We start from the raw sequence: 57,671 nt of genomic DNA on the forward strand, positions 1-57,671 counted from the left end.
ACTTCTTGCGTGAGATAATCTAGGTATTGATCTGCCTTATTCTGATCTTTGGTAATAATTTTATTACAGCCGCAGTAGTAACATATCGTATTACAGAAAGGTAAATGGAAGTACAATGACAGAGGCATCGCCAAAGCACCCGGAGTGCGCTGCAGCAAACAGGCCGCATGAGATTCTTGGCTAAGCCCAAGCGCAAAACGATCTGCTGTGGGATAAGAAGTGTATCGAGGCCCCTTACCGTCATAACGAGTAATTAAGTCACGATCAAAGTCAACGACAGGCCTAAGTAAGTGTATTTTTTGCGTGCTCATTTTTCCCTCAAAAATTGACTCTTTGGCCGCAGCATAAGTTGTACTAGTCTGAATAAAGTTGATCTAGATCAACCAATCCAGCGCATCCCTCTTTATAGATAGCTGCTTTTGCTTTAAAACAGCATATGAAAATATCATTCAAGCGTACATCGAGCCTTATATGATTCAAAACATTCAAATACGCGAACTCACTCCTCGCCACCTGCGCCAATCATGCTCTAACTGTAGCCTTCGTGAGCTCTGTTTACCGATCGGGCTCACCCCTGACGAGATGCAAGAACTGGACACAATTATTACTCAGGCTCGCCCCATCAAGCGCGGCGAAGCACTCTATCGCGCAGGCGAACCTTTCAAATCCCTGTTTGCGATTCGCGTTGGCTTTTTCAAAGCCAGTGTTATTTCAGAAGATGGCCGCGAGCAAGTGACTGGATTTCATATGTCCGGCGAATTGATGGGAATGGATGCAATCAGCTCCGATTTTCATACCTGTGACGCAATTGCACTGGAAGATAGCGAAGTTTGTGAAATGCCATTTGGCGAAATCGAAGAGCTCGCCGGTGATGTACCGATTTTGCAGCGCCATTTGTACAAAGTAATGAGCCGCGAAATCGTCCGCGATCATGGCGTGATGTTACTGCTGGGCAATATGAAGGCAGAAGAACGTTTGGCGGCATTTTTGCTGAATTTATCGCAACGTTTTGCGATTCGCGGCTATTCATCCAGCAGCTTTCACTTGCGGATGACACGCGAAGAAATTGGCAGTTATTTGGGACTCAAGCTCGAAACAGTCAGCCGTACGCTGTCTAAGTTTCAGGATCAGGGATTTATCAAAGTCCAAAACCGACTGATTGAAATTATTGACAGTGACAGCCTGAAAAAACTACTCAATAACTGTCACGGCGAATAAGCCACGGGCCTGCAAGAACGCAAATTTGCAGGCCAATCCAATAATCAGGAGCTTATTATGCACTACCAACTCTCAGCTCCTGCTTACCTACTGCCAGCCATTGCGACTCGCCTGGCGCTCAACGCGCCTACGCTGGCCTATAGCCTGTGCACACCCCACATTGAAACAAGCAGTGCGAACGCCGTACAGCTTATTTTGCAGCCTGATTTTTTTCACACGGCACCTGTTAAAACTCAGCAAGCGTGTATTGAAGTTTTTGTAATTCCCTCACCGCTAGCTCCGATGCAAGGCTATATGATCGCTGCAGCAGGCAGTCACGCCGATTTAGCAATGGCTGCGCCGATTTTGGATGCGCTAGCGCCGATACCGACGGGCTGGTTACATGTCGGCGATTTTGGTGCGGCAGGATTTTTGCATCAACTCTGGACTATCTTAACTGGCAATCAAACCGACAGCCCTTTGCCTTTCTGGCAAAACATGCGGTCACCACAAGAAGGTTTTCGCCTCAATCACCCCGATTTAATCGCCCAATTATCCAGCCTGATGGCGCAACAGCAGCTACTCATTCAATCGCTCAGCAGCGTTGCACAGCTCTTTCTCGCTCAATACCCCTGCAGCGAATTTAGCCCTTACAATCCGCAGCAAGCCAAACTCTTAAACCAAGAAAATATGGACAAGCTTTCGCCTGCCCATCAAATCGCCCAATTGCTCAGTAGTTTTCAAACCAATAATTAAGTGTATTACCCTGTAGCCATTATTTAAAAAAGCATACGGAGCAATACCCAAACTATTATATTACTTAGGCAGAGCAGCCATCACGCGCTGACGGCGGCTTTCTGATAATACAATCCCAGCAGCGACCGACACATTCAAGCTTTCTACCGAGCCGTACATTGGGATCGACACCAAGCTATCGCACAATTCGCGCGTCAAGCGACGCATGCCTTCACCCTCATTACCCAGCACCCAGGCAATCGGGCCAGTTTGTTCGTAATTGAATAAATCAGATTGGCCTTCGGCATCCGTGCCGACGATCCAAATGCCGCGCTCTTTCAAGTCACGAATCGTGCGTGCCAAATTAGTCACCATCACATACGGTACGACTTCAGCTGCACCACACGCGACTTTCGATACCGTCGCGGTAATGCCCACGCATTTGTCTTTCGGTGCAATCACCGCATGCACGCCCATCGCATCGGCCACGCGCAAGCACGCACCCAAATTATGCGGATCGGTAATGCCGTCCAAAATCAGCAAAAACGGTGGCTCATCCAAATCATCGAGCACGTCTTCAATTGATAAATAGCTTTTTTCGGTATCAATCAAGGCCGCAACGCCCTGATGACGCACATGCCCAGCAATACCATCCAAACGCGCACCATCCACTTGTACCAGCTTCACGTCTTGCAGCTTCACTGATTTAAGCAAATCTTTCATCCGTGGATCGCTGCGCTCGCTATTCACATAAACTTCGAGCACCGAATCGGGGAAACGACGTAAACGTGAACCTACGGCATGAAAACCGTGGATAATTTTATTCTGTGCCATGCGCATTACTTCCAAAAATAGCTAAGGGGGTGATTTTACGGTGTTTAGCGAAAAAAAACTTGCCGTAATGCCATTTCTAAATACAAATCTGCTTTACTTGGCCGTCTTTATGCGGCACCGATATGCTGTCTACGAGGCACTGGCGAGGTATTTATCACCGGAGCAAGCCAAAAATATCTCGCAAAAAACACTAAATATTTATTGCTGACAAACAAATTAAGTCGCTTTTATACTATCCTTAAGCAACATCGGCCATTTATCAAGTTGTTATCCAATATGACCATGACGCTCACCGAAGACAAAACCAATACCGAATTGCATGATCAGCGCTTGGCCATGCTTGAAGACATCGCCAAAGAACTCGATAGCGATACGGTTTTCCCCATTTGCTTTGATATCGCCATTGAAATTGGCACGGTCATGAAAAATCACAATGCATCGATTCAGCAAATCGCCGCAGAAGTGCAAAAAGACCCACTGATTGCCACCAAAATACTCAAACTCGCCAATTGCATCACCTACAACCCATCCGGCAGAAATATTGTCGATATTGAAAACGCAGTGATTCGACTGGGGATGGGCACAGCTCGCTCAGTGGCATTGGCCTGTGCGATGGATCAATTGGCGCGCTCAGCGCAGCTTGCACCATTTGAAGCGCAATCGAACTTATGGTGGTTGCATAGCCTCAAATGTGCGGCGATTTCACGCGTACTGTGCAAACAGCTCGCGCCGCGCATTAATCCTGATATGGCATTTTTGGCTGGACTAGTCCACGATTTAGGCGCGTTCTTTATGCTCGATCGCGCGGGCCGCTACCCTGAACTGTTGGAACGCCCAAAAACGGTCGATTACTTGGTTGCCCAATGGCACGACAGTATCGGTACGGTGCTACTGGATACTTTGGGGCTACCGGAAGAAATCATCGATGCGGTCCGTGATAACGACCTGCCTCGCCCGCCTGTAACGCAAATTCGTAAACTCACTGATGTGATTTATGTGGCTAATTTATTTGCGGGTGGTCTGGATGAAATCAATAAGCAAGATCTACCTGAGCCGTTCGAACCTGAAGAGCTAGACAATCCGCAGTACACTCGCTTAATTGATGAAATGAATGAAGCGTGCGCTGAAATTTTGAGCGTTTGGTAGGTATTAGCCTATAAGCTTTAATAAATAAGAGCCAACGAGCAATACCCTATACAAGGCTTAGACTTGAATCACATCCGCTGCATTGGCACATAACGAATCCCATCTGGGCTAGTTTGCTCAGCACCGCAAGGCATAAAGCCATAACGCATATACGCCGACACGCTATTAGCACTGGCGTTCACTGTTTCCACGCGCAATTGGGTATCTGCCGCCTTTAATAAAGCGCGACCAACACCACGACTTTGCATTTCCGGCAACACAAACAGCAGTGCAATATGCTGCACCTTAACTTGCAAAACACCGATGATGGTGTCTTGAATGACTGCCACCCAAGTCTGCGCGCCATCAGCATCTCGCGCCACAATGGCGTCCGTCGTCGCCACTTCTGCGAACGCTTTCACGCCGGCGGCGCTTTGATATTGCGCCGCCAAATGCTGAAACGTACTCAACACCACTTCCGACGCACGCGGATACTCCGCAGCTTGAATTAATCTAATTTCCAGCGCCATCTTAGTTACCCGTGCCGCCAACGGTTAAGCCGCCGTCAATCCGCATCGTCGGCTGCCCTACGCCCACTGGAACGCTTTGACCATCCTTGCCGCACGTCCCAACGCCAGGATCGAGCGCCAAATCATTACCGAGCATTGAAACTTTAGTCAGCACATCGGGACCGTTACCGATTAGCGTTGCGCCTTTTACCGGATACATCAATTTGCCGTCTTCGACCCACCACGCTTCAGCGGCAGAAAACACGAATTTACCGCTGGTAATATCCACCTGACCGCCACCAAAATTCACCGCGTACAGACCACGCTTGATCGACGCGATAATTTCTTGCGGATCTTTATCGCCATTTTCCATCAAAGTATTAGTCATGCGTGGCATCGTGATATGCGCGTAACTTTCGCGGCGACCATTGCCGGTCACGGGCATATTCATCAAGCGAGCATTGAGGCTGTCTTGCAAATAGCCTTGCAAAATACCGTCTTCGATCAATACGGTGCGCTGCGTTGGATTGCCTTCATCGTCGATATTCAGCGAACCACGTCTATCGTTAATCGTGCCGTCATCCACCACCGTCACGCCTTTAGCGGCGACACGTTGGCCGATCTTGCCGGCAAATGCCGAGCTGCCTTTACGATTAAAATCGCCTTCCAAACCGTGACCAATCGCTTCGTGTAGCAAAATTCCCGGCCAGCCATTGCCGAGTACCACCGTCATTTCACCGGCTGGCGCTGGGCGCGCGTCTAAATTGAGCACCGCTTGATCGACCGCTTTTTTGGCGTAATCGAGTAAGACCATGTCGGTGAAGTAAGCGTAATCAAAGCGTCCGCCACCACCCGCGCTGCCTTGCTCGCGCTTGCCATTGGCTTCGATAATCACATTAATCGACAGCCGACACAGCGGGCGCACATCAGCGGCACGGTGACCGTCGTGGCGCGCGATATAAATCACTTCAAACTCACTGGCCAAACTCGCCATCACTTGCACCACGCGTGGATCAAGGCTGCGCGCCAGTTGTTCTAATTTCTCGAGCAAAGCAACTTTCGCTGCTTCATCCAAGCTCGCAATCGGATCTATCGGGGTATAGAGCTGGCGACCTTGCTGCTTGGTAACATTCGCAGAGATACCCTGCCCACCTTGCCGACCAATCGCGCGCGTAGCGTGCGCAGCTTGTTTGAGCGCTGGCAAGCTAATGTCATCTGAATAGGCAAATGCGGTTTTTTCGCCTTGAATCGCCCGCACGCCAACACCTTGGTCGATGCTAAAGCTGCCCGACTTCACAATCCCTTCATCCAAACTCCACGCTTCCGAGCGGCTGTATTGAAAGTAGAGATCGGCATAATCGATGTCATGCGTCATGATGTCGTCAAACACCTGCCCGAGCGCAGCCTCATCCAAGGCAAATGGCGTTAATAATTGCTGTTCAGCGAGGGCAAAAACGGTCATTGAGATTCACTTTTTAAATAGTTAAGTAGATAGACAAAAGTTTTCTTGCATCGTTGTCTCGCCTTGTCGTACTAAAGTACTGCCTGCGGCTTCGACGCCTTGCCATAAAATTTTTGTGCGAGCACTTAAAGGCATTGTCCACGAAAGGCACGAAAAAGCACGAACAAAATTCAAAGGCCACGGACGAAGAAACGAAATCGTAAGAAAATCGTGTTATTTCAGCACCCGATGCGCCAGCGCCGGCAAGGTTTTTCTCACTCGCTCAAGCTGACTGGCCTTCAGTTCCGCCAGCACCAGCCCCTCACCTTCCGGCAAGCAATCGAGTACTTGCCCCCACGGATCAATAATCATACTGTGACCAAAAGTTTGCCGCCCCGTTGGGTGCAGACCGCCCTGATCGGGCGCAATGACAAAGCATTGGTTTTCAATCGCGCGGGCGCGCAACAAGACTTCCCAGTGCGCTCGCCCCGTCGTCGCGGTAAACGCCGCTGGCAGCAGCCAAATATCCACGTCACCCACACTACGAAACAGCTCTGGGAAACGTAAATCGTAGCAAATTGATAAGCCAATCCGGCCAAAGGGCGTGTCAAACGTGACCGGCAGGCTGCCCGGCGCAATCGTATCGCACTCAGAAAATCGCTCAGTACCGTTATCAAAACCAAATAAATGAATTTTGTCATATCGCGCCACGCATTCACCTTGCGGATTAAACGCCAAGCTTGAATTCATCACGCGTTTTGGATCATCTGAGCAGAGCGGAATCGTGCCGCCAACCAGCCAAACACCATGCTCACGCGCGCTAGCAGCTAGAAAATCCTGCAAAGGACCAGCACCATAAGCTTCTTGCACGGCAAGCTTGTCTTGATCGGTGTGCCCCATGATCGCAAAGTATTCCGGCAGCACAATCAGCTCAGCACCAGCGGCGGCCGCTTGAGCGATTAAATCACGCGCACGCGCTACGTTTTGCGCCACTTGCGGCATTGAAATCATTTGCACTGCACAGACTTTAACAGTTCTCATTACCTACCCTATGTATTACCACGCAGAATATATTTTTAAATAGACAGAGGAATATACCCCTCTAATTTAACTTTTTAACCTGTGGGTCACGCATTGCACCATCAATCAGGTACTCAAATGATACAAGTTCACCAATCGGATCTTGATTGAGTATTTTTTGCGCCGCAAACGTCGCCAAACCGAAAATAGGATTAATAACCGCAACACCTAAAGCCACCGTATCCGCGACTGCAGGGACGATTCTGACTACAATATTTTGCGTACCTGCAACAAAATTAGCTTCACCTTGAAAGCGTACTTTTGCCGAAGGCGCATCGATCAGTAAATTTTTAGTTTTCGCAACGCCAAACTCCATCTGCGCATCGCCGGTAATGCGTTCAAATGCAAAGCCTTGCGAAATCACATCGTCAAAGTCCAATTTAAGCCGTCGTGGAATCGCCTGCAAATTGAGTACCGTCAAAAAGCGCCCTACACCAGGATCAACCTGCACAAAACGCCCCGCGCCAACGTCAATTTTAAATTGCCCCTGCAGCGAATTTAGCTTCGGCGACCACGGCACACCTTGCCAGTTGGCATCGCCCGCAAAATGCAATGGCGCTTTCGTCATTGCCTCGGGATAACCAAAACGCGTCAATAAACGGCCCACGCTCGGCGAAGTCAGTTCAACCTTACCTGCCGTCATATTTTTGCCTTCGTGCTGCGTCCAAGCCCCAGCTAAATTAAATACGCCATCGCTATTTTTAAGCTGCAATTGCTCAATCGCCAACGCTTGCGCTTGCGGCGCTGCCACCACATTCAACTGGCCTAATTCAACAGCTTGATAGCGTAAATCATTGACTTCCAGATTCACAAACGGCCAAGCACTCGGCCGATCAAATGCCGAAACACGATCAAGCACTGCGCGACTCGGCTGCAAAACATCGATACTGGCCACTGCTGTTGCGACAGTGGATGGCGCATTCAGGGGCAGCCATAACTTTTCCAGTTTGGCGTTGACTCGGCGCTCATCCGAATTCCAATTCAGTTGCCCTTTAACTTCTTTGCTATCGATATCAAATTGCCACGCAGTTGCAAGCGGCTTAGCACTTAAACTCACCTGATTGAGTACCCGACCCCAAGCATTGACCTGAGCAAACCCCAAATTTTTCACCTGCAAAGGCGGCAATGCCGCATGGTTCTTCCCCGAGAGTTGCTCGGCAAAATTCAGCCAGTCTTCCAAAGCCAGTTGCGGCCAATAACCGCCGATTAAAATACCGTTATTCGGTAATGCAGGGACATCCCGCCCTAAAGCCAAGGCCATTCTTAATTGCGGCGCGGCGCCTGCATGGCTGGTTTGCATTTTCCCCGCCAACACATCACCCAAGGTAAATTCCAACTGGCTCTGCGGCCCCGCACTGCCCTGACTACTTCCTTTTGCTTTCACTTGTAAGTTGCGAGCTTCGCCGGCATTTTTGCCCATAGGCGCAGGCAAAGTTACTTTGCTACCCAGCAAATCACTATTGAGCGTTAAATCAAATTGTTTGGGCTCAATGCGTAAGCGTGCTTGATAGTTGGTTTGCCCCGAAATATGATTATGCAAAGCGGGCAAATATTCAGCCGCAATTTGCGCCATCGCTGCATCGCCATTCAGCGCCAAAACCAACGCGCCACTTGGATCGTTTGATCCCAGCAATTTCACCGTACCACCCAAGGCCTGAGCTTGCGCGACGGGTACTTTCAAGGTTTTTTCAGTAAATTCAACTCGGCCAGTCGCCGCTTGCAATAGCGGAATCGCACCACCAAAATCGAGCCGATTGTGCTGAAACTGATAGCGCCCATTGACCTTGGTTGCCTCAATTTGGTCCATCGGCATGTCTAGCTTCAAATCCAAACTACCCGCGCCCTGCGCGCTTAATGTATCTAGAAATCCTTCGGTACTTGCTTTAACTGGGCTACTGGCCACAAATTGCAAAAAGTCTTGCGTCTGCCCACTGGCTTTACCTTCCACCAAAATATGCTGCTCATACATTAAATCGGGAATCCGCACCGACACATCACTGAGCTGAGTATTGGAAATTTCACCTGAACGGGCCGTGATGTCCATCGCCAAGCCTTCAAATGCCAGCTTGCCCTTGATTTTATGAATTTGCGGCCAGCCCGGTACATAATTGAGCGTCACATCTTTGGCGTTGGCCTCAATCGCAAAACGCCCACGTTTTTCATCAGCGGAACCTTTGCGATACGGAAATCCAGCGACATCGCCCTGCCAGATCAACTTGCCATCACTGGCATCCCCCGCCAATAAAGCCTGTTGCAACCATTCCAGAACATCATCCCCCAGAATACGAGGCAAATAACGATAAGCCTGATTCGCAGCCAAATGCCCAATATCCCCAGCCAGCTTCACTTTACCTTCCCCTGAGGCGGGCCCGATATAACTGCCGCTCAGTTTTAACTGTAATGCGGCATTCATCAATGACAGATTGACTAAATCCAGCTGCCAATGATCGGCTTTCTTTTGCCATTCAAGCCTAGAGTGCGCCTCAGCCAGTATCAATGGATCGATAAATTGCGCGGGATAATTGAATAAGACATTTTGCCCGTTAAGATCGACTCGCCCACCTGCGGCCTGCCATTGACCTTCTACATTGAGCGGCCCAACGCTCAGCGCCGGATGAATCACTTTGAAATTTAGCAAATCAAAATCAGTCCGCAGCTTACTTGCCTTAGGCCATGTACCTTGCCAGCTCAGATTGGCACTTCGCACCAAACCTGAAAACGCCCCCTGAGCAAACTCTGCGCTAAGCGCATCCTGCGCCCCCAGCAGCAGCGGCAAATACGCATTAACGCCGGACAATTGCCACTGCTTCAAAGCCAGCGCCGATTCCTTGGCCGATTGACTGTAATTCAAAGTACAGCCTTCGCAGAGCGGCCCACTGCCCGATATAATCTGCCGCCCTTCAATCTTCAGCGCTGTCCCCTTGGGGGTATTAGTCCAAAAGAAAGAGCCATTAAGCACTGGAAGGCTATACCTAATTGATGTTTTTTTATTCAGCACCAGCCAATCGCTAACACCCAAATCCGCTTCAAGTGCTTGCAGCCGGCCATTCACCAGCTCAAGACGCAAATCAACTCGCCCCTGTCCACTCTCAAATTGGTACTGTGGCCACCAGTCGCTCAACCAAGGCATCAGCCTCACCAAATTAGTCGCCGGAACCTGTACTTTTAACCAGCCCGAACCCTGCTGCAGCTCGGCAATATCTCGACCTTGAAAACGACCTTGCAATTTAATGCGCGGCCCCACTGCCACTGGTGGCGTAAATGCCAGCTCGAAACGATGCGTGGCAAAAAATTGATCGGTGGTGAAGTTGAGATCCGTCAAATCAAGACTAGGATAAAGCCCTTGCTCATCTCTAAAGCGCAACTGACCACGCTCAATGACAATTTCGCCTTGCGCCAAAAACCAGTTCAACACACTGGCATCACTGGTTTTTTGTTGCGATAACGCAATCCCGCCCATTCGCCAGCCGCCATCAGCTAAACGAGTAATGTCCAGCACTGGCGCTTGCAAGCGGATCTGATGAAATTGCAGGCGACCGGTGAGCATCGCCCAGACCGACAAAGTGCCTTCTAGTTTTTGCAGCACCAAAGCGGGCGCGTGTCGATTTTCGCCAATTTGTAATTGAGTCAAGGTGATTTGCGGACGTAAGCGCTGCCACCCACCCATGATCTGCCCCACCGAAACCGACGTGCCGGTAGCGGTTTGCAACTGCTCAACCAGCAAAGGTCGATACTCATTGAGTCGTGGCACCAGCCAGAACTGCCAAGCACACGCCAAAATCGCCAGCAATAAGGCTAGCGCCAGTGCGATGCGTTTCAACCAACGAAATAGCCAAGTTGGCAGATGAAATAAAGCAAGTTTGATGCGGCGCACTAAAAAAAATCCAAATTCAAAAAGGGGAAGCGCCCAAACGGGCTAGGCTATGTAACAATTAACAGCGAAGAAACCCAATATTTTACCCTGTTTCTAAAGCTAAAATGGCGCAGCAATCACTTTCCTTGCACTTAAAACGACAGCGCATTCGCGAAGAGTATAAAAGATGACTGAAATCAGCGATTCACTCCGCATCACCGCCGCCTTAAACCACAGCCGCTATCTAAAAAATCTGTTCTTGCGCCACCCCCATCTGGCAATCAGCACCGAGCAATGCATAGAACAAGTATTCACCCGCGCACAAATGCAGTCGCAATTAGACGCAGCCCAAATTCAAAGCGAAGACGAACTCAGCCAGCAATTGCGAAATTTACGTCAGGCAGTGATGGCGCGATTGATCGTACGCGAAATCAATGGGCTGTCTGACCTTGAGGAAGTCGTCACCACCACCAGCGATTTGGCCGAAGTCGCCATCGCCAATGCACTGGCTTTTTTGTCTATTTCGAACGAGCGAATTGGTGAACCGATCGGTGAAGAAACTGGCTTGCGGCAAGAGCTGATCGTCGTTGGCATGGGAAAACTCGGCGGACGTGAACTCAATGTATCGTCTGATATTGATTTGATCTTTGTCTACCCAGAAGACGGCAACACCAACGGTATTAAATCCATCAGCAATCACGAGTACTTTGCGCAAATCGGCAAAAAGCTGATTCGGATTATTGGCGACACCACCGCTGATGGTTTTGTATTTCGCGTTGATATGCGCCTGCGCCCGTTCGGCGACTCTGGCCCCTTGGTGACGAGCTTTGCCGCGCTAGAAAACTACCTACTGATGCAAGGCCGTGAATGGGAGCGCTACGCGTGGATCAAAGGCCGCGCCTTGTCGGGCGACGCGGAAGGATTGATGAGTTTGGTAACACCGTTTATTTATCGAAAATACCTCGATTACGGCGCCTACCATTCAATGCGTGAGCTACACAGCCAAATTCGCCGCGAAGTGGCGCGTAAAGATCGTTTTGATAATGTCAAACTCGGCCCCGGCGGAATTCGGGAAATTGAATTTATTGGCCAAGTGTTTCAGCTCATCCGTGGCGGACGCAATAAAGTGCTACAACAGCGCCCCACTCAAGTCATCCTCAATGAGCTTGAACAGCAAGGCACACTACCCAGTGACGTGGTCACACAACTACAAGCAGCCTATGTCTTTTTACGCAATATCGAACATCGGATTATGTATTTAGACGATGCGCAAACCCAGATGTTGCCGACCAATACGGACGACCAAATCCGATTGGCCAGCAGTATGGGCTTTGCCGATTGGGACAGCTTCAAACTCAAGCTGGACGAGTATCGCAACTACGTCACCATCCAATTTGATCAAATTTTCGCACTACCTGAGCAAACGGCACTTAATGGTGGAGAAAGCGAAACGCATATCGACCAATACCTCGATAAAGATACAACGCACTTAAGCCAACTGGGATTTCAAAACCCCAGCGATATCCAGCGTCGGCTCAATGCGCTGCATGACGGTAGCAAATACAAACAAATGCCGGATCGCTGCCGCCAGCGTTTGGATGCGATTTTGCCGTCGTTGATTACTATCGCAGCCGAATTTAACAATCCCGACACCACACTCACCCGCCTACTGGATTTACTTGAAGCGATTGGCCGCCGCGAATCCTACTTAGCTTTGCTGGCGGAGCACCCACAAGCGCTCAAACGACTGGCAGGTCTCTATAGCGCCAGTCCTTGGGTTTCTGAATATTTGACTCGGCATCCGATTTTATTAGACGAGTTGCTCGATTTTCGCTTATTGCATCAAGCACCCGATTGGCAAAAACTGGGAGCGCAATTACGCCAAGAGATTCAAGCACTGGGCGATGATACCGAAGCGCGCATGGATTGCTTGCGACATTTCCAACACACGCAGATTTTCCGGCTGGTAGCGCAAGATTTAGCCGATATTTTGCCGCTAGAAACGCTATCAGATCATTTATCCGATTTAGCTGATTTGATTTTATCGGTAACGATTGAAGAAGTTTGGCGCGATTTACCTAATACCCATGTTGCGCAGCCGCAGTTTGCGATTATTGGTTACGGCAAACTGGGCGGCAAAGAATTGGGCTATGCATCCGATTTGGATCTGGTGTTTCTCTATGAGGATGAACACCCCAATGCCGGCGAAATTTATGCTCGTTTTGCCAAGCGCGTGGTCAATTGGCTTAGTAGTCTAACGTCAGCAGGCCAGCTCTACGATATTGACTTGCGACTGCGCCCCAATGGCAGCTCTGGCTTGCTGGTATCTAGCATTGAAGCCTTCGAGCAGTATCAGCGTACAGCCGCCTGGGTATGGGAGCATCAGGCACTTACCCGGGCGAGGTATTGCTCTGGCGATATAAAAATTGGCCAAAAATTCACCACCATACGCAATAATATTTTATGCCTTGAGCGGGACATTCCTGCGCTGCGCGCCGAAGTGCGCAGCATGCGCGAGAAAATGCTCGAAACACACCCCGCACAAGCCAACGACGTGAAGCACGTTCGTGGCGGCATTGTGGATATCGAATTTATTATGCAGTTTTTGATTTTGGCCTATTCGGCTCAGCATGCCGATTTAACCGCCAATCTGGGCAATATTGCTTTACTCGACACCGCAGCTCAGCACGGTTTGATCAGCAACAACGCAGCGCAGCACGCCAGAACAGCGTATCGGGCATTGCGCCGACTGCAACACATTAATCGACTCAATGGCACGCAGCTCGATGCCAGCATGCTAAGCCCCATCGCAGCGGAGCTAGAATCCGTCAAAGCAACGTGGCAAAGCTTATTTGGCTAGAACTTTCCATTTATCTGGATACAAAAAAACCGAGCCACAAGCTCGGTTTTTTCTTGGTATCCATTAATGGGGAGGAACAAAATCGGCGAAGTGAATCCCTCGCTCGCCTTTTGGCAGATAGGTTTCCAACCAGCGCATTTCTTGCTTTAAATGGCGCAACAAAGCCACCACATGCATTGGCTCGGTTTCATCGGCAAACCAATACTCTTTACGCCAAACGGCATTAGGCAAATCAAATGCATCGCCGCCGGGATGCAATTCATCGGTTGAAGCCGCGCGGTGTACATAGCCAGTGAGCTTCAGTACGCCATCCAATGGCTGCGCCACTTCATTCACTTCAATGACAAACGCGGCCATACCGGGTGATAATTGCTGCAAATTCACGTAGACTTCTGGGTTCAAATCCAACGTTGCCAGAAGATGGCGGCAGCAATTAGAGCATGGTAAATCCGTCGCGGCCCAGCTTAAGGTTTGCGAATGATCATCGGCACGAGCATAAGCATCTGCCGAATGTACATGCCCACATGCATATCGCGGTAAATTTCGAACCATTGTCATGGCACTATCCTAGCATTCCAATCATTGCCGATGACAATATCACAAAACCCAAAAACTTACTCAGATCGAAATCTGAGCCGCAAAAATAACGACACCTTTTGAGCCCCATGCTGCCTATTTTGTATCAAGACGACGACCTCGTTGCTATTCATAAACCCAGTGATTTACTCGTACATCGCAGCAGCCTTGATGCTTATGAAACCCGCTTTGCCGTGCAATTACTGCGCGATCAAATCGGCCAGCATGTGTTTCCAGCACATCGACTCGATAAAGCCACCTCAGGCGTTTTGCTCTTTGGCCTAAATACTGCCGCTGCGCGCGCCTTGTCGATGAGCTTTGCTGCACGTGAAGTCCACAAGCAATATATTGCCATCGTGCGCGGCTGGCCGCTCGAACAAGGGTTGATCGATCACCCACTCGAACTCAGAAAAGACGAAGCCGAAGTCTTTGGTGATGAAGTTCCCAAAGGCGCGCAAGAAAGCCAGACTGAATTTCGCCGTTTAGCGACGATTGAATTACCGTGGACGGTGGATAAATACCCCAGCAGCCGCTATGCACTCGTTGCGCTGAACCCGATCACTGGGCGACGCCACCAAATTCGTCGCCACCTCAAGCACTTAAGCCATCCGATTATTGGCGACACGACGTATGGCAAAGGCCGCCACAATCGCGCATTTGCCCAAGCCTTTGGCGTTGATCGGCTGCTACTTGCTTGCCAAAAAATGAGTTTTCCGCACCCCATCAGCGGCCAGCCCCTCACCGTGAACGCACCACTCGCTGCTGACATGGCATGGATTGCCGCACAACTTAATTGGCTTGATGCACTACAAGTAAACGATATCGCTTACGAGACACCAAAAGCCTCTGGCACTGCACGCAATCGACAGATTTTTGTGTAATAAAAAACCGCGTACTGCATTGGCAATACGCGGTTTTATCGACTTTAATTAGTCTTATTTTTTATTCAAAAACGCAGGTGGTGTTTCAACTGAAACTTCTTGCTCAGAATGATGTAAACGAACTTGCTGGCGTGAATTGGGTTCAGCGACCGTTGCGCCTCTAAATACCGAATACACACTACCGTTAAACGCCAATTGAATATGCGTCCAATCGGCATAGTCATTCAAATTGGTATCGGTAATACCATCATCATTGACATCGCGTGACACACTGCCTTCACGAATACCATTGTAATTCCAATCCGCAAACGCACCGGTTTTCACACTGCGACCAATCATCTTGGCCTCGTCCAAACCCCATTCATTCAATGGCATGCTGGTACCATCGGAATAATCGACGACAAAACGATTACTGCACGGCCCATCTAGCAGTTCGCAAACACCATAAGTATTCGCCGCTTTGCCCGGTGTAGCATGGCCTAGACCATTTTGGCGGTAATAAATTCGCTCGCTAATGTCCGTCGGGTCGCTCGGCACGCCATTGAGTTGATATTCGTAATTCATCACGCTCAAATAATTGGGCTTATTATTTTTGCCTTCGTCACCACCATGGAACAAGCCTAAGTTATGCCCCAGCTCATGCATAATCGTGCCGGCTTGGTAATTAATCAGCTTATACAACTCAGAACCACTACTACTGGTTAATCCCCACAAGCCGAGCGTCACAATAAAGTCATTCCCATTGATTTCACCCATACCCGACGAGCCGCCATAACCATTGCTGTTTTGTGTTGAACCCATCAACATATAATGCGAAATCAAACGGCGGCGAACATCCATGCTGTCGCTTTTGTAATCCATCGCATTGGCGCAATCGGCGCTCTTATACAAAGATAAGCAACGCGCGTAAGCCACTTCTTTACCGCTACCCATATTAAAATCAGCCGCATTCAGCACAGGGCTATACAACTGGCCAACGTCCATCAGCAAATCAATCCCTTTGCGATTAAATGCTGCACGTACCATTTGCAGCGCTTCTTTACGCGGCTTAATCCCTTCGTCGTTACTACTTTGCATCCAATCGATTTGAATCATGATGGTCGGACGACCTGCACGCGCGCCCATGGCGTACAAATCCAAACCTGCGTAAGTACCGCCCGGTTTTTTCGCACTTGTTGGAATACCGTCGCGATCGTCATCACGCGCATCACTATCCACATCATTGCGGCCACCCGGCGTACCAAATGGCACGACGCGCCAATCGGCCGCGCCTTGATTATCACTAGTCTGAGTGTAGTAGCGAACTAAGGCATAACTACCCGTACCACTCAATGCGGCAGCGGGGCTGCCTTGCCACGCGGCAGCGCTCATTGGCTGCGTTGCATTACTGCCAAAACGCACGTAGTCGATAGTTTGGTTATTACGCACTAACTCAACTGAACCATCTGCCCCCCAAATCGGCCAATCTTGGTAATTGCCAATATATTGCGTTTGCGCTGTTTTCTTCGAAGCTGTCGCTTCGGTATTGGCGGCCACCACCACATAAGACTGCGCAGCTATCGTGCCGCTCAGTGCATACGTGCTTAAGGCATTCAGTGGCTTGCTTTGAATTCGCACACTGACATCATTCAAACTTATCGCTTGGCTGGTCGGATTATAAATCTCGAACCAACTGCCTTGCCCCGTAGGATCAGCGGCCACTTCGTTAATCATCAAGTGATCCAAAGCACTTGGGCTTGCAGATGGCGATGGCGCGGGTGTCACTGTTGGTACAGGTGTAAGGACAGGACTTGGCGTTGGGGTAACTGATGGTGTAGTCGATGGTTTCGGCGTTACCGAAGCGACAGGTGTCGCACTCGGCGTTGGTGTAGCGCTACTACTGCAAATATCCAATTTTTGCCAAGGCTTGGCGTCTCCCGAATTCAGCGCAGGGTCTTCACCTTGCGTCCACCATTTCGACTGATAATTCACCCCACCCCGCTGCACTTTGGCGCCTGCGGTATACGCAATCGCCGCATCCCATGCTGCCGCGCAACCGCTATTGCTTGGCGTAGTTGGCGTCGGCGATGGGCTTAATGTCGGAATCGGCGTCGGTGTATTGATCGGAGTCGGTGTTGCAGTTGGCGTGACACTTGGTTTCGGTGAGTTCGTAGGGGCCGCTGTCGGCGTTGTAATCGGACTTGGCGTTGGCGAATTCGTCGGGCTTGGCGTCAGCGTGGGCTTTGCGCTGGGGCTCGGCATTGGTGTAGTAGGTATAACCGTAGGCGATACTGTAGGCGTAGCCTGCGGCGTTATACTCGGTGTAGTTGTGAGCGAGCACACACTAAGCAACTCCCAAACCTGCCCCGCAGCCGAATTATTCAAAGGACTATCGCCCAGAGTCCACCATTTAGCGCGGTAAGTATTCCCTTTCAGCACTACCGACTGCCCACCAGTATAAACCTGCGTTGCCTGCCAACTGTCAGCACATGAAACAGCTGCCGCAGCCGACATCGACCCGCCCCCTAAAGCCAGCAAAGCCAAGCTTGTCGCCATTTTCTTGAATATCATTTCTCACCAACCCCTGAAGTTTATCCACGACCTGACTATTACAGTCAAACATTGGGCGGATAATCTCATGCGGGTTAATACGTACTCAAACACTTACTTACTACAAATCAATAATTAAATTTACGCTTTGCAATAATTTTTTCACATTGACTGTCAATAAATCCGTAATGTAGTGATATAAATTAGCCGCATGCACGAATAGTAGATCTGAAACAGTGACTTACTGCGTACTCTGAAAATACAAGGCTCGAAATCACGCCCTCAGCCCCAGGAAGTCATCAAGCGCTGCGCCAAACCCGATTGCCGTGCTACGCCCTTGCGGCTGGCGCTGGCAATCACCGATTCTTCACCCCACAAACTGACTTTACTTCTTGCGCGAGTAATCGCCGTATAAACCAATTCGCGACTTAAATACCCTGCACTGCCGTCAGCGGGACTAGGCAAGAGCAGCAGCACATGGCCAAACTCTGAACCTTGCGATTTATGCACCGTCATCGCAAACGCCGTTTCTACCGCCGGTAAGCGCGCTGGCGCGACTTTTCGTGTGCCGCCATCTGCATTCGGAAAATGCACCCACAATTTGCCGCTCTCATCGGGCAAAGTCAGACCAATATCGCCGTTGTATAGATCCAGCTCGTACAGATTTTGCGGCACCAGCACGGGGCGACCTGCGTACCAAACTTGATCGCTCATACGCAGGCCGCGTTTGACCAATTGCGTTTCAATCAAGGCATTCACGCGCGACACACTGGCTGCGCCATGCCGAATTGGGCTGAGTACGCGAAACGCATCAAAGGCTTTGAAAACATCCAGCGGCGTAGTGTCACTCGCAATCGCGGCAAAAAAATCAGCATAGCCTTCCATCAGCGGTGCGATTAAATCACCACCTTGCTGCGCCGGATTGCTGTTGTACCAAGTGAGCGGCGCGCTGACCTCTAGCTTAGCTTTAGCAAGTAAGGTGCTGAGTTTGCGCAAGTCACCGCTATTAATCGCCCGTGCCAAGTCACCAATGACGCCAGAAAAACGATAACTTTTTTGCAAAGTCATCACATGATCGCCCAGCTTGGAATCTGAAAAACCCGCTTCGATATGCTGCCCTGTCAGTTGCGAGAGCTGCGCGGCAAATTGTGGCGACAAACCCGCGCCCGCGCACAAATCGCCCATCACTGCGCCCGCTTCAACGGAAGACAATTGATCTTTGTCACCGAGCAAAATCAGTCGCCCGTGCGGCGGCAGCGCATCAACGAGTTTACTCATCAGCGCCAAATCAATCATCGACGCCTCGTCCAGCACCAGCACATCGAGCAACAAAGGCTGCTGCGCCGTATGGTGAAACTGCACTGAATTGAGTTTGTTTTTCAGTAAGCGATGCAAAGTGCTCGCTGTATCAGGAATTTGCGCAGCGATTTCTGCCGTTAACAACCCTTGCTGCTGCAACTCAGCCTTACCTTTACGAATCGCCTCCTGCATCCGCATTGCGGCTTTGCCCGTTGGCGCTGCTAATAAAATGCGCAATGGCTGCGCAGACGTTCCTTGAGGCGGCTGCGCAGCCGTGATTTGGAGCAAGGCCAGCAATTTAATCAAGGTCGTGGTTTTACCGGTCCCCGGCCCGCCGCTAATCACCGTCAAACGCTGATGCAAAGCCGCTGCTACAGCGACCTTCTGCCAATCTGGATTTTCTGCGCTGCTGGCAAAAAAGGTGTGCAACAAGGCAGTGAGCTGCGCCGCATCGGGTGCAGGCGGTGCGCTGGCGGCCAGCGCCAGCAATTGCTCAGCCAAACGCGCTTCATATTGGTGATAGCGCGCCAAATAGAGCCGCTGCTGCGACACAATCAGCGGCGTAAAGCTGCCCGCCTCGCCGACCAAACCGCTTTGCAACCACGCAGCAATATCGGTGCGCTGCGGCACCGCGACGCAAACATCACCGCGCTCGCTGGCTTTAGCGAGTTCCGCCGCTAAACCCAATAAATCTGCGGGTGCTGCGGGATTTTTCCGCCGTAATAAATCAACCAAAGCCGTTGAAAAATCGAGTTGCTCGATGCTCATTACGTATTCTCAATATTCAATATGAAAGTCAAAACCGTAGGGTGGGTTAGGTCGCCATTCAATACGGCAAAAGCGATACTATCTTTCGACCGTAACCCACCACTTTTGTACACATCAGCATGGTAATGGTGGGTTACGGCCGAACAGCAGCACTATGAAAACGCATAGGCCTAGTGGCGGCCTAACCCACCCTACGACCGACTTATTTATTTTAAAGTTTTATCTAATGCTTCAATTAGCGATAAGCTAGGTATATCCATATAGACTCCACTGCCAGATTGCTGTGTCGATATGCCCCTAATAAATAAATAAAGTACCCCGCCAAAATCTCGCGTGTAGTCGTAGCTCTCGCCCATACGCGCTTGCATGTGGAGGTGCCAGGCGCAGGTGTAGAGTAAATACTGTAAGTAATAGTGCGAATCACTCATTACATCGAGCAAAGCATCTGGCGCGTAATCACTCAGGCGCTCGCCCAAGAAGTTCGATTTGTAATCGGCAATGTAATACTGGCCTTGCCAGAAAAACACCAAATCGACAAAACCATTCAAATAACCGACGAATTTTTCGGGTTTAAGACGCTGCGCTGCGGCAATAAAACGCGGTTCAATCTTAAACTCGGGCCTTGCCAATACCCGACAAAACGCTGCGATATCCACGTTCGGGCAGCCCAATAAAAACTGCCACTCATTCAAACGCTGGCGTGGGCTGAGTTGATTCAGCGTTAGCGTGCCCTTTGCCAAATGAATCGGCGCAGCCAGCGCATCGAGCAACCAGTCAGCAGTTTGATTGGCAATCTCCACATCCACCATCAAACCCGACTTCAACATCTGCCGCTCAACGTTCACCGCCAAAGCGCCTGCATCGCCGCGCGTAAAATCTTCATTTTCTAGCACGCTGTGTAACGTGGTACCCGCCTTACTACCGCGCGCGAATAGAAAACGCATTTCACGACTAGCCTCTGCGGCATCAACATTGATCGCTACAGTCGTATGCGCGTCATGATCTGCGCCCACTTCGCCGCTCATTCCAGAGAGGGCATCGCTGTGCGAGCGCGTCAACGACGTAAAGCTTGCCAATCGCCACGGCGCAGCCAAACTCCACGGCGCTTGCCCAAATCGCCTAGACAATGCGCCTACCTGCAAATCAGGCACCTCACCTTGCTCACCGATAAAGCGCTGCGCTTGCGGCAAATCGCTCACCGTCAACGCAGTTGACATGTTCTGCCCTAGGCGAACAAACGCAGCGCTCACTTTAGCGATGCTCAAATCTTTTAAATTATTTCGCAACGGCACGCCCGCTTCATCGCGCAATAAATGCGAAAGCGGCGCGTTTTTTACGCCAGCCACAGATTGCCAAGCCAGATTTTCAAATGCCGGAAAGGCCAAATACAGCCGATGCTTCGCGCGCGTCACGGCGACATACAGCAGGCGCACCGCTTCGGCGTAGGCCTCAAACTCGGCCAATTTCAAATGCTCGGTGATTTCTGGCGTGCCCACGTCAATTTTCAGTACATGCGCCGCAGCAGGATCATGAAACGCGACCATATCTTTATTTCGCACCAGCTCTTTCTTGCCCTTCCACGAAAATGGGCAAAACACCACCGGATATTCCAAACCTTTGGACGCATGAATCGTCACCAAACGCACACGATCTGCATCGCTTTCTAAGCGCATTTGCTGACTTTCTGCGCCTTGATCGGGTTCGGTCACTTGCTTTTCCAACCACGCCAACAGCAATGCCGGACTAGGCCGAGAGCGCGATTCATGCTGCACCAATTCCGCAACATGCAGCAAATTAGTCAGGCGGCGCTCGCCATCAGCAAATTGCAAAACACGGCTGGCAATATCGGCCTCGACCAACCAGCGGCGAAACATCGGCATAAAACCAAACTTGCGCCACTCATCGCGCCAGCCTTGCAGGTTTTCGACTTCCACCTGCCAAGCCGCATCGTCCAATTGCAGCGCCATCAATTGCGCCACGCTCAAGCCCATCACTGAGCTGACCAAAGCTTTGCGCAGCAAAGCCGTCTGCGCGGGCGCTTCAATCGCCGCCAGCATCGCGCACAAGCCTTGTGCCTCAGCGGAAGCAAACACGCTTTCCCGCGTCTGCATCACCGCCGCCACGCCGCGTTTAAGCAGCGCTTTGCGCATTTCATTGGCTTGCCGATGGCTAGGCACCAGCACGGCAATATCACGCGGACTTAAAGCACGCTCTCCCAGCATGGCCTTGCCCGCGCTGGCGGCATTCAGTAGCGCGGCAATTTCATCTGCCGTCGCGGCAAGCAGCATTTTCTCGGCGACTTCGGGCTTCTCGCCATCAAACACAAAGGCATGCACAGCGCCTCTGTCATCGGCGCAGCGCAATTTGGAATCGCCACTGTGTTTAGCGAGAATGTTCGGATGCGTGATTTTGCTTTCAACGAACGCGTCAGCAGGCGCAAACAGCGCATTCACAAACTCAACAATCGGCGCATCGGAGCGAAAATTGGTATCAATCGAATAACAAGCATCAGCCTGAGCGCGTGCACCCAAATAGGCATACACATCAGCACCGCGAAACGCGTAAATCGCTTGTTTAGGGTCGCCGACCATGAAAAACGGAGGTGATTTCCCGTCGCTGCTATCACCCAAAGCTTGTCCAAAAAGCCGATCAATAATCGCAAATTGCAAAGGATCGGTATCTTGAAACTCATCGACCAAAGCCGCTTGGTATTTTTTGCTGACTTTATCCGCCAAATTTTGCGCGCGAACGGGGTTTTGTAGCGCCGCGGCCAGCGTCGTGATGCTGTCGTCAAACGACATTTTGCCAGCCTGCGCTTTGCGAAGTTGCAATTGGCTGCGCACATAGTCGCCAAAATGCAGCAACCAATGCTTGAGGCGCAAATCCAAATCTGCCGCGACGCTTTGCGCGCTTAAAAAAACCTGCTCCGCAGCAGCAAAAAATTCATGCGTTGGCGCGACGGCTTTAAAATCTTTTTTCACCATTTTGAGGATGTGAGTTTGCGTGAGTTTTTCCCATTCTTTAAATAAACTCACGCTCGGCGTGCCCGCCTGCATCAAGCGATTGGCCTGTGCCAACCAGTTTTGCCATTTCTCGCTACTCAATTTATACGTGCCAGAAAAAATCTCTCCGGCCAAAGCATTCATCAGCAAGGCGCTGACTTCTGTGTAATCCCAGTGTTTTTGGCATTCCGCCCATAGCGCCGTGTAACGTTCAACCTGTTCTTGCTGATATTGTGCGGACGGCAAAGGCGCGAGTGGCAGAAAATCAGCGGGTTTGAGCGTCTTGGCGCGCGCGGCGCGTTGTTGCAATTCATCGATCGTGATTTTCTGGCTGCGCAAATAGGCCACCCACGCCGCATCGGCGCTATACAGCTCGGTGCGCCAAAAATCGTGCGTAATTTCGGTGAGTAGCTCGCCCTCGTCTTCAAGCAAAGTACGATCAAAATCAAAACCAGCTTCAAAGGCTTGCTCGGTCAGTAGGCGCTGGCAAAAACTATGAATTGTCGAAATCGCCGCGCAATCAAGCGTCGCCAAGGCTAAACGCAATTGTGCCAGTAGCGGCGCAGGGTCGAGCGATTCGGCAACCACCCGCGACCAAACTTCAGCGCAAAACGGCTCGTCAGCACCGTTCACTTGTACGGGAGCTTGCTCAACAAAGGTTTGCGTGAGCTGCGCCAAGCGTAAACGAATCCGATCTTTTAGCTCGGCAGTCGCGGCTTTGGTAAACGTAACGACCAAGATACTCTCAGGGAGTAATCCCTTCTGCGCGTTATAAGCTGGTTCTCCCGGAGCAATACTCGCCCCCAACACCAAACGTGCATACAGGCCGGTGATATTAAAAGTTTTGCCCGTGCCGGCCGATGCCTCAATCAATACGCGCCCTGCCAGCGCTACTTCATGCACTTTGAGTTGTTCGAATTGCGGCGTTTGTGGTGTGTTTAACAGAACCTCACTCATAACGCTCTCCTTCTAGCATCGCGATATCGCTGGCCAGATCATGATCGATCACCGCGTCCAAGATCGGCAGCACAATACGTTCGCTCCATGCAGCAAAGATCTCACGCTCAGCGCGACCTTCCTCCAGCGGATCTTCTGGCCACAGCAATTGATTTTGCACTTCCAGCCATTCGCCCTCCGCTTGAAAACTTGGTAACCAGCGCGCCAATCCTTTTTCCCATCGCAGATCGATATCATCCTCTTTGGCCCAAGCCAAAGCGGTGTGCGGGAAAAACGGCAGCGGCGCGCTCATCGCCGCGCAATACAGCGCCACGACATCGGCCAAATGCGCTAGCGCGATATGTTCTGCCAGCGGAGTAAACACAAACACGCGCTCGGGCGACAAGCAGCGCGTAATCAAAACCATTTCTGGTGGCGGATTCGCGCACAAAACCAAATGCTCAACCCAAACGCGAAACACTTCGCGCGAGAAAATCTGGCTGCGCACAACAATCCGTCCTGTTGAGTAGCAATCGTCCAGCCAACCCGTGATCTGCACCGACGGCAATGTAATATTTACCGCCTGCGGTTCCAAGGGTTCGCCGCTGCGATACATCGGCAAGGCATCGCGCAAGGCGCTGGCGGCAATCAATTGCTCGTCGACCATCATTTCACCCGGTGTGCCTAGCGGGGTATCGCCACGTGCGAAAGCCAGATCATGCGCTGCAAGGCCATACTTCAGGCCTAACTCGCGAATTCGGCTATCGCGAAAATCTTTTAAATCAAATGCTTCGTCATCCAGCAAGCTGCCGTCTTTCTCTTGCAAATACAAATGCGCACGGTGACGCAAAAAATAGGCGACTGGCTTGGCAAGGCATTGCGCTAAGTCATTCCAGCTGATTTCCGCTGGCATGACGAATTCGGGATAGCTCAGCGCCTCGAAAATGGGCTGCTCTAGTGGCTTGGTAGCAGACCGCGTCGCAATTTGTTGTGCCGCGTTGCGCCACAAGGGATTAAACGATTGCAATCGATTATCAGCAGTATTGCTATCAAAGCCCTGCAGGCTAAAGGGTTGCAATGGATACTCTGTACACAGATGTTTAAATAGATTCTCTCGACGCACTTCCAGCGATGCATCCAAATCGCCTTCAAGTAAAAACCCTTGCGCGACACAATCGAGTACATCGCTGACCAGTACTGAGGGCGGGAAATTCGCGTCGTCTTTTAGACTGCGGCCCACCCAAGATAGGTACAGCTTTTCGCGTGCAGCCAAAATAATATCGAGGAATAAATATCGATCATCGAGTCGCCGCGAGCGGTCACCCAAGAGTGGATTTTGCGCGATCAAATCAAATCCGGCGGTGGGCGGATTGCGCGGGAATTCATTTTCATTCAAACCGAGAGCCGCAATGACGCGGAACGGCAGACCGCGCATCGGCACCATCGTGCAAAACGTCACGCCGCGCGACATAAATCCCGAGCCGCGACTGCTATTTTCAAAGCGATGTTGCAGCCAATCGACCATTACTTCACGCGGCACAACATCAGAGCTGCTAGCGAAACCCGCCAATTCGGCTTCGTCAGCCAAAGCCGCCAAAGTCGTGCGGATCGCTTCGGCGAGTTTTAATTCAGCCTCGTCTTGCTCGTCAAACAAAATAAACGCATCCAGCAGCGCCAACGCCGCATCGCGCCACTCTGGCAGACTGCGCTCGCACGCCAACTCAGTACGCCAGAATTTCAGCGCAGCAATCACTGACATCAATTTGGCGAGTAAACCCGCTTGCGAGCCTTCCAAATCATCCCACGGCGCAATCGCGCCAGCGCCCTCGCCCCATAGTGGGATATTCTCCCCCGCCAATGCATTGGGCAAAGCCACGCCAAGCAGCAAGCGATCCAAACCCGCTTGCCACGTATTGGCTGCGCCCATATCGGCCAATGCAAATTCACCGCGATGTGCGGCATCCAAACCCCAGCGAATTCCCGCCGCCGCAATCCAATGCCGCAGCGTGTTGAGGTCGCTCGTTTGAATGCCAAAGCGCGCCGCCACTTGCGGCGTTTCCAACAGGCCATACACCTCATCGGCCTTGCAGCGGCTTTCGGGCAATTTCAACAACAGCAGCAACACATCCACCGCAGGGCATTCTTGCTGCGTGGTTAAATCGGCAATATTAAACGGGATATTGGGCGCGCCAGAGGCTTTCGCGCCGCCAAATACCGCCTCGATCAGCGGCGCATACGGCCCCATATCGGGCAGCAGTACAGCGATTTCGGAAGCCAGCAAACTATCGTCCGCCACCAGCATCGCCGTTAAACGGTCATGCAAGATTTCCACTTCACGCATCGCGCTATGTGCGTTATGAAACGTCAAAGATTGATCGTTTTTTGCGATCACTTGGGCGCTGGCCGCATCGCGATTAAATAGATTGAGCACATCCGATTGCAGCGTTTGCAATAAGGTGGGGTTTGGATTGCCTTCGAGTGGATCGCTAAACAGCCATTGTTCACCGCCGCCCGTCCACGGAAAAGCTTCGGTCACCGCGCGATAAAAATCTCGCCCCGCCTTACCCATAGATGCCAACAGCGGATGGCCAATATCCAGATACAGCGCCTCTTGCGGGCGCTTGCTTTCGCGCAGCGCAATCACTTTGGCGCTGACAATCGCTCCCCATTCCTCGCGGCAAGGGTTCAGCAAAAACAGATTCACATCGATATGCTGCGCCAGCGCGCCGAGCACATCGATATACGCGGGCGGCATACCGGCAATACCAAACACGGTAATCCGCTCGGGTAGGCGATTCGGACCGCCTTCCTGCCATTGCTGAAACAGACGCACAAACATATCAGCGCGATGCGGGACGTTATTTAAGTGGGCATCAGCCGCAAAATCCGCATCGATGCTGGCACGCACTTCGCGCCACAGTGCGGCCTGCCAAGCTTCATCAGCGCCTAAATCTAATAACTGCCCCGCTTCCCACGCGGCAATCCAATCGCTACGAAACACCAAATACTGATCGAACACATCGGCCAAACGCCCCGCCAGCGCCATTCGCCGCTGCGCATTGCCCTCTTCCAAATACGCCGCAACAATCGGGCTGGCGTCACGCGCTGTTGAGTTTGGCAACAAGCCAAATAAACGCCACGCCAAAGGGCTAGAACCATACGGCGATTCAGCCTGCAAATGCGGCATGGCGTCTTTGAGCAAAGACCAAACAAAGCTCGCTGGCAGCTGAAAATCAATCCCAGCGCAAATCCCAACTTTATCCGCCAATTTAAACCGCAACCAACGCTCCATCCCCTTGCTGGACACAATGATTTTTTCACTGGCAAACGGATCACTCAGCGCCACGCCATACAGCGCTTGCAGCAGCTCAAATAGATTTTCAAGGCGATTGGATTGGTAGATATTCAGGCGGGAGGTCATGGGAAAACCGGAGTAAAAACGTGCGCCCATTCTACCCGTTTAAACTGACAAGAACCGTCACACAAGCCGCGACGGCGCACAGCTAAGCGAAAAATTTTAATTTAAACAACAAATCTTCATATAGATGAGCTGTCGATTATTTTATATGCCTGCGGCGCAATATGTGGGAGCGACAGCCTAAGTATTGTGATGCGAAATCAGTAGGGAATTTAAACACCACCCAAGGTATATCAACGTAGCCATTTACATACGAAGTCTACACAGAAATACCCTATTATTTTAAACTTCCTGCTGCGCCAAATCATCTGCTGAGCGCAGCAAATCAACCATGGCCCGATCGAACAATTGCGACTCTTCCAAAAAGCGTACTCGGTCGCGAGCAAACAAACGACGAAATGCGCGCAAGCTCAATACAGCAGGCTCGGCGTGATCGACAATGGTCAGCACAATCGCATTTTGATTTTCCTTCGTCCAACTCAATTGCGCCTGCTGCTGCGTGCCGCTGATATTGATTTCAACCGCTACGCCATTACCCAACTGCTCGAAAAAGGCAGGATTTTCGCTGGCTTCATAAGCCATTGCTTGCGTTGGCGAATCCAAACCCAACTCGGCCTCAATAATTTGATCAATTAAATTGAGTTTAATTTCCAGCGCGCCAATCGCCTCATCAATAAAGACCGGATTTAACGGTGCTTTGGCCTCGGCCTCACTCGCTTCCTCACTATAAGCAGCCGCCATAAATCCGCTAAATGCCTCATGAATCAAAGACAGCGGCGGCGGCGGCACATCCAATACGCCTGAGCCAGAGCGCATTGCCAAACGATGCGCATCGACCAAATGCGTACTAAGTTCAGCAACCTGCTCAGCGCGCCAACCCAAGGTGAGCACGCCCTCGCGCAAGGTCACGACCATACTCGGAATCAAACCCAGCAACAGTCGGCATTCTTCGCGATCTACTTTAGGGGCCAAACTCCAAATCAAATCAGGAACGACCAAACGATAGCGCTGCTCTTTAGCTGGGTTTTCACGCCCCGCCAATTCAATAGCTCGCGCCCAAGTGCCAATCAAAAAGTCCGATAGATAAGGCTCTATCGTATACGGCGACAGTGCGTCCGAAATCATCGCCGTGATTCGCGCAAAATGCAGCGTGCGTTGTTTAGCGTGATCGAGTACTTGTGCGGCGGTGCTGGCCATTTTCTCGCAGTGCGCCAATTCATTGGCGACCCAAGAATCTAGCTCGTCGAGCATTTGCGTGAACAAATCAAGGTTTTCAGTTTCGTCGGCCAAAATCACCGAAACAATGCGGCAAATCTCGGCATTGACGCGCTCAGCGCTTTCGCTATTCTGCTGCATACCCAGCGAAATCGAACCAATCCGATTCACTAACATCCGCGCAGGATGGTTCTTGCGAGCGAATAAATTGGGGTCTTGCAGCGCGATTTTCAGCACCAAAAATTGCAAACGCCCCAATTGTGCGCGTACTTCAGCCGGTACTTTGCCGTCGCGCAAAATAAACTCAAACAGCATAGCGACAACATCAATCGTCATCGATTCATCGGCATCAGCGGCGATGTCATTGAGCTGCTGGCGCTGCTCTAAAATCAAATTGCGAATTTTGCCATCACTACTCCACATCGCCTCAGTGGAGGGTGTGGCGACCTGAAGTAGGTTTTGCACCGAATGTGCTAACGGTACGCTAACGGCACGCAATGCGTGCGGCGCGGCCTCATCGGCAAACGGCGCATCGACAGCGCCCATTTGAGATAGGCCGTGCCCAGTGAAAAAGTGCTTCAGTGTTTGCCCGACATGCTGAACGTCTTTCAGCCAAGACGGCTTTGCTGCAGGAGCAGACGGACTAGATACCGATGCACTAGAAGCTTCATCAAGCGGAGTTAAAGCCTCTGCGCCCATCGATTGCACATAATTGAGTAACTGATCTTCAGAACGGCGAGGCAGCTCGGCCTTACTTACTGCTGCCGTATTCATCGCATAGCTTGATACTGGGTTGGGGCCAAAATGACGATCAGCACCGCTTGATAATGACTCATCCGCAACGGGTAAAGAGTCGGTTTCTGGCAAGGCACTCAGCCGAGATAAATCAGGTTGCTTGCGTACTTTTAATTGCAACTGCGCCGCAATGCCATTTTGCGCCAGCAAGATATTGAGCTCTTCATAAATCGGCGCGATATGCGGGCACATAGATTCGGTCATTTGCTCTAGCAAAGCCGGAATAAGCATCGTATCTCTTACAGTTTCTTCCAGCGCAGTCGCCAAAGCGCGTGAAATCACATAGGTGCGAAACGGATTCTCACGCTCTTTAATCACATCCTGCTCAAACAACAAAGCAATCCGGATATTTAAATCCCGCAGAGGCTCTTCTGCCTCTTGGCGAAACCGCACGGTAATTTGATCGATATGTAGCTCTTCTTCAAACGAAGCCGACTCAACCAAAGTCAGCCCGGCTGAGCCGATGCCATCAAAAAAGGACGGCCGAAAATTACTATACGCCGTTTGAAAACTACGATGAACGAGCTGCTCGAGAGTACGCACCAACTGCTGCTCCAGCACCGCAGTGTGCGACATAATAAATTGGCGTGATTCCAACAAAATCCGTTGCTCAACCATCGAAGCGGCGCGATCAGCTTTGACAAATAATTGCGCGATCGCCTGCTCTAGCACCAAAGCAATTCTTTGATTAAATGCGGCCAAAAATGCACTGCGCGTCGCAATTAATAAATCATTCCGATCCATCGTTCTTACTGCCATATAAAGCCCCATCCGATCTTGTTTTCGATGCCGCCAATCAGCAAGCATTAATTTTTCGCGCGAATACTAACACTGAATTCTTACAAATAAACGGCTATCAATCAGTATAGCGGTATGAACGGTCGGTATTACAAGTCATTCAATCGATTCAGATATTCTGCTGTCACAGTATGCAAGGCATTCGGTACAATCGAACCCTTGCATTGGCTTTTAGGAATCCCCCACGTGCTGCGTTTTTTTGAAAATCTAGTCCACCCTTACCCCAGCCAAAACGGGGAAAATCTACCCCGCCACTTCACGCAATTCATTTGGCGCTGCACCCAAGGCTTACGCCCGCTGATTTTTGGCATGATGCTGTGCACCGCAATTATTGGTTCATTCGAAGCCATTTTATACAGCCTATTAGGGCATCTGATTGACTGGCTCAGCCACATCGAACCCAGCCAACTTTGGCAACAAGAGAAACCTAGGCTGTATTTAATTGCTGGCGTACTTTTGTTTAGCCCGATTATCGTTGGCCTGCAAACGCTACTCAAACATCAGGCACTAGCGGGCAACTTCCCGATGCTTTTGCGCTGGAATTTTCACCGCCAAATGCTGGCTCAAAGCATGAGTTTTTATCAGGATGAATTTGCCGGTCGGGTTTCGGCCAAAGTCATGCAAACAGCGCTGGCGGTACGCGAAACGGTATTTATCGTCACCGACATTATGGTGTTCGTCGCGATTTATTTTTTCACGATGCTGGCGGTTGCCGGTAGCTTTGATCTGTGGCTGCTCGCACCATTGCTCGGCTGGATGCTGCTCTACATCTTGGCAATGTGTTATTTCGTGCCCCGTTTGGGCACTGCGGCAAAAAACCAAGCCGATGCGCGCTCGCTAATGACGGGTCGGATTACTGACGCTTATACCAATATCGCCACGGTCAAATTATTTTCGCACGGCCGCCGTGAGGCTGCTTTTGCACGTTCAGCGATGCAAGAATTCATGCACACGGTGAACGGGCAAATGCGCCTCGTTAGCCAATTTGAAGTCGTTAATCACTCACTCAGCGTTCTATTGATCTTGGCCAGCGCCGCCACGGCGCTGCATTTATGGAGTTTAGGTCAAATCACGGCAGGTGCAGTGGCGGCATCACTCGCGATGGCGCTGCGCTTAAACGGCATGTCGCAATGGATTATGTGGGAAGTTGCTGCGTTGTTTGAGCATATAGGTACGGTGCAAGACGGTATCAATACGCTGACCACACCACATCAAGTGCTCGATACGCCCAATGCGCCAGCCATCGAAGTTCCGCGCGGTGAAGTGCGCTTTGAACAGGTCGACTTTGGCTACGACAGCGAGCGTTTACTACTCGAAAACCTCTCACTACATATTCAAGCCGGTGAAAAAATCGGCCTTGTCGGACGCTCAGGTGCCGGCAAATCAACGATAGTGAATTTATTGCTGCGTTTTTACGATATTCAGCAGGGCCAAATTTTGATCGACGGGCAAAACATCGCCCACGTGCAGCAAGACAGCCTGCGCGCGCACATCGGCATGGTGACGCAAGACACGTCCTTGCTGCATCGCTCGGTGCGCGAAAATATTATGTACGGTCGCCCCGATGCCAGCGACGCAGACATGATCGCCGCAGCCAAACGCGCCGAAGCGCACGAATTCATTTTGAATTTAAGCGATCCTGCAGGCCGCACTGGCTACGACGCGCACGTTGGTGAGCGTGGCGTAAAACTCTCTGGCGGCCAGCGCCAACGGATTGCCATTGCGCGCGTGATGCTCAAAGACGCGCCGATTTTATTACTCGACGAAGCCACCAGCGCTCTCGATTCCGAAGTTGAAGCCGCCATCCAAACGAGCCTGTATCGCTTAATGGAAGGCAAAACCGTCGTCGCCATCGCTCACAGGCTTTCAACGATTGCGGCGATGGATAGGCTCATCGTGCTCGATCAAGGCCGAGTTGTTGAACAAGGCAATCACCAAGAGCTACTCGAACATGGCGGCCTCTATGCAAGGCTATGGTCACATCAAAGTGGCGGTTTCTTAGGAGAAGAAGACTAACAGCCGGATCACGAAAGGCACGAAGAAAAATCCAAGCGAACAATATCACCTCAATAAATTTGAGCTTAGCTTTCCTTCGTGCCCCAAGGGCATTGCCTGCTAGTCGCGTCTTTCGTTAACAAACACCTTTTCAATGAAAACTTTTTGGGATCTCTATGCTAGCCAACACCCCCAAACCACCCTATTACGCCGTGATTTTTACGTCGATTCGCACTGATGTCGACGAAGGCTATGGTGCGATGGCAGAAAGAATGATCGAACTCGCACAAACTCAGCCAGGATTTTTAGGGGCAGAATCCGCGCGCCAAGCGCTTGGCATTACCGTTTCTTACTGGCAAGATTTGGACGCAATCAAAAATTGGAAAGCGCATAGCGAACATTTAATGGCACAAAAAATGGGGCGAGATATTTGGTACCAAGCGTTTAAAGTTCGCATCAGCAAAGTAGAGCGCGACTACGGGTTTTGACGGGTATCTAACGCTAAGCTTTACTGATAAAAAGCGATATCAACATACCCACCGAGGAACCATGTCGCCTTTATTTCGTAAAATGGTATTTGCCATTCTCGCCCGCCCCAAATTGGCAACGGCTTTACTCAAAGTTGGTTTTAACTTATACCCTGCAATCCGTCGCACCGGTTGCCGCGTGAGCCAAATTTCTGCCGATTTACGCCAAATCACCGTCAAACTGCCACTCAATTGGAAAACTCGCAATCTGAATGGCAGTCTATTTGGCGGCAGCATGTTTGCGGCGACTGATCCGTTTTATATGTGCATGCTGTATTTTAATTTGGGCGACGATTATGTCGTTTGGGATAAAGGCGGCACGATCCATTTCAAACGCCCAGCGCTGGGCACGCTCACCGCGCAGTTCAATCTCGACGATGCCGAACTCACTGAAATCCACGAACTTTTGGCGATCACGCCAGAAATCACGCGCACTTATCCAGTACAACTGATTAACGCCAAAGGCGATGTGTGTGCCGAAGTCGAGCGGTTGGTCTATATCGCGCATCAATCAGTCTACGCCGAAAAACAAGCAAAACGTAAAGCGCAATTGAACACGCATTGACGCAAAACTGAAATCACGTGCAATAATTAATATCCACTTCAATGAATACCCACTTCTACAGCGAGGTCAGCACATGTTTGGTAAATTAGCAGCGGATGCATTAGGGCTCAGCGATATTGGTTCGGTCGTTAAACCCGCCGATTATGACAAAGTCGATAGCGATGATTATGTGTTTCACGAAGACAATGAAAAAATCTTTTTCCTGATTAAATCCAAAACGGACGAATACTGCTTTACCAATAAAGCGCTGATTCATTTGGATGGCACTAGCGCAATGAGCAAAAAACGCATGCTCTATCGCTACAGCTATCACGCCTACCCGATTACCGATGTGCATCTCGAAACCGCGGGCACTGTGGATATGGACGTGGAAATTAAATTTGTCTTTGGCAACAAAGCTTTTTCAATCGACGTGCATAAAAAGCATCTTGAAGAACTAAAAGACCTATACAAATCGCTGATGAAAATCGCCGAAACCATGCATGAAAATGAAGTCGCGCATGACAATGCTAAAGCGAGCCTACAACTCGCAGCGACAACGCTAGGCCGTGGTCAAGTCGGCGGCACGCCTGTCGTCGAAGCATTTAAAGAAATCAACCAAAGCGCGTTTAGCTGGCTCTCTGCCGCGCAGCAAAAATACGTGGTCAAAGATTTTGGCTTTGTATTTGAGCGCTATATCAATACCGGCACTGCCGAATAAGGCCAGCAAGCCGCCGAGTCTGGCGGCTTTTTTCTCTACAGGGTAAACATGCAAATTCGTCCAAGCCAAACTACTGATTGGCGTACTTTAAAAACAGTTCGACTTGCTGCATTGCAAGATAGCCCTCGCGCCTACGGCCAAAGCTACGTTGAAGCCGCAACACTCAACGACGAAGATTGGCAAGACCTTGCAACGCCAGGTCAAAACCCAGAGTTTACATTTGCATTTGATGGTGAAAATGTCGTCGGTTTAATCGGCTATGTCATTCCGAGCGCTGAATTTAATGTCATCGCAATGTGGGTCGCGCCGACGCATCGTCAACGCACAATTGGCACAAAATTACTTGCGGCACTAAAAAAACGCGCCCAAACACTCGGCCACAGCACAATGGCGCTCATGGTTTCGCCCGAGAATCATGCGGCGGTTCAACTTTACCGACAAAGTGGCTTTGAATTTATCAATCACCATGAAGCATTAACTAGCTTTCCCGAAGTACAAATACAGAAAATGACGCTCACACTCAACTAAATCACCAGCGCGTCATTAAAGCTCAGCATACTCATTCGCATTTCCAGCAGGTTTAGTTTATGCAATTGATTCGCTTACAAATCACCAACTTTCGCGGCATTAGCCAGATTGATTTATCGCTCGACCCGAGCGCGACAGCGCTGTTTGGCGAAAATAACTGGGGGAAAACCAGTTTAATTGGCGCGCTGTGTCGCTGCTTGTCTAGCCCTGCGCCGATTGAAACGCTGTTCAGCCATGATGATTTTCATCGCATCGCCAACTCACGCGCCAGCATTGCACGTCGCCTGAATATCACGCTATTTTTCAAAGCCGACGATGCCGAGGCACTCTCGTTTAGCGAACTGTGCTGGCCCGACAACAATGGCACGCCAATGCTCGCGCTGCGCTTTGCGGCCGAGCGCTTTGGGCATAGCGAAATCCGCGCGCGGCGTGTGTTTGTTGGCAGCGATGGTGCCGAGCTGGATCACGAACAAAGTGATGCGCTGGCAGTGCAATTGATTGAATTGCATCCCGTCTTGCGATTTCGCGATATGCAGCTGACCGATTGGCTGGAACATCCGCGGCTAGCCAGTCAGCCGCGCGCCGAAGAGCCCGATTTAACCGCTAGCGATGCAGTACGCGCCGTGTTTGAGCGAATTCTGACGCTACCGCATCAACTACACCCGCAAGAACTCAGCGCTGGTTTGGCGGCAATGCAATCGCTATTACAAGAACAAGCTCAATTTCTGCAAGGCAAAGAACCCACACAGCGTTTAGCCGAGCAAATCGCTGCAGCGCCGCTGAATTTTCGTAATGAAGACAGTCTGATCGACATTGCCAATCGCTCTGGCTCCAGTTTGCGACGAGTCACACTATTGATGCTGCTCGGTGCACTGTTGACCGCGCGTGGTGAAAATCCGATGCATGCCGATGCCGAGCCGATTTTGGTGATGGAAGACCCAGAAACGCATCTACACCCGATTCAACTCGCGATGATTTGGGGCTTAATCGAGCAACTCACGTTGCAAAAAATCATTACGACCAATAGCGGTGACCTGCTAGGCAGCTTTGCGCAAAGCGGGCTGCGCCGTCTGGTGCGTCGCCCAACTTATGTTCACGTGTATCAATTGGCCGAAAATGCACTGTCTTTATCCGATGCACGCAAAGTGGCGTTTCATGTGCGCAGTAATCGCGCCAGCAGTATGTTTGCTCGCGTTTGGTTGCTGGTCGAAGGCGAAACTGAATTTTGGCTCTTTCCTGAATTGGCGCGAATCGGCGGCGTTAATTTCCCACTCGAAGGCATACGCTGCGTTGAATTTGCGCAAGCTGGCCTCGCGCCTCTGATTAAATTTGCCGATCATCTCGGCATCCGCTGGCATGTGATTTGCGATGGCGATGACGCTGGTTTGAAATACCAAAAACGCGCGCAAAGCTTGCTACGTGATCGCGAGGAAGCGCGGCATATCACGATGCTCAACAAACGCGATATCGAGCATTACCTATGGGATAACGGCTTTGCCGACGCGTACCGCGATGCCGCCGCACCACGTGGCGTGATGAACGCGTATTATGTGGCGGCGCTGGCGCAGCAGCCTGAGCTGGATGATGAAGAAATCATCAATCGCGCACTGCGTTACCACAGCAAACCGGGCATGGCGCTCGAAATTGCCGAAGCCGCAGAAATCAAAGGCCGCAATGCAATCCCAGCCGAATTACAGGCGATGTTTCAAATATTGCAATCTTTAAGCGATGAATTAAATTAAGAGTATTGCTCTGTAGGATTTATTAGATAAGCGCTACATGGCAATACCCATCAATATTGGACACAGTATGGCGCAATTCACCCTTCTCATTATTGGCGACGAAATCCTCAGCGGCCGCCGCCAAGACCAACATTTCCCAGCGATTTTGCAACGCCTACAAGCGCGCGGCCACACTTTGCATTCTGTGCTGTATCTACCTGACGATAGCGCGGTGCTCGTTGAAACTTTCCAGCGCACACTCGCGCAAGGTGCGAATGTGATTAGCTGCGGCGGCATTGGCGCTACGCCTGATGATTACACTCGTGCCGCACTAGCGACTGCGCTGAACCTACCTTTGGTTCAACAAGCTGAAGCAGCAGCGATTATCGAGGCGCGCTTTGGCGAAAATGCATATCCACATCGAATCAAAATGGCAGAGTTTCCGCAAGGTGCAGCAATGATTCCCAATCCAGTCAATCAAGTTGCTGGCGGTTCAATCCAAAATCATTATTTGCTACCGGGATTTCCAAGCATGGCGTGGCCGATGGTGGAATGGCTGCTCGATCAATATTATGAACTGGGCACGCTGCCGACCAGCCGTAGCGTCACGGTGCTGAATGCCAAAGAAGGTGATTTGATTGATCTGATGCAAGAACTAGTGACCGCATGGCCAGCGCTGGTTTTTTCTAGCCTGCCTAGCTTTGGTAACGCGCATTGCGCTGAGCCGCATATTGAATTTAATGTCAAAGGCGACGCTGGCGACACGCAAACTGCAATTGATACGCTGAGCCAAAAATTAAGCGCAATGAATTACGCTTTATTTAACAAGCCAGACTAATTCATCCGCGCGCCTCTAGGCATTGAAAAACCTAGGGTTCGGTGCTTAATGCTTCGTCAGTAGCAGCGCCAATTCATCGATCATCTCGGCCCATTCTGAATCACCAGCCAACTCTTCGCCTAAAAATGCTGCTTGGCTGGGACTCCAGAATGACGCATCGGCAATCGCCACATCACTAGGCAACGCGTGCGCCGAGATAAACTTCTTAATGCTGCCCGTATCGCTCGCCAAACCTAGCTGAGAAAACAACACGCAAAGAGTATGTGGATTGGTATCCATGACGCGCTCCAAATCGCTAATATCTTTCGTCGTAAGTGAGTGGCGCGTTTAAAACAAGGCCTATCCTGCAAGATGCCGTCCCAATGGTCGAGTAGCTTAAATTTCGACCGTAAGCACAGTCAATCGCACGACTATAGGCATAGCGATTATGCTGCGCTTCCAATCGTCATGTAGTCGGATTTTATATGTTACAAAAAGAACACTCCCCGACAAAAATTCGTTATTTTTGGGCAGATCTATTACCCTCAAGCCTTGCTATTTATTCAAGCGCCAAGGGGAAATAACAATGAAAAGACTACTATTGCCATTACTCATCGCATCGGCTTTTGCCCAAGCCGAAACCGTCGTTATGGAAGACAATTTTGAGAAAGATCTAAGTCAGTGGATTGGTAAAGGCGGCGAAGAAACTTCGCCTATTTTTACGTCCATCGTGGCAGATCCACTCAATCCCGACAATAAAGTAGCGCGTTTTGATAAGCCGGTAAATATTGGCGATATTTTCAGCCGCACTAAATTCCCCGCAGGCAAATACAAAATCTCATTTGATTACCTTGGCATGTGCGGCAGCAATTGCGGCGCCACACTCGGGCTGGATGAAGACAGACCCGGCCGCAAAGAACAATGGCTGGCCAGCACCGCGACTGGTTTTCCTGAGCGCTTGAAAGACACCAAAAAATGGGAACATTACGAATTTGAATTTAAAGGCAAATTCGATTTCCATCTGAAATGGGAGCAATGGGATTCGGCCAAGGGCGAAGGTAAAGATGCGTATATCGACAATCTCAAACTGGTTAGCCTAGAAACGGCCAAGCCCGAAGATAAAAAAACCGCGATTGTCGTGCCGATTACGGCGGGCGTACCAGGACCTACCACACCGCAATCGGTGATGTATTTCACCGCTTGGGGCAAGCACAATGGCTTTAATGTCAAAAATCTAGATACCAGTGGTGCGGCAGGCAAATTCACCGTACTTGAATATGCATTTGGCAATGTAAAAGACAATCGCTGCGTGATTGGCGTCGATAAACAAGGCGAAGGCTCAGCGGGGGATGATTATTGGGATCCTGTTGCCGCTGAGGCAACACTAGATGGTTTAGAAGACAAAGGTGACAATGGCCTTTACGGGCATTGGAATCAACTTAAACAACTGAAAAAGAAAAACCCGAACCTCAAAGTGGTCATTAGTTTGGGCGGTTGGACTTGGTCTAAGTATTTCTCTGATGCCGCACTGCCAGCCAATCGTGTCGCTTTCGTTAAGTCGTGTGTCGATGCCTATATCAAAGGCAATGTGCCCAATAAAGAAGGCAAAGTCGTTCCTGGCCTTGCTGCCAGCGTTTTTGATGGTTTTGATATCGACTGGGAATACCCAGGCTCACCGGGCAATGACGGCAATATCGTTAGGGCTGAAGACACCCAAAACTACACCGCCTTGCTGGCCGAGTTCCGTAAGCAGTTGGATGCGATCAAACCAGGCATGTTATTAACGATTGCCGCACCCGCTTCGGTTTCAAAATCAGAAAAAATTGAGTTAGAAAAAGCAATTCCCTACCTCAATTGGATCAACCTGATGACCTACGACTTCACAGGCCCATGGTCTGCAACCACAGGCCACCATGCGATTTTATTCGGCGGCGCTAAAGATCGCGTTTCTGTCGACAGCACCGTAGAAGATTATCTCGCGCGTGGCGTACCTTCGAATAAATTGGTTCTTGGTGTACCGTTCTACGGCTATGGCTGGAAAGTCAATAGCTTAGAAAACAACGGCATGTACCAGCCTGTAATTGGAAAAGCCAAAGGGCCACTTGAGGAAGGCGTTGCGCCCTACTCTTACCTTAAAAACCTGCCAGGCACAGAGCATCGCGATGAAAAAACACGCGCATTCTGGAAAGTAAACGGCAAAGATGTTTGGGTTTACGACGACGTTCAATTATTGAAAGAGAAAATTGAATTCGCCAAAAAGAAAAAACTCGGCGGCATTATGGCTTGGGAGCTATCGCAAGATACACCTGACGCTGAGCTAGTGAACACCATTTACAAAAATTGGATTAAAAAGTAATCAGAAAAAATCCCAGCCATTTTCATGACTGGGATTTAAATCTAAATCATAAAAAAGGCTGAGCGAATCAGCCTTTTTTATTACCAAAATTAGAATCGACCCGATAAAGTCATCCCCAAAAACGGCATTGTTGAATAATTTTCTTTAGCCACTTCATGGCCTTGTTGGTTATTCATCACGAATTCACCATTCAATGCCGCACCTGCATACAGCTTTAAGCTGGCATCAGGTGTTAACGCATAATTGGCACTCATAAACACCGGCACAGTGTTAATTTCGAGCGAGCCATTTGCAGCAATCGCATTGTCTTTGGCTAAACGGGTATCGTAGCTACGGACGGCACCACCCACTGACAACTCCCATTTCGGAGTCGCTTGCCAGGCCAACTCTAAACCTGCGGGGCCAACGGGACCTGCCACGTACGGATTTTTCAATGTTAATGAATCGCTCACTTTCCAATTCACAATCAAGAATGCGAAAACTTTGTCTTCCTTTGCGCCCTGCCAAGCGCCCAAGCCCAAACCGAGCATCAAACTCGGTGAAACTTGATTAGCCACAAACGTCGTCACGCCGTAGTTGATACTTTCGCCGCGATCCGCACCATCTTCACCCGAATACTCAACACCAGGGCTCAAAGAATAAACCCAACCACTTGTCGTCGCGTAGCTGTATGGCAAACTCAATTGCATGCGGTATAAATCTTGCCAAGGCGTTTTACCGCCCCACGCTTTGGGCGCATCAAAACGCCATTGCTGCTGGCTACCACTCAAGCTCAAACCAAGTCGCTGATTTTTATCAATGGCTGTCGTCGCACTCAACGAGCCCATGAGCCACGTCGTTTTCACCTGCCCACCAGAATCCAAGTCCGTATTCGGCGCATACACCGGAGTAATACTGTAATTCCATGCCACATCACCGGCATGGGCAAATGTCGTTACGGCCAGCGCTGCGGCGCATAGCATTACTTTTTTCATCTCAACACTCCAAAAGGTGAACTCGCTGCGATTCTAAGGTGCAATACGATTGCCAAAGATTACATCACGCACATTACTGCACCACGATCAGATCAATATTTCTATGCAATTAAATTGCTGAGTTAAAAATACATGCCCAATGTATTAGCCTGCAGCAATTAGCAAGCAATGGCTACAAAGCAATACCCATTAAAGCCCTGATTGCAGGTCTTTAATCAAATCTCCGACGTATTCCAAACCCACTGAAATCCGCACCATGCCATCGGTAATCCCCGCCGCTGCGCGCGCTTCATTCGTTAAACGGCCGTGTGACGTGGTTGCTGGATGCGTAATTGTGGTGCGCGTGTCGCCCAAATTGGCAGTGCGGCTCATGAGTTGCACTTTATCAATCAGCGCCCATGCCGCCGTTTTGCCGCCTTCCAATTCAAACGACAACACGCCGCCCGCGCCCGTTTGCTGGCGCTGCGCGAGTTCATATTGCGGATGCGATTTGAGGCCGGGGTAATACACGCGAGTCACTTGCGGTTGTTGCTCTAGCCATTCGGCCAGTTTCAAGGCATTTTCACAATGCGCTTTCATGCGCAAACCCAAAGTTTCCAAACCCTTGAGCAAAACCCAAGCATTAAACGCCGATAAAGTCGGCCCAGCCGTGCGCAAGAACAAATAAATTGGCTCAATCAGCGCGTTATTCCCGACGACCGCCCCGCCCAAAACGCGGCCTTGGCCATCAATAAATTTGGTCGCCGAATGCACGACTAAATCCGCACCGAGTTTTAACGGTTGCTGTAAAGCCGGCGAGCAAAAGCAATTATCCACCGCCAAAATTGCACCATGACGATGGGCAATCTCAGCAATCGCCGCGATGTCGGCAATTTCGGTCAGTGGATTGTTGGGCGTTTCAAGGAAAAACAGCTTGGTTGACGGCTGCACCGCAGTTTCCCACGCCGACAAGTCAGTCTGCGCAGCATACGACACCGTAATGCCGAACTTACCTAGGTAGACGTTAAATAATTGAATCGTCGCGCCAAATAGGCCGCTAGACGCCACAATATGATCGCCTGATTTCAGATGCGCCATGCAGAGCGCCAAAATCGCGCTCATGCCCGAAGCGGTGGCGACAGCGCGCTCGCCACATTCTAGCGCGGCAAGGCGCTGCTCAAATGAGGCCACCGTTGGATTGGTAAAGCGCGAATAAATATAACCTGGAATTTGCCCGGTAAATTTAAGCTGCGCTTCTTCAGCCGAGCCGACCACAAAGCTAGAAGTCAAATGCAAAGCATCCGAATGCTCACCAAATTCAGAGCGCATCGTGCCGGCGCGAACCGCCAATGTTTCAGGATGAAGATCTTCTAAATTCAACATACTATTTCCTTTATTCAATAAAAACGGGAGCACGCGGCTCCCGTTTTGTTTGCGTTTCAGCTATTAAATCAAATTCTGCTCAGCTACGCCAATATTCAAATCCAAGATGCGGCTATCGCCCTCACCTTCGCTGGCTTTATTCGACAGCGGTGAAATCCGTTTGGCTTCCAACTCGTCTAAATACGCATCGGTAATGTCACCGGTGATGTATTTACCATCAAAGCAAGACGTTTCAAACGCAGTGATTTTGCCACCACTCGCATCGGTACAGGCTTGAATCAGCGCATCGAGTTCTTGGTAAATCACACCATCAGCACCAATCTCAATGGCGATTTGCTCGGCAGTACGGCCAGTGGCGATCAACTCGGCACGCGTCGGCATATCGATACCGTACACATGCGGAAACTTAACAGGTGGCGCAGCCGAGGCGAGATATACTTTTTTCGCACCCACGTCGCGTACCATTTGTACGATTTCTTTCGACGTTGTACCGCGCACAATCGAATCATCCACCAGCAATACGTTTTTGCCACGGAATTCAACGGCGATTGGATTGAGTTTTTGGCGAACTGATTTTTTGCGACTCGCTTGACCCGGCATAATGAAAGTGCGGCCGATATAGCGATTTTTCATAAAGCCTTCGCGATACGGCAGACCAAGTGCATCGGCCAATTGCAAAGCAGAATCACGGCTGGTATCTGGAATAGGGATTACAACGTCAATATCCAGCGCTGGCACCAGTTTGCGAACCTTATCCGCCAACTGTTCACCCATTTTCAAACGGGCTTCATGCACCGAAATACCATCAATCACGGTATCAGGACGCGCGAAATACACGTGCTCAAAAATACAGGGAACCAATTCAGGGCTGGCATGGCATTGACGACTAGAAAATTCGCCATCAAACGTCACATAAATTGCCTCACCCGGCGCAACGTCACGCATAAATTTAAAGCCGAGCACATCCAGCGCCACCGATTCGCTGGCAACGATGTATTCCATGCCTTCTGGCGTTTCGTGGCTACCGAGTGATAGCGGACGAATGCCGTGTGGATCACGGAAAGCCACCATACCAAAGCCAGCAATAATCGCCACAACCGCGTACGCGCCTTTCACTCGGCCATGCACGGCCGTGATTGCATCAAACACGGTATCGGCATCCAATTGCGGGCCAGTTACGCGGCGTGACAATTCATGCGCAAACACATTGCACAGCGCTTCGGAATCCGAATTGGTATTAATGTGCCGCAGATCAGTGCGGTACATATCTTCTTTGAGTTGCTTGTCGTTAGTCAGGTTGCCGTTATGCGCCAGAACAATCCCGAAAGGGCTATTTACATAAAACGGCTGCGCTTCAGCCAAGCTAGAAGCCGAGCCAGCAGTGGGGTAACGAACGTGACCGATACCCACATTGCCCATTAAAGAACGCATATTTCGTGTGCGAAACACATCACGAACGAGGCCTTGGCCTTTATGCATATGAAGCACTTGCTGTTCAGCAGTGACAATACCGGCGGCATCTTGCCCGCGGTGCTGCAAGACGAGCAAGCCGTCATACAACATCTGATTTACCGGAGTTTTAGCGACCACACCTACAATGCCACACATTGGTCAAGATTCCTTGCGTCTACAACATTTGAAAAAATTAATCGTAATTGATACGGCTAGGTCAGTCGTAATTAATGCGACTAGCAAAGGCTTCTGGCAGCCATGGTTTGGCTAAGAACGCACTTTGCTCAAATAAAGGGCTAAACATCGCATTTCGCCATTCTGGCTCTTTAGGTAGGCTAGTAAATCCGGCCAGCAATACCAAAGTGAGTATCAGCAAATATCCGCGAATCACCCCAAAGCCAGCGCCTAAAATTCGGTCTATCGGCTTAAAACCGGTCGCTTTAATAAATTGGTTCAGCGTAATTCTAAAGATGGCTGACAATAACCACACCATAAAAAACAGTGTAATAAAAGCGCCAAGATATCTTAATGCTTCAGTGGGAATACTCTCTGGCATCCACAAAGAAACTCTGGCGGCGTAATGCATCGCACACCAAAAAGCGAGGATCCAAGCGCAAAGCGCCAATACTTCCTGAGTTAAACCACGCATGACCGACAACATAATTGATAAGCCGACGATACCCAACGCGGCGTAATCAAAAGTGGTCATTGCGCCGCCTTAGCAATCAAAGTGCCCGAAACGCCAACATCTTGCATGACCTTAATCCATGCTTTGGCTTTTGCCTCATCATCGGTCGGACCAACGCGAACGCGAGTTAATTCACCCTTGCTGCTATTGATTTTCTCACTGGTCACCCGTACACCGGCATTTTTTAGCTTAGTGACCAGTTGAGTGGCTTTTTCAGCATCGGCGTAAGCGCCAACTTGAATGAAATAGGTTTTTTTGTCGGGACTCTCAGTAGCGGGAATGTGCTTGCCTTCCAAAATCGCAGCGGGGTTATTGGTGGGCTTCTTTTTCGGCTCAGTCGTTTTAACTGGGATTTTCTCAATCGGTTTCTTGCTCGGAATCGGTTTAATCAGTTCTGATTTTGGCGTCGCTACTGGCGCTTCGGTTTTTACCGGCGGCGCTGGCTGCTCAGTACTAATGACAACAGGTTCTGGCTGCACTTTTTCAGCTTGATGATTGACTAATTTACCCGGCAGAGCGACTGGTGCGACTTTTGAAGCCTCCACGGGAGGTAATGGGACAGCGGCAAGCTCTTGAGTCGCCGGTACTGAAGCTACGGCAGTACCATCTACAATCGAAGATAAAGCCGGAGCGCTGGAAATAATCTCAACTGAGTGATTGTCAACGAGATTTTTAGGCGGCTCGCCGTCTAAAACCGTCCACAAAAAAGTCAGCGCAAACACCACTAAAGTAATCGCACCAACAAGGCGGCGACGCGCGCGTTTTCTTAATTGCTGCAGTTCATCACTCACATTTGCCATACTTTTATTGCCCACGCGCTACCATGACTTCAGCCACAGTAAAGAAAGATCCAAAGACTAGGATTCTATCAGCTTCAAGCGCAGTGTTGCAGGCTGATTGATAGGCTTTTGCGACTGTTTCGTACTGTTCAATTCGCGCCTGCGGCGATATTTGCAAAATCATCTGCGCCAAACTCGCAGTCGTCGCAGCGCGAGGCAGTTGCGGTGCTGCCAAATGCCAAACATCAATGCGATCAGCCAGCAGGTTTACTACACCGACAATGTCTTTATCTTGCATCATACCGAACACCGCGTGCGTTTTCGGATGAAAGCCCATTCCATCTAAACTAGACTTTAGGACTAGCGCCGCATGGGGGTTATGCGCCACATCCATTACCACTGTTGGCCTACCCGGCAATACCTGGAAGCGCGCTGGCCATTCTACCTCTAGCAAACCACGCTTAATATCGCCCAAAGCGACGGGTAAAGACGCCTGGCATGCATCGAGAATCGCCAAGACCAAGCACGCGTTATTAAGCTGATACTTGCCGCGCAAAGCGGGCAATGGCAGCGCATGGCGACGAACGCCCGCTTTGTTCCACCATGACCACTGCAAGCCTTCGACTTGCATTTCAAAACCAAAATCGCGGCCAATTAATCGGAGGTCTGCGCCGATTGCTGCTGCGACATCCAGCAATGTCTGCGGCGGCTGAGGATCTGCGCATAGCGCAGGCTTGCCTGAGCGATAGACGCCCGCCTTTTCCAACGCAATTTTCTCACGGGTATCTCCTAGGTAGCTTTGATGGTCAATACCCACGCTCACAACGGCAGAGACAGTCGGCTCAAAAATATTTACGGCATCCAATCGGCCGCCTAGGCCAACTTCCATCACCGCGACATCAACACCTTGCACCACAAATTGATGCATTGCTGCCAGCGTACCAAACTCAAAGTAAGACAAGCTAATATCACCGCGCGCAGCTTCAATCGCCCGAAAACTCGCCACGATGCTCGCATCCGAAACCGGCGTGCCATGAATCGCAATCCGTTCGTTGTAATGCAATAAATGCGGTGATGTATACGTTCCGACTTTATAGCCTGCAGAGCGCAGGATCTGCGACAACATCGCGCAAACAGATCCCTTGCCATTCGTTCCGGCAATCGTTAACACAGGGCATACTGGCTGCAATTGCATCGCATCACGCACCGCGGTGACACGAGCCAAGCCCATATCAATCGCAATCGGGTGCAAAGACTCCAAATAGCTCAACCATTCAGGCAAGCTATCGGCATTAAATACTGACATTTAGTTAGCCGCAGGTTGGCGATTGAGCAAAGTAATCACATCAGCGAGGCGCTGACGCAATTCGCGGCGATCAACGATCATATCAATCGCACCTTTTTCTAGCAGAAATTCCGAACGCTGGAAGCCTTCAGGCAAGGTTTCACGTACAGTTTGCTCAATTACGCGAGGACCAGCAAAACCGATCAAAGCACCGGGTTCAGCCATCACTACGTCACCCAAGAAAGCGAATGATGCAGAAACGCCCCCCATTGTTGGATCAGTCAACAAGGAAATAAACGGCAGCTGCTTATCTGCGAGTTTGGTCAAAATGGCGCTAGTTTTAGCCATTTGCATTAACGAATTCAAACCTTCCTGCATCCGTGCGCCACCCGACGCCGACACGCAAATGAACGGCAGATCGTTTTCCAACGCAGTTTTTACGCCGCGAACAAAACGCTCACCCACGACCGAGCCCATTGAGCCGCCGATAAATTTAAACTCAAATGCAGCAACAACCACTGGCACGGTCAAAATCGAGCCTTGCATCACAACCAGTGCATCATCTTCGCCTGTTGCCGCTTGTGCAGCCGTCAAACGATCAGGGTAACGCTTGCCGTCTTTAAATTTCAAAATATCAACGGGTTTTACTTCAGCACCAATTTCAAAGCGCCCTTCCGTATCCAGTAATTGATTCAAACGCTCACGCGCTGGCACCGCATTGTGAAAGCTGCATTTTGGACAAACTTCGAGATTATTTTCCAAATCAGTACGGTACAAGACCGCGTTGCAGGCATTGCACTTACTCCACAAGCCTTCGGGCACCGCAGATTTACTCGCCGTTGTACGGCTTTGAATTTTAGGGGGTAATAGTTTTTGTAACCAACTCATTGCAAACTCCTTAAGCCTTTAAATACGGGCACTATCCATTGCTGCACGTACTTCAGCCAAAAACACACGCAAACGTTCTGCCAAGCCCGCTTCGCCCAATTCAACTTCTTGCACTAAACGTGAACCAATCACCACTGCATCGGCAATTTGCGCCACGGCTTTCGCTGTTGCGGCATCACGAATCCCGAAACCAACACCAATCGGAATCGATAAATATTGTTTTAATACATCCAGCTTCGCCTTCACATCGGCCACATCCAGATTTGCCGAACCGGTTACGCCTTTGAGCGAAACATAATACACATAGCCACTGGCCAGTTCTGCAACGGCTTTCACGCGAGATTCTGGCGTTGTGGGTGCCAATAAGAAAATCGGATCCAAGCCATGCGCTTTGAATACTTTGGCTGACTCTTCCGCTTCTTCAGGCGGCATATCGACGGTCAACACGCCATCAACGCCAGCCGCAATCGCAGATTTTGCAAATTCCTCGTAACCCATCGCTTCAACAGGATTGGCATAACCCATCAATACCACGGGCGTCGTTGGATTAGTCGTGCGAAATTCGGCCACCATCGCAAAGACACCACGCATCGTGACTTTATGCGCCAAAGCACGCTCTGAAGCACGCTGGATCACTGGGCCATCGGCCATCGGATCAGAAAACGGCACGCCCAGCTCAATCACATCTGCACCGCCTTGCACCAAGGCATGCATTAATTTGACTGTAATGCCTGGATGAGGATCGCCAGCGGTAATAAACGGAATCAAGGCTTGGCGATTTTGTGCTGCCAATTGCTGCATAACACTTTGAATACGAGACATAGGTATCTTTACCAGTACATTATTTAATCATGCTTAGCGGGATATACCCCGCCAAGTGCAAATTACAATTGAATACCGCTCATTTTGGCAATCGTCGGAATATCTTTATCGCCACGACCTGATAAGTTCACCAACAAAACTTCATCTTTACGCATGGTTTTGGCTATTTTCATTGCGTGTGCCAAAGCGTGACTGGATTCCAGCGCAGGAATAATCCCTTCATAACGGCATAAATCATGGAAAGCCGCCAAAGCTTCATCATCATTAATCGCGACGTATTCAGCGCGGCCGATGTCTTTGAGGAAGCTATGTTCAGGGCCAACACCTGGATAATCCAAGCCTGCTGAAATCGAATGGGTTTCGCTAATTTGACCATCACCATCTTGCATCAAATATGAGCGCTGGCCATGCAAGACGCCATTTTTAGCGTTTGAAGTCAACGGCGCGGCATGACGGCCGGTCTCAACGCCATCACCACCGGCTTCAACACCAATCAAGCGCACGCCAGCGACATCGATATACGGATGGAAAATACCAATCGCATTGCTGCCACCACCGACACAGGCAATCACCGCATCAGGCTGACGACCAATCATTTCTTGCATTTGCACTTTGCATTCTTCGCCAATAACGACTTGGAAATCACGCACCAGTTGTGGATAAGGATGCGGGCCTGCCGCAGTGCCGATAATGTAATACGTTGAATCGACATTGGTGACCCAATCACGCATCGCCTCATTCATCGCATCTTTCAGCGTTTTCGTGCCTGACTCAACCGCCACGACGGTCGCGCCCAATAATTTCATGCGGTACACATTTGGCGCTTGGCGTGCAACGTCTTCCGCACCCATATACACCACGCATTCCATGCCATAACGGGCAGCAACGGTGGCAGATGCAACACCGTGCTGACCTGCGCCGGTTTCAGCAATCACACGCTTTTTACCCATCCGGCGCGCCAACAAGGCTTGGCCGATGGTGTTGTTCACTTTATGTGCACCGGTGTGATTCAAATCTTCACGTTTTAAATAAATCTGCGCGCCACCCAAAGCGTCGGACAGGCGCTCAGCATGATAAATCGGGCTTGGACGACCAACATAATGCTTCAAGACATAGCGATATTCATCCATAAATGCAGGATCTTTTAGCGCTTTTTCAAACTCAATCCGTAGCTCTTCCAGCGCGGGCATCAAGGTTTCGGCAACATAAATGCCACCATGAACACCATAATGACCACGTACATCCGGCTGCTGATAAATTTCGCTCATGACTCTCTCACCTACGCACGTAAAGCAGATTAATTAAATAAGGGCACGAATAAACAATTCGACCTGATGCAAATCTTTAACGCCCTTGCTACTTTCTACCCCGCTAGATACATCAACAGCCCAAGGCTGGACGCGCTCTACTGCGGAAGCAACATTTTCTGGATGTAAACCGCCAGATAAAATCAAAGGCAGCGGCCACTCACTAGGGAGCACACTCCAATCAAACGACTCACCCGTTCCACCCGGCACGCCATCGACCCAAGCATCCAATAACAAACCGCGACATAAGGGTGAAACAAATCGCTGGGCGTATTCTAACAAATTTAAGTCAGGTTTTACCCTAAGCGCTTTGATAAAAGGTCGACCAAATTGACTGCAATAGGCTAAATCTTCGTCGCCGTGAAATTGCAGCAAGTCTAAAGGCACTTTAGCCAACACGGAGCTGACAACCTCCGCAGACTCATTCACAAAAAGACCAACCGACATCACAAAGGCAGGTAGCGCAGCGACAATTTCAGCCGCCACGTCAGCCGAAACATGACGCGGACTGGGCGGATAAAACACCAAACCAATCGCATCTGCACCTAATTTAGCCACTTGCAACGCCGTCGCCGCATCACGCAAACCGCAAATTTTTATACGTGTACGCATTTTCACCCTCTTAAATCAAGCCGTAGCGATACTCAGGCTCAGTCGGCAAGCCAAATTCTGCAGGGTAGGTAACGCCGGTCAAATAAAGGCCATCAGGCATAAATGTAGGCGGTGCCGTTTTACGATTTTTTTGCGCCAGAAGCCAAGCCATCCATTCCGGCGAATCTTTGCCTTTACCAATATGCAGCATCGCCCCCATCATATTGCGTACCATATGATGTAAGAACGCTGTTGCGGAGAAATCAAAGCAGAGCATATTGGCCTGTTCCGTAATCTGAATTCGCTGCAAATGCTTTACTGGTGACAATGCCTGACATTCAGCGGCACGAAAACTACTAAAATCATGCTCGCCGAGCAAAAACTGGGCTGAATCACGCATTGCATCGACGTTCACATCGTAGTGAACCCAGCCAACTCGCCCGGCTTGAAGGCTAGGTCGAACCGGATGACGCAGCAGCAAATAACGATAATGCCTTGCTGTTGCTACAAAGCGGGCATGAAAATGATTAGGTACTTCTTGCGCCCAAAGTACAGCAACGCCCGAGGGTAAAAAACTATTCACGCCTCTCACCCAAGCGGTAATAGGCCGATTTACATCGGTGTCAAAATGAATAATTTGTCGAATTGCATGCACACCCGCATCGGTTCGCCCTGCGGCGTGGACTCTTACTTGATGGCCAGCCATTCGCGCAATCGCACGTTCCAACTCACCTTGAACAGTTTGCATTTGTGGCTGAACTTGCCAGCCACTAAAATCGCGTCCGTCGTACTCAATCGCCAATGCGTATCGCTTTAATTCCAAAACCCAGCCACTCCCATAAAAATAGTCAGCAAGATAAGAGCGCATTGCCCTGCAAAAAACAACCTTTGATATTGATTTAAGGGGGTGTATTGCAATATATATTCAGTTTGAATTTGCGGCTGAGGCTGTAAAATCTTCCCCATTAAATCGCTAAAACTATGTTTTTCTTCAAGCAGCCCCTCCGCTTTTTCCAATGTTAAAGCAAAACGCAGCGCAAAGCGTGCTTGAGCATCATTAAAATACTGCAGAGGAGCGAGAAAAATATAAATCGATGTAAATATTTCAGGCCTTGTCATTTTCGTCAGCAAAATCTGCAAACTTGAAGTCACGATGACTAGCCGCATCACTTGCGCCAGACCCAGCCATAAACCGCTATCGGTCGGCGAAAACCAGCCCAACCACAAATACTGCCCAGGCACCGTCCAGCCATAAACAAGTAACACTGACAAAAGTAGCCATTTTAAGCGTGGTAAACCGCGTAGTAGTCGCTGCCGCGCCAAGCAAAACGCCAAACCCAAGAACAAAAACCCGAGCACAAAAAGAGAATGGCGCTCTAGCCATGGCAACAAAATAAGTAGCCACAACCAGAACGCCAAAAAATTAACTGCATGCAACTTAATACCGTACCGTCAACTTAAATCCAACATTACAAGTCGGCCAACAGCGTTTTAGCTAAATCCTGCTGAGCTGAATTACCTTCTTGAACCGCTTCTTGTAGAATCTCTCGTGCACCTTCAACGTCACCCATATCAATATAAGCACGCGCAAGATCAATTTTAGTTTGCACAGGATCATCGGCAGCAAAATCGAGCTCACTACCTGTTGCGGCGGCATCCAAGTCCAAACTAATATCATCGAGTGCCGCATGCATTGAACCTACAGCTGCGCCAGCCGCAGGCGCATCAATGACAGCCTCTTCATTCAAATCAAAATCAAAATCTAGGCCAATATCATCCAAATCAGAGGCGGTCTCACTCAGTTGAGTATCTAGACTTGCACCCAAGTCAGGCATATCTAACTCTGGCACACTCAACTCAGGCAGCTCCAAATCAGTGAGCGTAGAAGCCAATGAATCGGTAACTGCCTCAGCTGGCATAGAAATATCCAGATCTAAAGAATCGGCTAACGAATCGAATTCATCCATTTCGGCCGAAGCCAACTCAGGAGAAATACTTTGTACGGGGTTTAACGCCGCATCCAAATCAAAATCGGCCAAGGCATCCAAATCAGCAAGCTCAGCCAATTCATTTGCTGCAAAATCAGGTGCCGCACCTAGATCGATAGGTAGATCCAAAGCCATCATCTCATCAGTCGATGGATTGGCAACCAACGGCAAAGTTTGCTCTTCGATACCAAACTCAAGCTCAGTTGCAACCGAATCAAACGACAAATCAGCAAAATCACTCTCTGACAATGCCACCTCATCAAAACCCAAGCCATCATTCAGCTCAGCCACGACAGGTGCTTCAGCAGCAAGCAAGGGCTCGCTTTGCACGTGCGGTGAAGAATCTAAATCCAATTCAAAATCAAGATCATTGTCCATAGATTGCGACAAATCAGGCTCAGTCACATCTGAGATCATTGACTCAACAGCTAAAGCACCTGCACCAACAACGGCAGCACCGGCAAGGACTGTCGTATCAACCATACTGGCTTCTTGCGCTTGATACAGCGGATTTTCAGGATCGATAGCTCGGCCATTTTCAGCCGTATTATCCCAGTGGACCCCCTTTCCGCCTGTAATTGCAAACAAGGCTGAAGCATGTTCTTCAAACGAAATCTTATCTTTTCTGGCGCCGTAAATATCAAGCAATTTCAATCGAATTTCATGACGCGAAGGATCTTTGTGTAACGCATCCTTCAAGATTTCTTCCGCCTGCGCATCTCGACCGTAGGCCATATACACTTCAGCTTCAGCGATCGGATCTACCTCATCCGTATCAATCGTACCCAAACCTTGGCGGCTAAAATCAGTGAGGAATGAGTTTTCAGTCGATTGAGTACTGATTACCCCGCCGCCCGTACTGCCAAGCACGGTATTGGCCTTCAAATCACCGCCCGTAATAATACTGTCTTCAAATACACCGGGGCGCTGACGACGACGGGCATACCATAAGGCTCCAGCCCCGAGCAAAATTGCCAATGCGCCGCCACCCAGTGCCAATGGATTTGCAAACAAGCCTTCAATAAAACCAGCTTCTTCAGGAACTTCAGCAGCAACTTCAATCCGTTTTTTAGTTTTTACAGCCGGCGCCGCCGTTACGACCGCACTAGCAGCAACCTCACTCGCCTCTGCCTCAACAGGCAATGAGGCCGCAACAGGTGACGCAAACACTTCTGCAGACGAGGCCTTCACTGGCGCAGTCGCAGCAACGGCAGATGCTGGCGCGACTGACTTGGCTTTCATTGCCGCCAACTTTTCCATATCAGCAACATTTTTTTGCAACTCTGCAACACGCTGATTGGCCTCATTCAACGCTTTTTGGCGAGCTGCAACCTCTTCTTCTAAAGCCTGCAGCTTAGAGGAGTCGCCCGATTTTTTCGCTGCATCCGCCGCTTTAGATAATTTCAATACATCTTTATTTTTATCAACGGCAGATACGCCCTGATCTTCAACTTTTGCCGCAATTTTACCAGCAGCGGCTTGCTCGGTTAAATCACGAGCGGGTGCCTTGGCAGCAGCTTCGCCTAATTTATTACGATACTCACTCCAATTAGCCGATTGAACTTTTACTTCTTTCGCCGCTTCACTGCTACTAAGCTGCTGCATTTCCAAAGCAGTGTGTACGCGCAGAATCTTACCGCGCTTTAGGCGGTTCATATTGCCATCAAAGGCGTCTGGATTACTGCGATAAAGACTCACCAGCACCTGATCCAAGCTCACCCCATCAGGCTTGATTTTTTTTGCAACAGCAGACAGCGTGTCACCACCTTTCGTTACATACGAATCAGCATCCGGCGCCTCTTTGCTCGTGGCTTTAGCCTCTTTAGGTTGCGCCTCTTGTATCACCGCTGGTTTTGCAGGTTTAGTTGCGACGGGTTTAATCGTTCCACCAGTTCGAGTCCCTGGCAAAATACTAGGAGACAATTTCGTTGCCGTTGATGTCGATGCCGAAGGGGTGTAGCCCGCAGGATCAATCAGCGCGGTATATTCACGCTGAATACGTCCAGACGCCCAGTTAAGCTCAACCAGCAAATCTAAGTAGGGCTCCGCAATCGCCTGCGTGGAGCTCACCGCTACGTAATATTGCCCATTCCCGCGTTTTTCAATATTAAAGCGAAGACCTAAAGAGCTCGAAGGGTAAGTAATTTGCGCGGTTGAGAATGCTTCTGGCGGTGCCAAGCTCACAACGAGTGAATCAGACTCACCTGGCTGAACAGAGACGAGATCAATTTCTCCACGAAACGGCTGGCCCAAGCCTGACAAAACATTGAGGCGGCCTAAACCTGCTGCATTTGCAAACCAAGGTAACGCAGCCATCGTCACGGCCAATACGCATGTTTTAAATCGTGGCGTTTTAAGCACAAGCAATCTCCCAATCGCGGTCATACAATTTCGCTAAATTCATCACTAAGAATTTAAATTCGACTTTATTTCACCGAACCAATTCGCAAACTTTCGCACAAAGACAGCAAAACAAACAGCATGTTTATTTATGTCGATAAGCATTCAATAATTACCCGATAATACTAACAATTCAAACTAAAGCAGAATTTTATATTCGTTTTTATGCTTGAACGTAACAGAGATGCTACGTTTTTTCGAAATTCTAGCCAAATCACACGCTTTTAAAACTCTGAGCCTGAGTAAATTCAAACCCATCTTAGAAGCTCTACCCACAAACGCCCTAGAACCTCAACAGCGATACCGACATTTGCAACGTCAAATACCCTCGGCACTTCAGCCGACTTGCTAAACTTTTTACACTGCAGATTAGGCAAGACCGGGACATGTACATACCTCAACGACGGCGAATCTTAATAACTCGCCATTACGGCAATCAGCAAGCCAAAATGCAATACCAACCAGTACGCTGCGCACTCTGCTAAAATATTGGTATTTTTACAGCCACCAAAAATAAGGACAAGCAATGACTTATGTTGTCACTGATGCCTGTGTGAAATGCAAATACACCGATTGTGTTGACGTTTGCCCAGTAGATTGCTTTCGCGAAGGGCCTAACTTTCTCGTAATCGATCCCGATGAATGCATTGACTGCACGCTTTGCGTAGCAGAATGCCCAGTAGAAGCGATTTACGCAGAAGACGACGTTCCTGCAGATATGTTGCCTTTTATTGCGCTGAATGCCGAACTGGCAAAAACCTGGCCAACAATAGTCGAGAAAAAAGAACCGCTCGAAGACCACGAAACATGGGCCACAGTGAGCGGAAAATTCGATGAAATTGAGCGTTAAGGTAAAGCGCTTAGCTTAAAACTTGCCCAAACACTAAAAACCAATTAAACTCTTTGGTTCTACAACCTTGCCTAACCGTGGTCGCTAGCGGTAGGCTGTAACCCGTAAGGAGACTTCATGCGACATTATGAAATCGTATTTATCGTACACCCTGATCAAAGCGAACAAGTTCCAGCAATGATCGAGCGTTACAAAGCACTGATCACTTCAGGTGCAGGCTCAATTCACCGTCTTGAAGACTGGGGCCGTCGTCAATTGGCTTACCCAATCCAAAAGATCCACAAAGCTCATTATGTAATGATGAACATCGAGTGCAGCCAAGCAACTTTGGATGAAATCGAGCACGCATTTAAATTCAATGATGCAGTTTTACGTCACTTGACACTTAAAACTGATGTTGCTGCAACCGAAGCTTCGCCAATGATGAAAGAAGAAAAATCTAAATCATTGTCACAAGCTGCTGGTGAAGGCCTAGCCGCTTAATTCGGCTAAATTGAACTTACGAAACCGAGTATTAATCGAAGGCTACTTGATTAGAGACTCAAGTTTACGCAGCACGCCAGCAGGAATTCCTGTGATTGAAGGACGAATTATTCATCAATCATCACAAGAACAACTGGGCAGCATGCGCAAAGTTGAATGTGAAATTCCTTTTTTAGCTCTAGGTGATGTAGCGCAAGCGATTGCGAAACTCCCCCAAGAACAAAAGCTAAAATGCAAAGGATTTCTCGCCGCTAAGAATCAACGCTTTCGTCATGCACTGGTTTTGCATATTGATGCATTTGAACTTTTGAATTGAGGAACACTCATGTCTCGCAATCTTTTCAAGCGGAAGAAATTTTGCCGCTTCTCTGCCGAAGGCATTTTGCACGTTGATTACAAAGACGTAGCTTTGCTTAAAGACTTTATCTCTGAAAACGGCAAGATCATTCCTGCACGTATCACTGGTACTAAAGCTAAATACCAACGTCAATTGTCGACTGCCATCAAATTGGCTCGCTTCTTGGCTTTGTTGCCGTACACTGACCAACACTAATCGAGCAAGGAGAACTTAACATGCAAATTATCCTACTCGAAAAAGTAGCAAACCTAGGTACATTGGGCGACGTGGTTAAAGTGAAAGATGGTTACGCACGTAACTTCTTGATCCCACAAGGCAAAGCAAAGCGCGCAAACGAAGCCAACTTGGCTGAATTTGAAGCACGCCGTGCTGAATTGGAAGCAAAACAAGCTGAAATCTTGGCACAAGCGCAAGCACGTGCAGCTCAGTTGGAAGGCGCCTCATTCACTATCGGCCAAAAAGCCGGTGTAGATGGTCGTTTGTTCGGCTCTGTTACAACACAAGACATCGCTGATGCAATCACTGCAGCTGGTATCGAAATCAAGAAATTTGAAGTGCGTTTGCCAGAAGGCCCGTTCAAGGCAATCGGCGAATACGAAGTGGCATTAGCATTGCACCACGACGTTGTTAGCACTGTTAAATTGCAAGTTGTTGGTACTGCTGCTTAATTAAGCACAGATCTCATCTTGATGATGCAATACAAAAAGCCACGATGCATATCGTGGCTTTTTTCATGCTTGAATCACATTATTTTGCCAACACTTTTAATACGCGTGATACCGCAACCAAACCAAATGTCGCCGTCACTGTCATTGCCGCACCAAAACCGCCCTCACAATCCAAACGCACGCCCTCACCCACCAAAGGCTTGCTGGCGCACACCGAACCATCCGCTTGTGGATACACCAATTGCTCGGTCGAATAGACGCACTCAATACCAAACTTCTTACCCGCTTTTGGAAACTGATAGTCGCGCCGCAATAAGCTACGCACTTTCGATGCTAACGGATCTTGAATCGTTCGACTTAAATCGTCGACTAGAATTTGTGTTGGATCGACCTGTCCGCCAGCGCCACCCACAGTAATTAATTTCACTTTATTGCGACGACACCAAGCGATCAATGCCGCTTTAGTTTTAACGCTATCAATACAATCGATTACGAAATCAAATTGACCCGCCAAATATTCAACGAAATTTTCTGGCGCAATAAAATCTTCAATTTGCTTAATTTGAATTTCAGGATTGATCGCCAGCATGCGCTCGGCCAATACCACTACTTTCATCCGCCCAAATTGACCTTCCATTGCAGGCAATTGCCGATTGGTATTTGAGATACACACATCATCCAAATCAATTAATGTGACCTGACCCACGCCTGATCGCGCCAACGCTTCGCCAGCCCAAGAGCCAACGCCGCCAACACCAATTACACAAACTCGTGCTGTGTAAAATTTTTCTAGCGCCGCCAAGCCATATAAACGCGCAATACCGGCAAAACGGCTGCGGTAGGCATCAGACATTTCCATAATTCATTCCAAAATAATACAGCCCCAAGCGGGGCTGCAATAAAAAAACTAGGTATATGACTGCATACATTACAAATAAAAGCCTACAGAGCAATACCCTTACTCAGGCTTTGGCGCCGCTTTACGGCGAGTTGCCGGCTTCTTAGCCACAACAGCAGGGGACTCAGCGTCAGGCTGAGGCTCTGGGCTCGCAGTTGCAACAGGGGTTTCAGTCGGGCGCACCTCATCCGCTTCAGCGCGTTGCGGGCCACCTGGCATACCAAATCCAGTAAATAAATTCTTTGCGCGATCTTGCAATTGCTGCTGCATATCGACAAACATGCTGGTACTACTTTCCAAATAATTACCCATCATATTTTGAATTGCCGGCCCCTGGAACTTCATAAATTCACCCCAGAGATTATTATTAGCAAAAATTGGATTATCACTGACGATGGTGGATTTGGCTTGATCTTGCAAACGTCCCTGCATGTCAGCAAACAACTGCATGTTCTTTTCTAAATAATTCCCCATTAAGCCCTGCATTGCATGACCATAAAAACGAATAATTTGTGTGAGCACATCATAAGAAAACATCGGCATACCGCCCGCTTCTTCTTCTAAAATAATTTGCAGCAAAACACTGCGCGTCAAATCTTCGTTGGTTTTAGCATCCAAGATTGAAATATCAATACCATCGAGCACCAATTGCTTTACATCACTTAAGGTAATGTAGCTACTCGTATGCGTATCGTATAAACGACGGTTAGGATATTTCTTAATGACTCGTTTTTCGACACTCATTGATTCAAACCCCCGAAATAATTGACCTATCAGCATTATCTAATGAGGATAGTCTGGTGTTACGCTCGATGCAA

46 protein-coding genes (1 of these 46 running past the window's edge) are annotated in these 57,671 nt (G+C 49.7%); 18 read left to right on the plus strand and 28 right to left on the minus strand.

Annotated features, from left to right (window positions below):
• On the minus strand, positions 1-311 hold the start of the coding sequence (hemN, locus tag Q320_RS0101565; RefSeq protein ID WP_051534371.1) for an oxygen-independent coproporphyrinogen III oxidase. Its footprint begins 1,099 nt before the window's first position; only the first 311 of its 1,410 coding nucleotides appear in the window; the start codon lies at positions 309-311; its stop codon lies off the left edge, out of view.
• Between the two features lie 160 nt (positions 312-471).
• Between hemN and fnr the strand changes: the two genes are divergently transcribed.
• Together fnr and Q320_RS0101575 are read left to right on the plus strand one after the other, a co-directional pair.
• Positions 472-1,218 (plus strand): fumarate/nitrate reduction transcriptional regulator Fnr, encoded by a 747-nt coding sequence (fnr, locus tag Q320_RS0101570; protein WP_051534372.1) that lies wholly within the window; start codon positions 472-474, stop codon positions 1,216-1,218.
• A gap of 57 nt (positions 1,219-1,275) precedes the next feature.
• Positions 1,276-1,953, plus strand: a complete 678-nt coding sequence (locus tag Q320_RS0101575) for a hypothetical protein (protein WP_027467545.1) — start codon at positions 1,276-1,278, stop codon at positions 1,951-1,953.
• A 60-nt stretch (positions 1,954-2,013) separates the two neighbouring features.
• Here Q320_RS0101575 and rlmB read toward each other — a convergent pair whose 3' ends face one another.
• Complete coding sequence (rlmB, locus tag Q320_RS0101580; RefSeq protein WP_027467546.1) at positions 2,014-2,766, minus strand: 23S rRNA (guanosine(2251)-2'-O)-methyltransferase RlmB; 753 nt, start codon at positions 2,764-2,766, stop codon at positions 2,014-2,016.
• 276 nt (positions 2,767-3,042) lie between these two features.
• Here rlmB and Q320_RS0101585 point away from each other — a divergent pair, with 276 nt between their 5' ends.
• Positions 3,043-3,912: an HDOD domain-containing protein gene (locus Q320_RS0101585; RefSeq protein ID WP_027467547.1), complete on the plus strand. Its 870-nt coding sequence runs from the start codon at positions 3,043-3,045 to the stop codon at positions 3,910-3,912.
• A gap of 68 nt (positions 3,913-3,980) precedes the next feature.
• Here the strand turns inward: Q320_RS0101585 and Q320_RS18020 are convergent, their stop codons facing one another.
• The 4 genes from Q320_RS18020 to Q320_RS0101605 form a co-directional block, all read right to left on the minus strand.
• Positions 3,981-4,421, minus strand: a complete 441-nt coding sequence (locus Q320_RS18020; RefSeq protein WP_051534373.1) for a GNAT family N-acetyltransferase — start codon at positions 4,419-4,421, stop codon at positions 3,981-3,983.
• A gap of 1 nt (position 4,422) precedes the next feature.
• Positions 4,423-5,862, minus strand: a complete 1,440-nt coding sequence (tldD, locus tag Q320_RS0101595; protein ID WP_027467548.1) for a metalloprotease TldD — start codon at positions 5,860-5,862, stop codon at positions 4,423-4,425.
• A gap of 213 nt (positions 5,863-6,075) precedes the next feature.
• Positions 6,076-6,882 carry a carbon-nitrogen hydrolase family protein gene (locus Q320_RS0101600; protein ID WP_027467549.1) on the minus strand — a complete coding sequence of 269 codons (807 nt, stop codon included), beginning with the start codon at positions 6,880-6,882 and terminating at the stop codon, positions 6,076-6,078.
• A gap of 61 nt (positions 6,883-6,943) precedes the next feature.
• A complete protein-coding gene (locus Q320_RS0101605; RefSeq protein WP_027467550.1) occupies positions 6,944-10,795 on the minus strand; it encodes a YhdP family protein in 3,852 nt (1,283 codons plus the stop codon).
• Positions 10,796-10,961: 166 nt separating this feature from the next.
• Between Q320_RS0101605 and glnE the strand changes: the two genes are divergently transcribed.
• Entirely contained in the window at positions 10,962-13,634 is a 2,673-nt protein-coding gene (gene glnE, locus Q320_RS18025; RefSeq protein ID WP_035851661.1) for a bifunctional [glutamate--ammonia ligase]-adenylyl-L-tyrosine phosphorylase/[glutamate--ammonia-ligase] adenylyltransferase, read from the plus strand.
• A gap of 63 nt (positions 13,635-13,697) precedes the next feature.
• On the opposite strand, the gene Q320_RS0101615 is transcribed toward glnE, so the two are convergent.
• On the minus strand, positions 13,698-14,192 hold the full coding sequence (locus Q320_RS0101615) for a hypothetical protein (RefSeq protein ID WP_027467551.1): 495 nt from the start codon (positions 14,190-14,192) through the stop codon (positions 13,698-13,700).
• A 107-nt stretch (positions 14,193-14,299) separates the two neighbouring features.
• Here Q320_RS0101615 and Q320_RS18030 point away from each other — a divergent pair, with 107 nt between their 5' ends.
• The gene (locus Q320_RS18030; RefSeq protein WP_051534374.1) at positions 14,300-15,091 is read left to right on the plus strand and encodes a pseudouridine synthase; all 792 of its coding nucleotides are present in this window, start codon (positions 14,300-14,302) and stop codon (positions 15,089-15,091) included.
• A 54-nt stretch (positions 15,092-15,145) separates the two neighbouring features.
• Here the strand turns inward: Q320_RS18030 and Q320_RS0101625 are convergent, their stop codons facing one another.
• The 5 genes from Q320_RS0101625 to Q320_RS0101655 form a co-directional block, all read right to left on the minus strand.
• Entirely contained in the window at positions 15,146-17,641 is a 2,496-nt protein-coding gene (locus Q320_RS0101625; RefSeq protein WP_084282259.1) for a carbohydrate-binding protein, read from the minus strand.
• Between the two features lie 261 nt (positions 17,642-17,902).
• Positions 17,903-19,687: an exodeoxyribonuclease V subunit alpha gene (gene recD / locus Q320_RS0101640; protein WP_027467554.1), complete on the minus strand. Its 1,785-nt coding sequence runs from the start codon at positions 19,685-19,687 to the stop codon at positions 17,903-17,905.
• A gap of 206 nt (positions 19,688-19,893) precedes the next feature.
• Positions 19,894-23,646, minus strand: a complete 3,753-nt coding sequence (gene recB, locus Q320_RS0101645; protein ID WP_027467555.1) for an exodeoxyribonuclease V subunit beta — start codon at positions 23,644-23,646, stop codon at positions 19,894-19,896.
• Positions 23,639-27,046 carry an exodeoxyribonuclease V subunit gamma gene (recC, locus tag Q320_RS18035; protein WP_169734418.1) on the minus strand — a complete coding sequence of 1,136 codons (3,408 nt, stop codon included), beginning with the start codon at positions 27,044-27,046 and terminating at the stop codon, positions 23,639-23,641. Before recC ends, recB begins: the two co-directional genes overlap by 8 nt.
• A gap of 279 nt (positions 27,047-27,325) precedes the next feature.
• Positions 27,326-29,812, minus strand: a complete 2,487-nt coding sequence (locus tag Q320_RS0101655) for a DUF1631 family protein (RefSeq protein WP_169734419.1) — start codon at positions 29,810-29,812, stop codon at positions 27,326-27,328.
• A gap of 225 nt (positions 29,813-30,037) precedes the next feature.
• Here Q320_RS0101655 and Q320_RS0101660 point away from each other — a divergent pair, with 225 nt between their 5' ends.
• From Q320_RS0101660 to Q320_RS0101690, 7 genes are all read left to right on the plus strand, one after another.
• A complete protein-coding gene (locus tag Q320_RS0101660) occupies positions 30,038-31,867 on the plus strand; it encodes an ABC transporter ATP-binding protein (protein WP_027467557.1) in 1,830 nt (609 codons plus the stop codon).
• 155 nt (positions 31,868-32,022) lie between these two features.
• The gene (locus tag Q320_RS0101665) at positions 32,023-32,334 is read left to right on the plus strand and encodes an antibiotic biosynthesis monooxygenase family protein (RefSeq protein WP_211251148.1); all 312 of its coding nucleotides are present in this window, start codon (positions 32,023-32,025) and stop codon (positions 32,332-32,334) included.
• A gap of 61 nt (positions 32,335-32,395) precedes the next feature.
• On the plus strand, positions 32,396-32,938 hold the full coding sequence (locus tag Q320_RS18040; protein WP_211251149.1) for a DUF4442 domain-containing protein: 543 nt from the start codon (positions 32,396-32,398) through the stop codon (positions 32,936-32,938).
• Positions 32,939-33,011: 73 nt separating this feature from the next.
• A complete protein-coding gene (locus tag Q320_RS0101675) occupies positions 33,012-33,638 on the plus strand; it encodes a PH domain-containing protein (RefSeq protein ID WP_027467559.1) in 627 nt (208 codons plus the stop codon).
• 48 nt (positions 33,639-33,686) lie between these two features.
• Positions 33,687-34,166, plus strand: a complete 480-nt coding sequence (locus Q320_RS0101680; RefSeq protein ID WP_027467560.1) for a GNAT family N-acetyltransferase — start codon at positions 33,687-33,689, stop codon at positions 34,164-34,166.
• A gap of 59 nt (positions 34,167-34,225) precedes the next feature.
• Entirely contained in the window at positions 34,226-35,908 is a 1,683-nt protein-coding gene (locus Q320_RS0101685) for a DUF2813 domain-containing protein (protein WP_027467561.1), read from the plus strand.
• Positions 35,909-35,975: 67 nt separating this feature from the next.
• Entirely contained in the window at positions 35,976-36,725 is a 750-nt protein-coding gene (locus tag Q320_RS0101690; RefSeq protein ID WP_027467562.1) for a competence/damage-inducible protein A, read from the plus strand.
• A gap of 45 nt (positions 36,726-36,770) precedes the next feature.
• On the opposite strand, the gene Q320_RS0101695 is transcribed toward Q320_RS0101690, so the two are convergent.
• Positions 36,771-37,004 carry a DUF2789 domain-containing protein gene (locus tag Q320_RS0101695; RefSeq protein WP_027467563.1) on the minus strand — a complete coding sequence of 78 codons (234 nt, stop codon included), beginning with the start codon at positions 37,002-37,004 and terminating at the stop codon, positions 36,771-36,773.
• Between the two features lie 286 nt (positions 37,005-37,290).
• On the opposite strand from Q320_RS0101695, the gene Q320_RS18045 reads away from it, so the two are divergent.
• The gene (locus tag Q320_RS18045) at positions 37,291-39,060 is read left to right on the plus strand and encodes a glycoside hydrolase family 18 protein (RefSeq protein ID WP_051534376.1); all 1,770 of its coding nucleotides are present in this window, start codon (positions 37,291-37,293) and stop codon (positions 39,058-39,060) included.
• 89 nt (positions 39,061-39,149) lie between these two features.
• Here the strand turns inward: Q320_RS18045 and Q320_RS0101705 are convergent, their stop codons facing one another.
• The 13 genes from Q320_RS0101705 to Q320_RS20525 form a co-directional block, all read right to left on the minus strand.
• Positions 39,150-40,034: a porin family protein gene (locus tag Q320_RS0101705; protein ID WP_027467564.1), complete on the minus strand. Its 885-nt coding sequence runs from the start codon at positions 40,032-40,034 to the stop codon at positions 39,150-39,152.
• Between the two features lie 189 nt (positions 40,035-40,223).
• Positions 40,224-41,396, minus strand: coding sequence for an O-succinylhomoserine sulfhydrylase (locus Q320_RS0101710; protein WP_027467565.1), 1,173 nt, complete (start codon positions 41,394-41,396; stop codon positions 40,224-40,226).
• Between the two features lie 63 nt (positions 41,397-41,459).
• Positions 41,460-43,004: an amidophosphoribosyltransferase gene (gene purF, locus Q320_RS0101715; RefSeq protein ID WP_027467566.1), complete on the minus strand. Its 1,545-nt coding sequence runs from the start codon at positions 43,002-43,004 to the stop codon at positions 41,460-41,462.
• A 61-nt stretch (positions 43,005-43,065) separates the two neighbouring features.
• Positions 43,066-43,557, minus strand: a complete 492-nt coding sequence (locus Q320_RS0101720) for a CvpA family protein (protein ID WP_027467567.1) — start codon at positions 43,555-43,557, stop codon at positions 43,066-43,068.
• Entirely contained in the window at positions 43,554-44,336 is a 783-nt protein-coding gene (locus tag Q320_RS0101725) for an SPOR domain-containing protein (RefSeq protein ID WP_156938947.1), read from the minus strand. Before Q320_RS0101725 ends, Q320_RS0101720 begins: the two co-directional genes overlap by 4 nt.
• Before the next feature lie 4 nt (positions 44,337-44,340).
• On the minus strand, positions 44,341-45,621 hold the full coding sequence (gene folC, locus Q320_RS0101730) for a bifunctional tetrahydrofolate synthase/dihydrofolate synthase (RefSeq protein ID WP_027467569.1): 1,281 nt from the start codon (positions 45,619-45,621) through the stop codon (positions 44,341-44,343).
• Complete coding sequence (gene accD / locus Q320_RS0101735; protein WP_027467570.1) at positions 45,622-46,488, minus strand: acetyl-CoA carboxylase, carboxyltransferase subunit beta; 867 nt, start codon at positions 46,486-46,488, stop codon at positions 45,622-45,624.
• An 18-nt stretch (positions 46,489-46,506) separates the two neighbouring features.
• The gene (trpA, locus tag Q320_RS0101740; protein WP_027467571.1) at positions 46,507-47,310 is read right to left on the minus strand and encodes a tryptophan synthase subunit alpha; all 804 of its coding nucleotides are present in this window, start codon (positions 47,308-47,310) and stop codon (positions 46,507-46,509) included.
• Between the two features lie 62 nt (positions 47,311-47,372).
• Positions 47,373-48,578 (minus strand): tryptophan synthase subunit beta, encoded by a 1,206-nt coding sequence (gene trpB, locus Q320_RS0101745; protein WP_027467572.1) that lies wholly within the window; start codon positions 48,576-48,578, stop codon positions 47,373-47,375.
• A 33-nt stretch (positions 48,579-48,611) separates the two neighbouring features.
• Positions 48,612-49,229 carry a phosphoribosylanthranilate isomerase gene (locus Q320_RS0101750; protein WP_035851667.1) on the minus strand — a complete coding sequence of 206 codons (618 nt, stop codon included), beginning with the start codon at positions 49,227-49,229 and terminating at the stop codon, positions 48,612-48,614.
• Positions 49,230-49,239: 10 nt separating this feature from the next.
• Positions 49,240-50,076 carry a tRNA pseudouridine(38-40) synthase TruA gene (truA, locus tag Q320_RS0101755; RefSeq protein WP_051534377.1) on the minus strand — a complete coding sequence of 279 codons (837 nt, stop codon included), beginning with the start codon at positions 50,074-50,076 and terminating at the stop codon, positions 49,240-49,242.
• Positions 50,022-50,474, minus strand: a complete 453-nt coding sequence (locus Q320_RS20520; protein ID WP_169734420.1) for a hypothetical protein — start codon at positions 50,472-50,474, stop codon at positions 50,022-50,024. The genes truA and Q320_RS20520 overlap by 55 nt, the downstream gene beginning before the upstream one ends.
• Before the next feature lie 203 nt (positions 50,475-50,677).
• The gene (locus tag Q320_RS20525) at positions 50,678-53,557 is read right to left on the minus strand and encodes a motility hub landmark protein FimV (protein WP_169734421.1); all 2,880 of its coding nucleotides are present in this window, start codon (positions 53,555-53,557) and stop codon (positions 50,678-50,680) included.
• A gap of 565 nt (positions 53,558-54,122) precedes the next feature.
• On the opposite strand from Q320_RS20525, the gene fdxA reads away from it, so the two are divergent.
• From fdxA to rplI, 5 genes are all read left to right on the plus strand, one after another.
• Positions 54,123-54,446 (plus strand): ferredoxin FdxA, encoded by a 324-nt coding sequence (gene fdxA, locus Q320_RS0101770; RefSeq protein WP_027467575.1) that lies wholly within the window; start codon positions 54,123-54,125, stop codon positions 54,444-54,446.
• A gap of 117 nt (positions 54,447-54,563) precedes the next feature.
• The gene (gene rpsF, locus Q320_RS0101775) at positions 54,564-54,929 is read left to right on the plus strand and encodes a 30S ribosomal protein S6 (protein ID WP_027467576.1); all 366 of its coding nucleotides are present in this window, start codon (positions 54,564-54,566) and stop codon (positions 54,927-54,929) included.
• Positions 54,930-54,939: 10 nt separating this feature from the next.
• The gene (gene priB / locus Q320_RS0101780; protein WP_084282269.1) at positions 54,940-55,245 is read left to right on the plus strand and encodes a primosomal replication protein N; all 306 of its coding nucleotides are present in this window, start codon (positions 54,940-54,942) and stop codon (positions 55,243-55,245) included.
• A gap of 9 nt (positions 55,246-55,254) precedes the next feature.
• The gene (gene rpsR, locus Q320_RS0101785; RefSeq protein ID WP_027467578.1) at positions 55,255-55,482 is read left to right on the plus strand and encodes a 30S ribosomal protein S18; all 228 of its coding nucleotides are present in this window, start codon (positions 55,255-55,257) and stop codon (positions 55,480-55,482) included.
• Between the two features lie 20 nt (positions 55,483-55,502).
• Positions 55,503-55,955, plus strand: coding sequence for a 50S ribosomal protein L9 (gene rplI / locus Q320_RS0101790; protein ID WP_027467579.1), 453 nt, complete (start codon positions 55,503-55,505; stop codon positions 55,953-55,955).
• A gap of 79 nt (positions 55,956-56,034) precedes the next feature.
• On the opposite strand, the gene tcdA is transcribed toward rplI, so the two are convergent.
• Complete coding sequence (gene tcdA / locus Q320_RS0101795; protein WP_245590948.1) at positions 56,035-56,814, minus strand: tRNA cyclic N6-threonylcarbamoyladenosine(37) synthase TcdA; 780 nt, start codon at positions 56,812-56,814, stop codon at positions 56,035-56,037.
• A 99-nt stretch (positions 56,815-56,913) separates the two neighbouring features.
• Entirely contained in the window at positions 56,914-57,597 is a 684-nt protein-coding gene (gene phaR / locus Q320_RS18060; protein ID WP_084282271.1) for a polyhydroxyalkanoate synthesis repressor PhaR, read from the minus strand.
• Between the last annotated feature and the right edge of the window lie 74 nt (positions 57,598-57,671).

It is taken from the genome of Deefgea rivuli DSM 18356 (assembly GCF_000620145.1).
Lineage (GTDB): Bacteria > Pseudomonadota > Gammaproteobacteria > Burkholderiales > Chitinibacteraceae > Deefgea > Deefgea rivuli.

Excerpts from the sequence above, each read along its gene's own strand:
- fnr (WP_051534372.1), top strand. The coding sequence starts at position 472 with ATGATTCAAAACATTCAAATACGCGAACTCACTCCTCGCCACCTGCGC.
- Q320_RS0101575 (WP_027467545.1), top strand. The coding sequence starts at position 1,276 with ATGCACTACCAACTCTCAGCTCCTGCTTACCTACTGCCAGCCATTGCG.
- rlmB (WP_027467546.1), bottom strand. The coding sequence starts at position 2,766 with ATGGCACAGAATAAAATTATCCACGGTTTTCATGCCGTAGGTTCACGT.
- Q320_RS0101585 (WP_027467547.1), top strand. The coding sequence starts at position 3,043 with ATGACCATGACGCTCACCGAAGACAAAACCAATACCGAATTGCATGAT.
- Q320_RS18020 (WP_051534373.1), bottom strand. The coding sequence starts at position 4,421 with ATGGCGCTGGAAATTAGATTAATTCAAGCTGCGGAGTATCCGCGTGCG.
- tldD (WP_027467548.1), bottom strand. The coding sequence starts at position 5,862 with ATGACCGTTTTTGCCCTCGCTGAACAGCAATTATTAACGCCATTTGCC.
- Q320_RS0101600 (WP_027467549.1), bottom strand. The coding sequence starts at position 6,882 with ATGAGAACTGTTAAAGTCTGTGCAGTGCAAATGATTTCAATGCCGCAA.
- glnE (WP_035851661.1), top strand. The coding sequence starts at position 10,962 with ATGACTGAAATCAGCGATTCACTCCGCATCACCGCCGCCTTAAACCAC.
- Q320_RS0101615 (WP_027467551.1), bottom strand. The coding sequence starts at position 14,192 with ATGACAATGGTTCGAAATTTACCGCGATATGCATGTGGGCATGTACAT.
- Q320_RS18030 (WP_051534374.1), top strand. The coding sequence starts at position 14,300 with ATGCTGCCTATTTTGTATCAAGACGACGACCTCGTTGCTATTCATAAA.
- Q320_RS0101625 (WP_084282259.1), bottom strand. The coding sequence starts at position 17,641 with ATGATATTCAAGAAAATGGCGACAAGCTTGGCTTTGCTGGCTTTAGGG.
- recD (WP_027467554.1), bottom strand. The coding sequence starts at position 19,687 with ATGAGCATCGAGCAACTCGATTTTTCAACGGCTTTGGTTGATTTATTA.
- recB (WP_027467555.1), bottom strand. The coding sequence starts at position 23,646 with ATGAGTGAGGTTCTGTTAAACACACCACAAACGCCGCAATTCGAACAA.
- recC (WP_169734418.1), bottom strand. The coding sequence starts at position 27,046 with ATGACCTCCCGCCTGAATATCTACCAATCCAATCGCCTTGAAAATCTA.
- Q320_RS0101655 (WP_169734419.1), bottom strand. The coding sequence starts at position 29,812 with ATGGCAGTAAGAACGATGGATCGGAATGATTTATTAATTGCGACGCGC.
- Q320_RS0101665 (WP_211251148.1), top strand. The coding sequence starts at position 32,023 with ATGCTAGCCAACACCCCCAAACCACCCTATTACGCCGTGATTTTTACG.
- Q320_RS18040 (WP_211251149.1), top strand. The coding sequence starts at position 32,396 with ATGTCGCCTTTATTTCGTAAAATGGTATTTGCCATTCTCGCCCGCCCC.
- Q320_RS0101675 (WP_027467559.1), top strand. The coding sequence starts at position 33,012 with ATGTTTGGTAAATTAGCAGCGGATGCATTAGGGCTCAGCGATATTGGT.
- Q320_RS0101680 (WP_027467560.1), top strand. The coding sequence starts at position 33,687 with ATGCAAATTCGTCCAAGCCAAACTACTGATTGGCGTACTTTAAAAACA.
- Q320_RS0101685 (WP_027467561.1), top strand. The coding sequence starts at position 34,226 with ATGCAATTGATTCGCTTACAAATCACCAACTTTCGCGGCATTAGCCAG.
- Q320_RS0101690 (WP_027467562.1), top strand. The coding sequence starts at position 35,976 with ATGGCGCAATTCACCCTTCTCATTATTGGCGACGAAATCCTCAGCGGC.
- Q320_RS0101695 (WP_027467563.1), bottom strand. The coding sequence starts at position 37,004 with ATGGATACCAATCCACATACTCTTTGCGTGTTGTTTTCTCAGCTAGGT.
- Q320_RS18045 (WP_051534376.1), top strand. The coding sequence starts at position 37,291 with ATGAAAAGACTACTATTGCCATTACTCATCGCATCGGCTTTTGCCCAA.
- Q320_RS0101705 (WP_027467564.1), bottom strand. The coding sequence starts at position 40,034 with ATGAAAAAAGTAATGCTATGCGCCGCAGCGCTGGCCGTAACGACATTT.
- Q320_RS0101710 (WP_027467565.1), bottom strand. The coding sequence starts at position 41,396 with ATGTTGAATTTAGAAGATCTTCATCCTGAAACATTGGCGGTTCGCGCC.
- purF (WP_027467566.1), bottom strand. The coding sequence starts at position 43,004 with ATGTGTGGCATTGTAGGTGTGGTCGCTAAAACTCCGGTAAATCAGATG.
- Q320_RS0101720 (WP_027467567.1), bottom strand. The coding sequence starts at position 43,557 with ATGACCACTTTTGATTACGCCGCGTTGGGTATCGTCGGCTTATCAATT.
- Q320_RS0101725 (WP_156938947.1), bottom strand. The coding sequence starts at position 44,336 with ATGGCAAATGTGAGTGATGAACTGCAGCAATTAAGAAAACGCGCGCGT.
- folC (WP_027467569.1), bottom strand. The coding sequence starts at position 45,621 with ATGTCAGTATTTAATGCCGATAGCTTGCCTGAATGGTTGAGCTATTTG.
- accD (WP_027467570.1), bottom strand. The coding sequence starts at position 46,488 with ATGAGTTGGTTACAAAAACTATTACCCCCTAAAATTCAAAGCCGTACA.
- trpA (WP_027467571.1), bottom strand. The coding sequence starts at position 47,310 with ATGTCTCGTATTCAAAGTGTTATGCAGCAATTGGCAGCACAAAATCGC.
- trpB (WP_027467572.1), bottom strand. The coding sequence starts at position 48,578 with ATGAGCGAAATTTATCAGCAGCCGGATGTACGTGGTCATTATGGTGTT.
- Q320_RS0101750 (WP_035851667.1), bottom strand. The coding sequence starts at position 49,229 with ATGCGTACACGTATAAAAATTTGCGGTTTGCGTGATGCGGCGACGGCG.
- truA (WP_051534377.1), bottom strand. The coding sequence starts at position 50,076 with ATGCGCTCTTATCTTGCTGACTATTTTTATGGGAGTGGCTGGGTTTTG.
- fdxA (WP_027467575.1), top strand. The coding sequence starts at position 54,123 with ATGACTTATGTTGTCACTGATGCCTGTGTGAAATGCAAATACACCGAT.
- rpsF (WP_027467576.1), top strand. The coding sequence starts at position 54,564 with ATGCGACATTATGAAATCGTATTTATCGTACACCCTGATCAAAGCGAA.
- rpsR (WP_027467578.1), top strand. The coding sequence starts at position 55,255 with ATGTCTCGCAATCTTTTCAAGCGGAAGAAATTTTGCCGCTTCTCTGCC.
- rplI (WP_027467579.1), top strand. The coding sequence starts at position 55,503 with ATGCAAATTATCCTACTCGAAAAAGTAGCAAACCTAGGTACATTGGGC.
- tcdA (WP_245590948.1), bottom strand. The coding sequence starts at position 56,814 with ATGGAAATGTCTGATGCCTACCGCAGCCGTTTTGCCGGTATTGCGCGT.
- phaR (WP_084282271.1), bottom strand. The coding sequence starts at position 57,597 with ATGAGTGTCGAAAAACGAGTCATTAAGAAATATCCTAACCGTCGTTTA.